A 57,671-nucleotide genomic window follows, 5' to 3' on the forward strand; every position below is an offset into this window, starting at 1 on the left:
CATTAATTTACATAAACGTACCTTTGCCTGCTCGCCACCGGATAATGAATTAAGCGGACGTGTAATATGGTCAGTTTTTAAGCCTGCACGCGCTAACGCTGCACGCACTTGCGCTTGTTCCATAGAAGGGAAGGCATTCCATACATCGTCAATCGGTGTAATTTTCTCCGCTTTTACCTCTTGTTCAAAGTACGAGGGGTGAAGGTAATCGCCTCGAATAACTTGTCCAGCAAGGGGATTAATTTTTCCAAGCATGGTTTTTAATAATGTTGATTTACCTACACCATTCATGCCAACAAGCGCAATCTTTTCTCCGCGCTCAATAGTAAAAGTAAGCGGGGGAAGCAATGGCTTGTCTTTATCATAACCAATTACTAAATTTTCAGCCTCTACAACGTAACGGCTCGTGGAACGAGCTTCTTTAAAGCTAAATTCTGGCTTTGCCGCTGTTTCTGGGCGATCAATACGCTCTAAACGATCAAGCTGCTTTGCGCGCGATTTTGCACGACCAGTCGTTGAGTAGCGCGCTTTATTTTTAGCAATAAAGTCCTCTTGCTTCTTAATAAATTCCTGCTGCTTTTCATAGGCTTCAATATGCTGACGCTTATTAATTTCAGCAAGCTCTAGGAATTTTTCATATGTTGCTGTATAGCGTGTTAATTTTGAAAACTCAAGCTGGAAAATAACATCCACTGTTTCATTCATAAATTCTGTATCATGTGAAATTAAAAGAAAGGCATATGGATAGTTTTTTAAATAATTTTTTAACCATGTAACATGCTCTTCATCAAGATAGTTTGTTGGCTCATCCAGCAGTAAAACTTTTGGTTTTTCCAATAACAGCTTTGCTAATAACACTTTTGTACGCTGTCCACCAGAGAGAGCAGCTACATCACGCTCTAAGCCAATCGCATCAAGACCAAGCCCACGTGCCACCTCTTCAATTTTCATATCTAATGAGTAAAAATCTCCTGCGTCCAATGCATCCTGCACCTCAGCCATTTGCTCTAGCAGTACCTCTAATTCTTCAGGTGTTGCTTCTGCCATTTTACCTGTAATTTCATTGAGCTCTTCTTCTTTTTTATATAAAGGTAGAAAGGCATCACGCAACACATCACGCATTGTTCGACCAGCAGTAAGTACCGTATGCTGATCTAAATAGCCATAATGCGTACCAGGAAGCCATTCTACCTTCCCTGTATCATGGATGGTTTGACCAGTAATAATGCCCATTAATGTTGATTTTCCAACGCCATTTGCCCCGACAAGTCCAATATGATCACCCTCTACTAAGCGAAACGATACATCTTTAAAAAGTGTACGATCACCAAAGGAATGACCTAAATTTTCAACTGTTAATATTGCCATGTATGTTCCTCCAACTGTCTTTCAGTTTACATTTTAAAGCTCTGCTAATTGTTTATTCAGCTCTGCTAGCTTAGCTTCCATATTTGCAAGGCGTTCTTCTGCTTTTGCTACCTGATCGTTATGCCCTGTAGCTTCCAATTTTTCAATATCGCCTTGTAAATTAATATAGTCCATTTTTAACTCTCGAATTTGGTATTCAATATCGCTTTTTGTTGGCATAATCATTGCTCCCTTAGACAGAATATTTGTATAGCGAATGCGTGCAAAAGCGATGAAGGCTTTTATAACCTTCACCGCCTAGTTATCAAAATCAATCAATTCCTTATTATTTTGGCTTTCTTCATAAGGCTAAGAAAGCACAAAAAGTAAAAAATTCTTATATATTGTATCATATTCACCTTTGTAGTAGCACTAAGTAGAGGCGATATTGTGTCGGTCATATGCAAAATCTAGTAGCAATGCTTGCAGCGTTTCATTGTTATGACCGAGATTTAATTGTCTTTGCTTTTTAATTGCTCGTTCACTTCGAGCTTCATGTAAGAGCAATTCCATAACAGCATTTTGTATTTGTGATTGCTTCATTTTACGACCAAGCCCCAAATGAATAAAACCATTGTGCTCTCGTGGGAAGGCATGGAGTAGCTCTGCCTCAGATTGTGCAAGTGTAATACATGGCACACCATAGGAGGCAATTTTATATGGCGTATAATTGGCATTACAAATTATAATATCAGCTTTTGGTAATAGTTTAAGAAGTGCATTTTTATCGCGAAGAATAGCTGTATTGCGACGGCTTAGCACCATCATTTGCAAGTCATCTGTAACATGGCGATAGCTATCGTCAATCATCACTGTAATTTGTAGTGGAATTTGTAGCTGCGTTAAGTGTCGAAGTGTACGGTAGGTTAAATTATGCTCGTCCCCATCCTCAAAAGCAACAACTATATGTGGAGGGTCTTCAAGTGTTTTATGCTCAGGTATATTATTAAATTGCTGGTAAGCCTTTGGCAGTGCAAAAGCAAAGTTTCCGCCAATATAATGCGATGGCAAATAATCTTTTACTTCCTGATAGAGTGCTAGTAGTACGCAGTCACAAGCTTGACCACCCTCGCCAAAATCATCAAAATGAATAATTGTTTTACAATAAGGACGTAAATTTTGTACTTGCCATTCTTCTGAATTGCGTCCATCCCTTACAATTAAATCGGGCTGAATTTCTTTTATATGCTGGGGTAGCTCATTAAAATGATTAAATAAAATAGGGGATAATCCTTCATTAAGTAAAATTGGAATCCCATCATTTGAAGGGCTTTTAACAAATATCACAACTTTTTCATGCGTCAGTAACTTCGCTAATGTTGAAACCCGTTCAAAAGGATACAGCCCTTTGTCAATACAGCTTTCGATAATGAAAACAATTGTTTTTTTCGGTTCTATTGCTCGTGTTTCGTTTTGCAAATGTATCCCATCCTTTCCTCTGTCCTTTTAAATTATGGTGAAGAAAGGGCAAGTATGTGTAAAATTTAGCATTTGATAAAAGATACTATATAAAAATTCTCTAGTCATCTGGGTGCAATCATAAGCTTTTGAAGTATAAAAAATGGTCGATATATAGTGTAGAGTAGGAAATACATATAGATTATTAAACAAAAGGAGGGATGGAAGTGGGTATGCGTGCAGCAATTGTTGTTGGGGCAACTGGTTTAACAGGCACGGCTCTTGTTGAGCAATTATGTGAAAATGATGAATATGTATCTGTAACAGCTATTGTACGAACGAAACCAGCTTTTACGCATCCGAAGCTAGAAGTGAAAATTCGAGATTTTGAGCGATTGGAAGAACAGGATATTGAATTTGCCCATGAATTATATTGCTGTTTAGGTACAACCATCAAAAATGCTGGTTCTCGCGAGATATTTGAAAAGGTCGATTTTGAATATCCATTAGCGATTGCTTCTTTAGCAAAAAAGCGAGGCATTCCTCATTTTCTTGTGATTACCTCAATGGGAGCAAATGAACATTCACCTTTCTACTATAATCGAGTGAAGGGCAAGCTTGAGCAAGATTTAATTGAACTAGGTTTACAACGGCTGTCGATTATTCGTCCATCACTGTTAGTAGGGCAGCGTCAGGAATTTCGTTTAGGGGAAAAGGTGGGAGAGAAAATATTAAAGCTTGCCAAGCCTTTCTTAGTAGGGCCTTTTAAAGCTGCTAGAGCTATTGAAGCCTCACAGGTAGCCAAGGCAATGATTGTTATTGCGTTATATGGAAAACACCAGCCTGTGACAATTTATAAATCACCTGAATTGGCGGCATTAGATTATCCTGAAATACCAGAAGAAGATACTTCAAGGGAAACATTATTTAATTGGGATAAGCACAAGCTAGCTGATACAGTTGTAGATAAGGAAGTTCATTTTCACCGTCAGGATCAGGAACAAAAATAATATAGCAGCTTTTTGAGCATTCCGTCTAAAGGCTGAATTTCTTCCTTTCATCACGACAATTCTTTTCGGGCAAGTTGTCATTTGTTACAATATTATTGTAGAAGATGAATGTGGAGGCAAAGTAAAGATGAAAATTTTACTCGTGGACGGCACTATGTTTGGTCGTAAAACTGGTGTTATTTTAGAGCAAGTGGAGCAATATATTAAAGAATTAGATGCTAGTTTCGAATTAGAAATGATGCATTTTAGTCAATATAAGCATCAAATTGTTGATGGTTCACCATTAAATGATGATATGAAGAAAATGATTCAACAATTTGAGGAAGCGGACGCATATATTATCGCAACACCCATTTTCCAGGCATCTATCCCTGGCGTGTTAAAGAATGCCTTTGATTTCTTGCATCCTAAAACAATGCGCTATAAGCCAGTATCAATTGTGGCGAATGGTGGCACATACCAGCATCACCTTGTAGTAGAAAATCAGCTAAAGCCTATTTTAGACTATTTCCGTGCCCTTGTAACACCAAACTATGTGTACACACATACATCGCATTTTGATGCAGACAATAATATTATAGACGAAGACGTTCATAATCGTTTACGTGAATTAGCACGTGTTTTTGTGCAATATTGTAAAATGAGCAAAAATCTACCGAAGGAAACAATTGACCAGCATTAATATGAATTTTACGCCCCTGTACAGTGGTAGGAAATCACTGTACAGGGGTTTTTTCATTATAAGTATTTTTTTAAAATATGATAAAATAAAACTTTAGTGATATGGAAGGGAGGGCTGCTCATTGCAGGACATTGCTTTACTAGAAAAGCAACGCTGTAGCCTTATTTTGACCAATAAGGCAAAGGAAGCAGTAGAGGAATGCTCAGCAAATGAGCATGCCTTTTTTACGTTACAAAACGCTTTTACAGTTTATATTGAAAAAAGAAAAGCTAAAACAGCGGGTGAAATATTTTTATCTATTTATTTTAATGCTGAGGATAATAAAAAGCTACATGAGGTTCTTGCAGGGAAAACCGTGATTATGGATTGTGTCCTCAAGGTTGAGGGATTGTTAGCAACAAATATTCGCTTTGTTCATATGCGTGGTCCTATTCATACCAATCGCCGCCTAGCAGCCGCAATGCAATTTATCACAAGACCGAATAACGGAGCAGGTATTCCGCTTGAGCTGCATACGAAAATAAGACAATTACCAATCGCAGAGGAACGTACAGAGTATGTAAAAAAACGGATAGCGAGCTGGGAAGGCTATTTAAAAATCCAAGAACGAGATGCTACGATAGATGATATTCATACAGAATTTAAACAAAGCTATTTCAATGAAGACTTTACACGCTTAACGATTGTTTGTCCCTACATAAAAAGCAAGGAATGGAAGCAGCTAGAAGGGCTAAGTGTCAGCATTCAAGGCGTACGCGGTGAGATTGGACAGGTTTTAAAGGCTACTGCTAGTAAGCAAACGGTAGAAATTGATTTAAAGCCCTTTATACAGGATTTGGCACGCAAGGATCAGCTCAATCTTCGTTCAAAGCAAGTAAGCTTTAGTAATTTTGCCACGCTGAGTCAAATTAGAAGGTTGCGCAATGGCTTTACAAAGCTGGAGAAGGGCGAGGCAGTAAACCCTCATTTAGAAACAATTTTATTTGAAAAACGCCCAACTGTTCGAGCATCTAAGCTTCGACAAGATATTGAGTTTCACAATAATTTAAACGAATATCAGCGTCGAGCGGTTTTAGGGGCATTATCTGTTGAGGATTTATATGTGATACAAGGTCCACCGGGTACAGGGAAAACAACGGTGATTTCAGAAATTTGTCAGCAAAATGTAAAGGCTGGCTTAAAAACACTCGTTGCCTCGCAATCCAACTTAGCGGTGGATAATGCATTAGGGCGATTATTATCCAATCAGGACATCCGAATTTTGCGCTACGGTAGAACAGAAAGTATTGAAGAGGAAGGTAAAAAATTTATCGAGGAAAATGTGGCTTTGCATTGGCGTGAGCAAACACTTACTGCCATTGAAGAGGCAATTGCAACATTTCCTGAGCGTGAGCAGGAGCTAAAGGGAAATCTATTAAAAGCACAAGATGAGCTAGCAAAATTGGAGCAGTGGCTAGAGGAGCTAACAAAGGAAATTGCCGCAAAAGAGCAGGCAGCTATCGAAGAGCCTATTGTACAGCAAGAAATTCAAACATTGAAAAAGGAATTAAAGGCTGCTAAAGCGGAGCAGCAAACATACGAGGCACAAAAAGAGCATTATGATAAACAGCTTGCACAAATTGAGCCTATTGTACAGCGACTTACACAAACACTTGCTGACAATCCTTCTTTAGAGGAGCTACAGCAGACCATTCAGGAAACAATACAAAAAATCGAACAACTAAAAGCAGCTATTCAATATAAGGAATTGCAAGAGCAAAAGCAGCAGCTAACAGAGCAATTTCAAGAGATACAGCTTAAATATGATACGGAAAGCCAACGTTTAGCTACAATGAAGGAAGCGCAAAAGTATATTCAAACATTAACAGCCTTTGAACGTATTCAGCGATTTTTACAGCACTATCAAATTCGACCTAGCCATGTACTGTCACAGCAAATTAGTCGCTTACAGCATTTAGAGGATGCAAAGGATTTAGCAGCTTGGTCTACTATTAATACACGCCTACAAAAAGCTATTGCAAAGCTGGAAGGATTGGTAACAGAGGAAGTAAAGGAGCGGGCTTTTGCTAAAAGCAGGCTACAGCCAATACAGTCATTTTCTTTGCAAAACCTTACGGGTGTTTTTGCACAGCTGAACAAGGCATTTCAAGAGGGGCAATCGCCAATGGCAGAGGAGCTAGAAAGCTACCTGCTTGGGCTCTATATGCGCCGTGATTTTGTGTGGCAAAAAGGGGTAGCATTGCAGCAACAGCAGGCACATAAAGACCAAGAGTTTGAGCTGTTTCGTAAAAATATGGCAAGCTTTATTCATCAGGAATGCGCCATCACAAGCTTTGATGTCCAAAGCTTACAGCGTCAATTGCAGCCATTTTTACAGCATACAGAGCGACTAAAGCAGTTAGCAAGCACCTTCCAGCTGGAAGAGGAGCCAGAAGAATCCGCTGAGTATTTAAAAATAGTAATAGCACAGAAGCAAGAATCACTACAGCAAGTACAGCAGCAGCTTGAGGGGGTAGAGCAAGCAAAAGCGCAATTAGTTCCAAAGCAGGCAGCTCTTCAGACTGTGCAAACAAGCTTGCAGGAGGTTGAGCAGCAGTTAACAGCAATAGAAGCACGCATTAAAGATATTAATATTGCTGGACTGAAAAAGGAAAAGCAATTAACAGCCTATACAAAGCTTTTACAATCAACGCCAGAACGCACGGCTGAGGAGGTTGTGGAAGCGATTAAAGCGGCTAACCAAACTATTGAAGAGTTGCAGCGTAAGGAACAACAGCTACCACTTCGCCAAAAATTACAGGAGCAATGGCGTGATAAGCTACAAAGTGCTACAGAATATGATTTAGATGAAATTAGAAAACTATATGTGCGCCATGCGAATGTGATTGGTACAACATGTGTAGCCTCTGCAAGCAAGGAGTTTATGGAAAATTATCCTACCTTTGATGTAGTGATTATTGATGAGGTATCAAAGGCAACACCACCAGAGCTATTATTGCCGATGCTTAAAGGGAAAAAGGTTATTTTAGTAGGTGATCATCATCAGCTACCGCCATTGCTTGGAGATGATACATTGGAGGAAACATTAAAGGCGATGCTGGAGGAAAATCCGAATTTTGAAGGTGCACAGGAATTAAAAAATCTATTGCGCGAGTCATTATTTGAGCGCCTATTTAATAATTTGCCGTCAACACATAAGCAAATGCTTGCATTACAATACCGTATGCATGAGAAAATTATGCAAAGCATTACACCATTTTATGCAAAAGAGGAAAATGGCTTGCAGTGTGGCTTACCAGATTCAGATGCAGCGCGAGATCATGGCTTAGAGAGTCAATTTGTCAAGCGTGATGACCATTTATTATGGATTGATATTCCAACTGAAAAGCCTTATTTAGAGGAGCAGGTAAAGGGTGGAACGAGTCGCTATAATAAAGGTGAATTACAAACAATTCGTCATATTTTGCTGGACTTAAATGATGCTGTTAAGGCAGCAAAAGAGGCAGGTCGTATACCACAGGATGCCCAAAAAAGCATTGGTGTCATTAGCTTTTATGGTGAGCAGGTGAAGAGAATCAATCGTCTGCTACAGCAGGAGTTACAGCTACCGCATTTACAATTTAGAACAGGCACTGTCGATAAATTCCAGGGTATGGAAATGGACATTATACTAGTAAGTATGGTTCGTAATACAGCAAAAGGCGGAGATATTGGCTTTGCGAGAGATTATCGCCGCTTAAATGTTGCATTATCTCGTGCGCGTGAGCTACTATTGCTAATTGGCAGTGCGGATATGTTTGCTAAACGCGCAAAGCATCAGGAAACAAGAGAAATGTATACAACATTATTAAAGACAGTGAAATCCTACAATGGCTTGCGTAATCATAAAGGGTTGGTGATGTAGATTGTCCAAATTACAGCAACGACTAATGCGAGAGCTTCAACAAAATCGAGCTATTAAGATTCTAAAAATGGATGAATGGTGTATTCCTATTCGAACGGTTGAAGTAACCTATAAGCCTGTGCGCCGATCAACAATGGATGTTTTAATGACAATGCTGCTGCTGAGTATTAAGGAAGCTAATTTTAAAAATGCACAGGAATTAAGTGAGCTATTGCTAGTAGACCCGCTATTTATCGAGGATTTAGTAGCTTTAATGAGTCGAGTCAACCTAATGAAAAGTGAAGACGATATTTTTACATTAACTGATAAAGGGCAGCAGCAGCTAGAGCAGGGCATTTTTGAGGAGGAGCTGGATATTGAAACAGCTACTCTCTATTTTAGTCCCTGCCATCAATTGTTTCTTCCTATTGAAGCAGATAGTATCGAAGAATATGATGACCTGCCAAAGCTCTATCGTTACGTTGATAAAGAGGCTGAGCAGCAAGAGCAGTTTGAAGAATCGTTGCTGATTACAGCATTACAGCATGAAAACGAAGAGGAGGCAGGCACTTCTCAAAAAATTATTACTATGATTGAGCAGGTAGAGGCGAAGCAAATTAATGATAGCCCATGTTTAGAGTTTGTGCTTTATAATAAGGAGCAGGATATGGTCTTTGTGCGTGTGTGGAATACTTTATGGAATCAATGGGATAAACAGCTTGAGCAGCAGCTAACGGAAAAAGAGCAGTTACAATGGCGGGAGCAGTATTTATAAGATTAGGCGATAATCGGCTGTTATGGCTATGGCACATTAATAAATAGCACATGAATAGCTTGACCAATTGAGATAGAAACAACGACCACAATTGTCATAAAAATAACATTGCGTGGTCTAAAATTTTTCGCTTCCATCAAAAACCCCCCCTTAAACCAATTTATTAATTCAAGGTATGTAAAAAGGGCGTCTCAAATGATTGTTGAGACACCCTTTTTCTTATTCATCAAATTTTAACCCTTTTAATGCCTCTGCAAGTGCATTGTTGACAGGCTCTTCATTTTTTTGCTGCTTTAAATATTTTTGTACGGAGCGTTTATCGACCTTGCCGCCGCCTTCTTTTTTGCGTCTTGCTTCAAAGGCTGATAGTTTTTCACGATAGCCGCATTTGCATACAAAAATTTGACCATCACCTTCACCACGAAGCTCCAGTTTCTTTTTGCATTGTGGGCAACGTGCGTTTGTTGTACGGGAAACATTTTTACGGTGACCACATTCACGATCTTGGCATACAAGCATTTTACCCTTTTTGCCGTTGACCTCAAGCATTGGTTTCCCACAATCAGGACAGGATTTAGTAGAAATATTGTCGTGCTTATATTTTTTGTCACTTGCCTTAATCTCTGACACAATTTCCTTCGTATAATTTTTCATTTCACTAATAAAGACATCCTTTTTTAGCTGCCCTTTTGCAATAAGCTCAAGCTTCTGCTCCCATTCTGCTGTAAGAGCAGGGGATTTTAACTCCTCTGGCACTAAATCCAATAATTGACGTCCTTTAGAAGTAATATAAATATCCTTGCCACCACGTTTTTCAATTAAGAAGGAATTAAAAAGCTTATCAATAATATCTGCACGCGTTGCAACTGTCCCAAGACCGCCAGTAGATTTTAATGTGTCGGCTAGTTTTTTGTCATTTGTCACCATGTATTTTGTTGGATTTTCCATTGCTGATAATAATGTTGCCTCATTAAAACGAGCAGGTGGCTTTGTTTGACCAGATGTTTGTGCAAGTAGCTTTATCTTTAACGTATCTCCTTTATCAATACGAGGAAGTAGCTGTTCCTTGACATCATCTGCTGTATCCTCATCCTCAAAGCGATTTTCATAAACTTCCTTCCAGCCTGCCGATAAAATCGTTTTGCCACGAGCAATAAAGCTTTCATCGCCAATTTTTGCACGTAGTGTTAGTTGTTCATATTCAAAAGCAGGCAGTAGAACAGCTAAGAAACGCTTTACAACAAGATCATAAATTTTACGTTCCTTATCTGAGAAGGCTGAAAGATTCACATAGCCTTCTGTTGGAATGAATAGGAATAGGTAACTTTCCACTTCGGCATTATCCGTTAAGTGTACTTGTTTTCCCCTCCTCCGCACCGTACGTGAGAGTTTCCCCTCATACGGCGCTCCATCAAATAGTCAGTAGATTAATCGGTTCAAGATTACAATGTTTTCGAAGTTTATTTAGCTTGTTTAGGGCTTTTTTATCTTCAATGATATTTTGGTATTTCTCAATCGTTTCATTTGTTGTTGCGTGTATTAATTTGTGCACCAATTTATGGACAATTCGTAGGTTTTTATATTCATCTGTACCACCTTGATTTCAGGGGAGTACATGATGACAGTGTAGTTCTTCTATGGTTAATTGCTTTCCTGTTACTTCACATTTCATTTGTGACATGGAAGCTCTTGAAACACGGTTATCATTGTATTCAGCACTTTCATACGGATTATACATCTTTGCCAATTGGATAATGTCATCTCTTGTTTGACTTGTTAGGCTTTTCGAAGATTTTATTCGACCTTCTTGTGTATAATCACAGACATCTTGACTAAAGTTCATAACTTTTTTATGCTGAACGTAATGAATTGGGTAGATACATACATTGTGAATCTTCCATGTTTTTGATTCAGATTTCCCATAGAATTTCTTATATAACGGTGACATGTCGGTGTCACTTGGTTTTAAGAATTTTCCTACTTGCCTTAACTTATTGTGCATATATGGTTTCAGTGAGAAAGCCAATTTCGCAAAATCTATATTGCAGTAGGTGGCACAGCTATAATATTCATGCCATCCTAAAATCATGCTGTTGAGCTTTGTTACGTGGGATGATTGAATGTTATCGGGGATAATTTTGACTTGCTCTTTTATCTCCTTTTTCATTCTTTCAAGTGCTTTGTCTGATATATGTGATTGTGCCACATACCCTCCAAATGTTTTTCCCTTTTTCACAGCTTTAATTTTTACCCCTAAAAAGTCAGAGTAGTTTTTCCGCAAATTGATAATTTTTGATTTTTCCTCACTAATATCTAATTTCAAGCGAATCTTTAGCCAGTCTTTAACCGCACATAATATTCTTTTCGCACTTTGATAATCTCTACACATAATTTTAAAATCGTCTGCGTATCTCACAATATACATTTGTTTTAAGTTTGTTTTCTTTTGTTGATTGTATTGACTTTGATACGTTTTATATTGCTTTTGTGTTGTGAACGTTTCCCATTGTGAAGAAATCCACCAATCTAATTCGTTTAACACGATATTAGATAGTAAAGGGGAAAGAATTCCTCCTTGTGGTGTTCCTTTGTTTGGAATGCCTTCTCCTTGAATCGGAGCTTTTAACATAGCTTTAATGATGCTAATTAATTTTCTATCCTTTATTCCTAACGCGTACATTTGTTTAATAAGCTTTGTGTGATTTACGTTATCGAAAAAGCCCTTAATATCAATATCAACTGTATAGTAAAACTTCCCGATATTGATGAGGCTCATCATTCTTGAAATCGCGTGTTTTGTACTTCGATTAGGACGGAAACCATAGCTATGTGGGTGAAATTTTGCTTCACATATTGGTTCCAACACTTGTTTAATACATTGTTGTACAAGTCTATCAATCATTGTCGGTATTCCTAAAGGGCGTGTTTTGCCATTAGCTTTCGGAATGTAAACTCGTCGAACAGTGTCTGGTGTATAAAACTTTAGTTTTTCTTGCACTGCTTCAATATACGATTCCAATGATTGACCTTTAATATCTTTAATTGTGAGTTTATCTGTGCCAGCAGTTTGACTGCCTGTGTTACTTTTAATTGTGCGAAAGGCTAAGCGAATATTATTTTCACTCGAAATAATACGCATTAAATTTTGAAACGACTCATTGTTTTGTGACCGTTTGTATAAGTCATCAAATAGTTTTGTCATATCATAATAGTCATTGTATCTATACTTGTTCGTCACTCTGTTGGGACAACTCCTTTGCAGAAAATTGTTTTCCCTTTCTTACTCGAAAAACAGAGTTAGTTTTGAATCTATTAATCCATTCTTATTTGACTCGTGCCTATCCCTCCACTACTTATTATCGTAGTTTCATCGGTACTGTGGCACTACTTTCACCAAGATAAAGTAGCTTATTATACCCGAAGGATTTTCGTCTACAACTGTCCTCGACTATGAGTTTCTGTAAAACAGATACAGTTCTTGGCTTCCCACGTTCCAAAGATTCCCGTTCACGTAATACTTAGGTGCTTCCTTTGAGCCTGTTAGCTTGATACCGTCTATCGCTCGGTATAGAGTTTTTCATAACGCCAAATTTTACTCAACTCCACTAACTTACCACTATTGGTAATACCTTATCATCACAGATAAGATAACCACCTATAGACTCGTACATTCAGAAGTTCGTCAGTACATGTGTACATTCTCACCGTATATTACAACCACCCGACTACTCTAAGTGACAGTTCTTTATTCCTGTTCACTTTCGCCGACTTCACCCCGCTTTAAACAGTTCCATAATAGTCTGCTTCCCTGCTTAGGGGAGTATTAGTGTGAGGGTTTCAGCACAGCATGACGGCTTTCATTCCCCTCAAGGATTCTTCAGTTTTCTAATAAATCTTCCCAACCAATATTTCTATTGGAATTTCAGATTAACGTGTCGCACTGGCATGATGATCTGACACTTTGCTATCATCAACAAATGCTTTTGTTGCTTTGATTGGCTTTGTCAGCAGTTTATTGGCGATGGAACGGTACTCACCAATGCCACATGCCTTTAAGCGTTCAGGTATTGTAGCAACAATATCCTGAGAAATAAAGCGAGAATCTGTACGAGGATATGTTAATACTTTATGTTGCTCATACAGCTTTTGCATAATATTTAATGTTTCCTTTGCGGAATAGCCGAAGATTTTATTGGCATCACGCTGTAATTCTGTTAAATCGTATAGACTAGGCGCAAATGATTTTTTTGGCTTCTTTTCAATATCTGTTACGACTGCATTACTATTTCCTAGCTTTTTCACTAGTATGTCGATTTTTTCCTTATCAAAGCTGCGACTATTGCCTTTTTGATCTTGCCAAGTAAGCTTTAAATTGTCTGCTGTTTGTGCCTCAATACCATAATAAGTTTGTGCCTTAAAGTTTTTAATTTCATCTTCACGTGCAGCAATTATCGCTACTGTCGGTGTTTGGACACGTCCACAATTCAACTGTGCGTTAAAGCGGGTAGTTAAAGCACGAGTAGCATTAAGCCCGATATACCAATCTGCCTCAGAACGAGCAACGGCAGAAGCATATAAATTATTGTAGGCTTGCCCAGGCTTTAAATTAGCAAAGCCATCTTTAATCGCCTTATCTGTAACAGAGGAAATCCATAAACGTTTAATTGGTTTTTTAACATTTACTTTATCAATAATCCAGCGTGCTACTAATTCGCCCTCACGCCCAGCATCTGTAGCAATAATAATTTCACCTACATCTTTACGAATAAGCTGGCTTTTGACCGCATTAAATTGTTTACCTGTTTGTTTAATAACGGTTAGCTTTAAACGCTCTGGCAGCATTGGTAGGTCCTCTAGGTTCCACGTTTTATATTTCACATCATAACTTTCAGGGTCAGCTAGTGTGACAAGATGTCCAAGCGCCCAAGTAACAATATATTGATCTCCCTCAAGGAAGCCATTTCCCTTTTTATGACACTTCAGCACACGCGCAATATCACGTGCAACGGAAGGTTTTTCAGCAATTACTACACTTTTTGCCATTGTTAACACCCTTTCATTATTCCATGATTTTAAATATAGCATAGGTTGAGAGCGTTAGCAGTTGAAGTGCCATGAAAAATAACAGGAAAGCAAATTGTCATAAAGAAAAGATGTTTATCATATTGTATAGATGTGTTTGTCAGAAATTTAAATCTCCTTTATGTTGCATATATGCTCGGAAATTTATAAAAAATCTACATTGCTGCTAGACATGAAATTTTGTGAATGCTATATTTAGATTGTCATAGTATTTTTATAATTTGGAAAAATCTATTTTCTTAATTATAAGGAGTGATACAGTTAGATAAAGGATGACAAGTGCCTATGGAAAAGAAAACGTTAAAGCAAAGAATTGTAGACGCTTCAGTTGAGCTGTTTCAGCAGGATGGCTATCACAATGTAACGGTTGATCGTATTGTGGAGCATATTGGAGCATCAAAGGGTGGATTTTATCATAATTTTAAGTCGAAAGATGAGCTGTTATATGAAATTCATGATGTCTTTATTTCATATGTTATTTTGCAATCACAGAATGCATATGACAAGTACGATACACCAATTACACGTTTGTGTGCCATGCTGCAGACATTGACTCAAGTATTTGATATGTATCAAGCACATATTACGATTTTTTATGAGGAAAGTCGTTTTTTATCTGAGGATTATAGTGACATCATTCATAAGAAACGGGATGAATATCGTGATATTTTACAAAAAGTGATTGCAGAGGGCCAAGAAGCAAAGGTTTTTCGTACGGAGCTGCCTTGTACAATTGTTACGATGGCAATTGTTGGGATGATTAACTGGACGTATAAATGGTTTAAGCAATCAGGACCATTAACAATGGAGCAAATAACAGAGGTTTTTACGGATATGGTATTACGTGCGATTGTAACGGAACAAGCAATCGAGGAAGCAAGGCAATTTATGATAAAGGGGTAGCCAGTAGGAAACACTGGTTTTATTATTTATTTCAACAAACCGACTGGTCGGTATTGTCTAAAGCAATAATCAATGCTACGAAATCTACTATGGCAAATTTAACATTCACTAGGGGGACTGGGCATGAATTTTGAATTAACAAAAGAGCAAGCGATGATTCGTGATATGGTACGTGATTTTGCTGAAAATGAGATTAAACCGTATGCTCGTGAGGTTGATGAAACATCAACAATGAGAATAGAGAGCTTTAAAAAAATGGCGAAACTAGGCTTATTGGGTATTCCGTTTCCTGAGGAGTATGGTGGCTCAGGCGGTGATACGGTGTCCTATGCTTTAGCTGTTGAAGAAATTGGACGTGCATGCGGAGGCACAGGGCTAAGCTATGCAGCAGCAGTTAGCTTAGGTGCTTCACCAATTTATAACTTTGGCACAGAGGAACAAAAGCAGGAATGGCTTGTTCCATTAGCAAAGGGAGAAACGTTAGGAGCATTTGGTTTAACAGAGCCTAATGCAGGTTCAGATGCTGGTGGTACACGTACTACAGCAGTAATTGATGGGGATGACTATGTTATCAATGGAGAAAAATGCTGGATTACGAATGCAGGCTATGCTCGCCAAGTAATTGTTACCGCAGTAACGGGTAAACGTGAGAATGGTAAAAAAATTATTTCTTCTATTATTGTGCCAACGAATACACCAGGCATAACGATTAATTGTAACTATGACAAAATGGGTGTCCGCGGTTCCAATACATGTGAGATTATTTTGCAAAATGTTCGTGTACCAAGAGCCAACCTTTTAGGGGATGAAAAACGAGGCTTTAGCCAATTTTTAAGCACACTTGATGGTGGTCGTATTTCTATCGCAGCACTATCTGTTGGTATTGCACAGGCAGCTTATGAGAAGGCATTGAGATTTGCGAAAGAGCGTGAACAATTTGGTGCACCTATTTCAAAGTTACAGGCGATCCAATTCAAGCTAGCAGATATGGCGATGGAAATTGAGCTTGCCCGCACATTAGTACATAAGGCGGCATGGCTGAAGGATCAAAAGAAACCATTTGGTAAGGAAGCGGCTATGGCAAAGCTGTACGCTTCTGAAATGGGCTTCCGTACATGTAACCAAGCTATTCAAATTCATGGTGGCTCTGGTTATATGAAAGAATACGATGTAGAACGTCATTTGCGTGATATTAAGTTAATGGAAATCGGTGAAGGAACATCTGAAATTCAACGTCTTGTTATTTCTCGTCTAATTGGTTGTTAATCATAGCAAAGAGCATGAATAAGGAGGATTTTCATGGCAGAACTTGTGTATCAAACAATTGGTCAATTGCTAGAGGAGCAAGCTAAAAAGTATCCGCACAATGAGGCTTTAGTTTATGCAGATAGAGATGTTCGTATGACATATGAGCAGCTGAACCAGCAAGCTCGTTTAGTAGCGCGAGGCTTAATGGCACTAGGTATTGAAAAAGGAGAGCATATCGCGGTATGGACAACGAATGTTCCTGAGTGGGTGCAGCTTCAATTTGGTACAGGTAAAATGGGTGCGCCAATCGTTACCGTTAATACAAATTATCGTGCAAGTGAACTAGAGTATTTATTAAAGCAATCCGATGCAACAACGATTTTTTTAATTGAAAATTATCGAGACCATTCCTTTATCAATACACTGCAAGAGTTATGTCCAGAGCTTGAATATTGTGAACCAGGTCATTTGCAATCAGAGCGACTACCCCTATTAAAAAATGTAATTTTAATCGGTGAAACAAAGTATCCAGGCATGCTTAATTGGTCAGATGTCTTAGCTGCTGCTGAGCAAGTAACAGAAGAACAATTAGCAGAAAGAGAGCAAATCCTTCATTATGATGATGTCATTAATATTCAATATACATCAGGTACAACAGGCTTTCCAAAGGGTGTGATGCTGACGCATTATAACTTAGTAAATAATGCGATTAATATTGCAGAATGTATGCATTTAACCACACAAGATCGTTTATGTATTCCTGTTCCATTTTTTCACTGCTTCGGATGTGTTATTGGCACATTAGCCATTACAACAAGTGGTGGAACAATGGTGCCAGTGCAGGAGTTTTCACCTGAAGAGGTGCTCAGAACGGTTCAGCAAGAGCGATGTACAGCATTACATGGTGTGCCAACAATGTTTATTAGTGAGCTGAATTTACCAAACTTTGAAGCTTTTGATCTTTCCACATTGCGTACAGGGGTCATGGCAGGCTCTAACTGTCCGATTGAGGTAATGAAAGCTGTTATTGAGAAAATGGGCATGGAGGATATTACAATTTGCTATGGTCAAACAGAGGCATCACCAGTTATTACACAAACGAGAACAGATGACCCGCTAACATTAAAGGTAGAAACAGTTGGTAGAGCATTGCCAAATCTAGAGGTGAAAATTGTTGTGCCTGGTACAACAGAGGAAGCACCACCAAACGAGCAGGGAGAGCTATGCACAAGAGGCTATCATGTAATGAAGGGCTATTATAAAAATCCAGAGGAAACAGCTCTTGCTATTGATCAAGATGGCTGGCTGCATACAGGGGATTTAGCAACAATGGATGAAGCAGGCTATGTTCGTGTTACAGGTCGTTTGAAAGATATGATTATTCGTGGTGGTGAAAATTTGTATCCACGAGAAATTGAGGAGTTTCTTTATACACACCCAAAAATAGCAGACGTGCAAGTTGCTGGTGTGCCTGATCCTGTTTATGGAGAGGAAGCGGCAGCTTGGATTATTTTAAAGAAGGGCGAGCAGGCAACAGAGCAAGAAATTCGAGATTTTTGCCAAGGCAAAATTTCAAGACATAAAATTCCACGATATATTTTCTTTATCGATCAGTATCCAATGACTGCATCAGGAAAGGTGCAAAAATATAAATTACGAGAAGATTTTGTAATGACCGTTAAATAGGGAGGGCAATGGTGATGTTCAACAAGGTATTAATTGCAAATCGTGGAGAAATTGCTAGACGTGTAATCAGAACATGCAAGCGCCTCGATATTCAAACGGTTGCAATCTATTCAGAGGCAGATGCTGAAAGCTTACATGTAAAGGATGCAGATGAGGCGTACTGTGTAGGGAAGCCTCCTGTTGCACAAAGCTACTTAAATATTGATCGTATTCTTGAAATTGCACAAGAGAGTGGCGCAGAGGCTATCCATCCTGGCTATGGCTTATTATCGGAGAACGCAGACTTTGCGAGGCGTTGTACAGAGGCAGGCTTCGTATTTATCGGACCGAATGCCGATGTAATAGCCTCGATGGGCAGTAAATTAGAAGCACGTAAAACAATGAAAGCTGCTGGTGTGCCTATTGTTGAGGGTGTGGAAGCACCTGTGAAAGATATAGTAGAAGCGACTGAAATTGCTGAGCGTCTAGGGTATCCAATTATGTTAAAAGCCTCTGCAGGCGGTGGTGGTATTGGGATGCAGCTTGTTGAAAATGCAGAGGAGCTTGCGAAAGCATTTGAGGGCAATCAAAAACGTGCACAGTCATTTTTCGGTGATGGCACAATGTATATGGAGCGCTTTATTGCCAATCCACATCATGTCGAGGTACAAATTATCGCAGATCACCAAGGAAATGTAGTGCCGTTATTTGAGCGTGAATGCTCTATTCAACGCAGAAATCAAAAGGTAGTAGAAGAAGCACCGTCACCGTTTATTTCACAGGAAACAAGAGAAAAAATGCTAGAAGCCTCCGTCAAGGCAGCGAAGCATATTGGCTATATTAATGCTGGCACAATCGAATATTTAGTAGATGAACAGCAAAACTTTTATTTCTTAGAAATGAATACAAGGCTGCAGGTGGAGCATCCAGTGACAGAGGAGATTACGAAGCTCGATTTAGTAGAGGAGCAATTAAAAATAGCCGCAAAACAGACTCTTACATTTACAAGAGAAAGCATTACTAAAGAAGGGCATGCAATAGAGGTACGGATATATGCTGAAAATCCCTCTACGTTTTTCCCATCTCCAGGTACGATTACGGCTCTTGAATTACCAGCAGGTGAAGGTGTTCGCCATGAATGTGGTGTAGAGGCAGGCTCAGTTGTAACACCGTTCTATGACCCAATGATTAGTAAATTGGTTGTGTGGGGAGAAACAAGGGCTATTGCTTGTGAAAGACTGATTCAAGCATTGCAAGCCTATAAAATAGAGGGCATTCAAACAAATATTCCAATGCTATTGAAAACTGTTACACATGAACAGTTTTTACAAGGCAATACAACAACTAAATTTGTGGAGCAGTATTATTTACCACAATTAACAGAAACAAAGTAAATATTAAATAGTAGGAGTGAATGATTATGGCAACAGTAAAAGCAAGCATGGCAGGGACAGTATGGAAAATCGTTGTAGCAGAGGGCGAGCAGGTGACAGCGGGGCAAGATGTAGTTATTTTAGAGTCAATGAAAATGGAAATTCCTATTGCGGCGGAAGAGGATGGCGTAGTGACAAAAATTATTGCCAATGAAGGGGACTTTATTAACGTCGATGACGATATTTTAGAAATTGAATAAGAGGAGGCTTCTTTATGCAGCTACCTAAGCATGTCACAATTAAAGAGGTAGGTCCCCGTGATGGCTTGCAAAATGAACAAGCGCATATTCCAACAGCAGATAAAGTACAGCTAGTCAATTTATTAAGTGAAACAGGCTTACAGTATATTGAGGTAACTTCATTTGTGCATCCGAAGTGGATTCCGCAATTGGCAGATGCTATGGAGGTGCTGCAAGCCATTAAAAGAAACAAGGATATTACCTATGCAGCGCTTGTGCCGAATATGCATGGCTTGGAACGTGCACTGCAGGCTGAAGTAGATGAAGTAAGCATTTTTATGTCCGCGAGTGAAAGCCATAACAAAAGTAATATTAATAAAACAATTGACGAAACATTTCCTATTTTAGAGGAAGTAGTAGTAGGGGCAAAGGCTGCAAAGAAAACAGTTCGTGGTTATATCTCAACAGTAATTGGCTGTCCTTATGATGGCTATATCCATCCTGATAAAGTGCTACGTGTAGCTGATCGATTATTAGAGATGGGTGTGACGGAAATCTCCCTTGGCGATACAATTGGCGTTGGCGTTCCAACTCAAGTCGAGTTTCTTTTAGAGGAGCTATTAAAAAGATATACTGCTGAACACTTTGCCATGCATTTTCACGATACACGCGGGACAGCACTCGCTAATATGATGAAATCTTTAGAGATGGGTGTTACCAAATTCGATAGTGCCCTTGGTGGCTTAGGAGGCTGCCCATATGCAAAGGGGGCATCGGGCAATGTAGCCACTGAGGATGTCTTATATTTATTTGATGAAATGGGCATTGAAACAGGCATAGACCGCCAGAAAGTGCTAGAGGCAGCACTCTTTATTGAACAGAAGCTAGGGAAGGCTGTTGCATCAAAGCAGATGGCTATTGTCCGCAATGAAAGGAGTGCACATCAACCATGACACAGCTTGTACGCTTTGAAATCGTAACCGAAAATATTGGACTGATTACCCTATCAAGACCAGAGGCTGCGAATGCAATGTCTGTCCAATTATTGCGTGAGCTATCCGATACACTTGATCAAATTAATGGTGATCCAGCAGTACGTGTAGTTTTACTAACAGGTGCAGGGGAGAAGGCATTTTGTGCAGGTGCAGACTTAAAAGAACGTAAGGGGATGTCTGATCGACAAGTCAAGCAAATTGTACAGCTAATTGGTGCAACTGTAGCAAAGGTAGAGGCACTTGCTCAGCCAGTTATTGCGGTATTGAATGGTGTAGCCTTTGGCGGAGGGCTAGAGCTAGCACTTGCCTGTGATTTACGTCTTGCAGCTACACATGTAAAGCTAGGTTTAACAGAAACATCTCTTGGTATTATTCCGGGAGCTGGCGGGACACAGCGATTGCCACGGCTTATTGGTGTTGGGAAAGCAAAGGAATTGATTTATACAGCTCGTAGATTAAATGCAGATGAAGCGCAAAGCTTTGGCATTGTTGAATATGTTTACGATGGTCGTGAATTGTTGGAGAAGGCACAGCAGCTTGCGCAGGAGATGGCGAAAAACGCACCATTATCATTAATACAAGCGAAAATTGCTATTAATCAGGGTGTAGAGGTAGAGTTAGCAACTGGTTTAAAAATTGAATCACTGGCATATAGTGCATTGATCCCGACAGAAGACCGATTAGAGGGCTTGCTGGCCTTTCAGGAAAAGCGAGCACCACAATACTCAGGGAAATAAAGGGGAAAAGCTTGGCATACCGTAATAGATTATTGTGCATAAAAAGTGTGCCAGTAAAATGCTGTTATGGATTGGCAAAGGGAGGAATAAAGTATGAGCAATATATCAACCGAAAATACATCACCAACAATGAAGGAGCAAATTTTAGCAGGCGGTGCACCAAAATATCATGATAAAAACGCACAACAAGGAAAGCTATTTGTACGTGAACGTCTTGAGTTATTACTAGATGATGGACTGCAATCAGAGGACGGTCTTTATGCAAACTGCTTAGCAGGGGATTTACCTGCTGATGGTGTTGTAACGGGGATTGGTAAAATTCATGGTCGTACAGTTTGTGTACTTGCCAATGATTCAACAATTAAAGCTGGCTCTTGGGGGAAACGTACCGTTGAAAAAATGATTCGTATTCAAGAAACTGCTGAGAAGCTGAACTGTCCATTATTATATTTAGTTGATTCAGCAGGGGCACGTATTACAGACCAGTTAGAAATGTTCCCAGGTCGCCGTGGGGCAGGACGCATTTTCTATAATCAAGTAAAGCTGTCAGGAAAAGTGCCACAAATTTGCTTATTATTTGGGCCATCTGCAGCAGGTGGGGCTTATATTCCTGCCTTTTGCGATATTGTGGTGATGGTGGAAGGCAATGCATCCATGTATTTAGGGTCGCCTCGTATGGCAGAAATGGTTATTGGAGAGAAGGTTGATTTAGAAACAATGGGCGGCGCAAAAATGCATTGCTCCGTTTCAGGCTGTGGGGATGTACTTGTAAAAACAGAGCAGGAGGCGATTGCCTATGCTCGAAAATATTTGGGCTATTTCCCAAACAACTACGCAGAGCGCAGCAAGGTAGAGGAGCCTAAATTACCTGCTTCATTTGATAAATCGATAGCAGAATTAATACCGCAAAATCAAAATGTGCCATTTGATATGTATAAGCTAATTGAGCGTATTATTGACGAAGATTCGTTTTGTGAGGTTAAGAAACTATTTGCACCAGAGTTAATTACAGGTCTTGCACGTATTAATGGGCAGTCTGTCGGCATTATTGCGAATCAGCCGCGTGTAAAGGGGGGCGTGCTATTCCACGACTCTGCGGATAAAGCTGCGAAATTTATTTCTCTTTGTGATGCTTTCAACATCCCGCTATTATTCCTAGCAGATGTTCCAGGCTTTATGATTGGTACACAAGTGGAGAAGGCTGGCATTATTCGGCATGGTGCGAAAATGATTTTTGCGATGAGTGAGGCAACAGTTCCAAAGATTACAGTAATTGTCCGTAAGGCATATGGTGCAGGCTTATATGCCATGGCAGGCCCAGCATTTGAGCCTGATTGCTGTATCGCATTCGCCAATGCACAAATTGCGGTAATGGGACCAGAGGCTGCTGTTAATGCAGTGTATGCCAATAAAATTGCTGAGCTACCAAAAGAGGAGCAAGCAAGCTTTATTGCCGAGAAGCGTAAAGAATATCAAGAGGAAATTGATGTGTACCGCTTAGCATCAGAGCTTATTATTGACGATGTCATTGAGCCAAATGATTTACGTAAGGTATTAGAAAATCGTTTAGAGCTTTATATGTCAAAATACTTACTATTCTCAGAGCGTAAGCATGGGGTAAATCCTGTATAAATTACTTGTTAGGCTGCCTTATTTATAGAGGCAGTCTTTTTTCTTGATATAAGTTCTAGGCTGCTATTTGTGTATAGAAAATGAAAACAGCAATGACACTGAAATAGTGCTTCAACCTAATAAGCTGATAATAATAAATTAGGTAGCCTATTTTATTATAAGTAACCAATTGCTTTTATAGAAAGGGATGACTTTACATAAAGCTTAATTAAAAATAGTGGATGAAGCTGTATTGTACGGAAAAATTAAAAGAATCCATTTTGACAAAAGATTAATCAAAATGGATTCTATCTAGCAGAATTTAAACTTTGGTTTTATGAAAAATTTATGCATTTGCTACTTATATTGCTCTACAATAGCGCCCCGCAATTGAATAACGAAAGTACCTTATAATTAAAATATACTTATTTTGCCGTTATTTAATAGAATGGCCAGAATAGCGGTACTAATACAACACATACAATAAGTTGAATAATAATGAATGGGACACCACATTTAATATAGTCTATAAATCTATAATTACCTGGAGCATATATCATCGTATTTGGAGGTGTACCGATTGGTGAAGCATAAGCAGCAGAAGCACCTACACAAATTGCCATTAAAATTGCTCGTGGGTCTGCTCCCATACTTGTAGCGATTACTAAGCCAATAGGAGCCATTAATGCAGCAGCTGCTGTATTAGACATTATTGAAGTTAAGAAAGTTGTTAATAAGAATAGCAATGCAGTAATCAAATATGGACTAGTGCTTTCACCTGCAAAGCCAATAACTGTATCTGCAATAATTTGAGCAGCGCCTGTTTCTGATAAGGCAGTAGCCATAGGCATCATAGCAGCTACTAAAATAATAGTAGACATATCAAGTGATCTATAGGCTTGCTTTTCTGTCATTGTACGGGTTAGTACAATTAATAATGCACCGATAATGGAAACAACATGTAACGGGATACCAATTTGTTTTTCGAATACCATAAAAATAACCGTAAAGATTAAAATACCAATGGCAACGAATTGTTTTAATGTATTCTCATTTTTAGTATTTTTTGATTCTGTTTTTTCTTCATGTACATCAAGCATTGCATTTTCTCTATTGGGAATAAGCTTGTAACCAATCGTCATCATATAAATAATTCCAATAATGGCTAGCGGAATCCCAATTTTCGCAAATTCAAAAAATCCAAATGTAGTAATTCCTTCATTCTCCATTACACCTTGAACAGCTAAATTACTATTTGTCCCAACTAATGTAACTAAGCCACCTAAAGCTGTCGCATAAGCTAACGGCATTAATAGCTTTGCGCGATTAAATCCTAATTGATCTGCAATTAAAATAATGATAGGCATTAATACCGCAGTTGTACTAGTATTTGATAAAAATCCAGATAATCCCGTTCCGATAATCATTATTGCAAGTAATAATTGTTTTTCGGTTTTAGCAAATTTTGTAATTAAACTACTAATTCGTTTTGCCGCTCCGGTTTCAAACAATGCTGCCCCAATAACAAACATCCCTGTAATCAAAATAACAATATTATTGGTAAACCCTGAAAACAACATATCTGCATCAATAATTCCAAAAAGGAATAGTAGAAATGCGGACAAAAGAGCAGTCGACGCAACTGGAATGACTTCTGTGACAAATAAAATTCCTGCTAATAGTAAAATCAATAAAGTAATTGTTGCTGCAGTCATAAATTTCCCCCTTTCCCTATCAGTGAATTATTTATCCCACTTTGCTATAACTTGGTTAACAAAAGTTGTACATAGTCCGATATAACTTTTTGGATTTAAGTATTCGCATACTTGCTCTGGTGTGAAATGTTTCATAACTTGTTCGTTTTCTAAGGCAACATCGACAAGAGGACGCTTAGATTCGAATGCCTTCATTGAGATTTCATAAACATAATCATGAGCTACTTGGCGACCAACAAATTCGCCTAGCTTTAACATTAGGTTTTCAGAAACAATCAGCCCCTGAAGTAGGTTTAAATTACGTTCCATATTTTCTTCATGTACAATCATGCCTTCAAGTACACCCTGCATTTGTTCTAATCCACCGCTTGTTAAAATACAAATTTGAGGGATATAAGACCACTCTGTAAGCCAGAAAGTCATATCACGCTCATGCTCTTGAATCATCCCATCAAAAGCAAGACTTGCATTTCGTTGAACAATCCGTGTTAATCCTACGACATACTCACAGACCATTGGATTTCGCTTGTGAGGCATTGTGCTACTTCCAACTTTCCCCATATCAAATCCTTCTTCAATTTCTCCTAGTTCTGAGCGTTGAAGGTTGATAATTTCATTTGCAATTTTGCCGATAGTTCCAGAAATCATAGCAACAATTGAAGAGAACTCTGCAAATCCATCACGCTCAACATGCCAAGTAATAGTTGGTTGACCTAAACCAAGAATGTCACAATATTTCTCTTGAACTTGTAATCCATATTCACTAATAGATGCTAACGTACCAGCAGCTCCGGCAAATTGGCCAAGTAAATATCGTTTTTCACCATCTTTTAGACGTTCTATATGACGTCCAATTTCATCTGCCCAAATTGCAATTTTATAGCCAAGTGTTATAGGCAAAGCATGCTGACCATGGGTACGTCCAGGCATAATTGTTTCCTTATATTGTTCCGCTAATGATAAGCATGTTTTTAAAAACTTGTTCAATTGTGATATGAGAATTTGTTGTGCATCTTTCATTTGTAACACTACTGCAGTGTCCATAATATCTTGCGTTGTTGCCCCCCAATGTACATAACCACCAGCATCACCATCACATAGCTTTTCAAGTTCACGAATTAGTGTAATCAGTGGGTGGGAAGTATCTACAATACCTTTTTGGATTGTTTTCATATCTAAATATTTATATTTTGCTTTTTTCGTAATTTCCGTTGCAGCTTCTTTTGGAATTAAACCAATTTCAGCTTCTGCTTGTGCTAATGCAGCTTCCGCATCTAACCATTTTTGAAGTAAAGACTTATCAGAAAAAACATTACTCATTTCTGTTGATACATAAATGCCTTTATAAAGCTCTGAATCAATTACAAATGAACCCATAATATAATTCCTCCTATTTGTACAAGGAAAACGATTTCCTTGTGGGTAAAAATAAAACTCTTTAATAATATGAATATTTACTAAGAGATTAAGGAAAACGTTTTCTTTTTTAATAGATTAATCGATCGAAGAATGACTGTCAATATAATTTTGAATATTCACCCTATTCAGGAGGGGACATTGTTATTCTTATAGTGAGTTTGTTATAATTTTTACAAGACTATGAAGTTTAGGTGATTCGAATTGACTACACTAAAAGATGTTGCAAAATTAGCTGGTGTTCATCCATCTGTTGTATCGAGGGTTTTGAATAATAATGACACGCTACATATTAAACCTGAAACACGCCAGAGAATTATGGATGCTGTTAGAGAATCTAATTATGAACCAAACCAAGCTGCCCGAAATTTAAAAAATAAAGAAACAAAAATGCTAGCCATTATTATTCCTGATTTTTCAAACCCTGTATATGCCGAAATTATTAAAGGGGCAGAAAAAGAAGCAATTAAAAAGGGATATACGTTGATTGTTTCCACTCTTCAACAAGAGAAAAAAAATATGACTCAACAATTACTCAGTCTTCAAACGAAAGTAGATGGACTGCTTATCGGTAGTATTACAAATGAGCAAGAAATGACCAGGACGTTGAATAAATTTAAAAAGCCTTTTGTTATATTTAATCGTGAAGTTGAAAGTGTAAATAATAGTGTGTTACTTGATGATTTAACAGGTAGCCGAATAGCTACGGAATATTTAATTGAATTGGGACATGAGAAAATAGCACATATTGCAGGTCCACTTTTTACAAGTACGGGTTTAATGCGTTTAAAGGGATATCGAGAAAGTTTAAATAAGTATGGTTTAGAGTATCACGCACATTTTGTACAAGAAAGCGATTATTCACTACAGGGTGGATTTGCTGCAACAAAGCGTTTACTACAAGATCAAACGGGTTGTACGGCTATATTTGCATCTAATATTTTGATTGCCTTGGGTGTACTTGAGGCATTGCATAGTGAAGGAATTCGAGTACCAGAGGATATCTCTGTCGTTGGGTTCCATGATGTTTTCTTTGCAAATACAATTCACCCTCCGTTAACAACTGTCGAGCTTCCATTATCTAAATTAGGTGAAGTAGCGGTGGAAAAATTAATTGCGACATTAAAAGGTGAACATGTAATTATGGAGGAAAAGACGATAATAACCGGTGGGAAATTAATTGAAAGATCGAGTGTGAAAAGAATAAAGCGCTAAATGGATGCAGATTATTATGGAATATTAATGATTATTGGAACACCTTATAGCGCGAGCATTGCATTAAGAAGTTGAACTAGGTAAGAGATTTATTGATGAAAGAAAACTACAACTAGATATAAGTATGTTATTATCCATATCTTTCTATCCAATTGCAAGGCATTGCACGCTAAAAGACATGAAAATAAGGTAGAGAGCACCATCCTCTTCTTGAAAAGTGCTCTCCTACAACTATTAATACTAAAAGACTCAATCTAGCAACTTAGCATATATAAATCAATCGAATTTTCATCAAGTAAACTACCTCGTCAGCTATTTACAATCTCCAAAGCATTTTACTTTATTCCACAATCTAACCTGTTTGTGGAACAGGCCCTCCTTGATACCAACATAGGATTTTTAAATAAATTTTTTTCAAAAGTTATAAAAAGGATAATTTGTGTGGAGTCTGTATTACTTGTAGGAGATTCTCAGATAAGACCTTGCAATGAACAGAGCGAATGAAGTAGTTTATGCTATCGACGCTTTTTATTTTAATTAATGGAAGAGCCCTTTGTAGCACAGGTTTGCAGCTAAAAATAGCGAATAGCTTTATCAATCAACATATTTGATAATAGTTTGGTGATAAGTGATTACCCACTTGCACAGTGTAAGACAGCGTATTAAAATATGAGAAGAATAAAGGGAAGTAGGTGTTAAGCTTGTCAAAAAATAACATAACGAATATACAAGGTAATGCCAAGCTTCCATTACCATATCGAGATGTTATTGATACATACTATTTACCAATAAAAGTAATTGGTTGGATTTTATTTAGTATTTATTCATTTGTGGCTTTTTATAAATTAGTAATTGATCGTTTAGTCAATGTTGCTGTTATTTTATTGAAAGACGATCATTCTATAGGTGATTTAGGATTGTTTGATTATAGTAGCTGGCGGATTACTACTAATTTTGTTCCTTTTGAAACCATTCTCCGTTATATTAACTACTCTCAATATTTTAATTGGGATATTATTATTATTAACTTACTAGGTAACTTATTCATTTTCACCCCAATGGGCTTTTTGTTACCATTATTATCAAAGAAATTTCGCAAAGCATGGGTTGTAATTTGTTTAGGCTTTCTTTCGAGTCTTGCTGTCGAAACAATTCAATTTATTTTTACAGTAGGTTCTGCTGATATTGATGATTTAATTTTAAATTCAATTGGTGCATGGCTTGGTTATATCGCTTATAAAGGAATATTAATACCACCTAAAAAGGTAAACGAGCAGTCCAATTAAAAGGACTGTTTTTTATTTCCTATTAATAGATAAAATAGTAATAAAATAGTTGCTTTGTACCTATGTAGAAGGGAATTAAGTATCTCTTTAAGCGGTTAGTCGCGAATTGTCCTTGAATTTAAGAAAAAAAATTCCGATAATGAGTGTACAGAAGCTGTTCAGATGGTATAGATATAGTAATAAAAGATATGTATATATCTAATTGGTTATTTGCATATAAAGATAGAGAGATGAGGTGAAAAGCTATGAAAATATCCAGCTTAATAGAGCAAGAAAGAATTTCAACGCAACAGAGTCGTAAAAAGATTATCCAACGCAAAGAGGCAGGAGATGCCTATCGCAAAAATGCTATGTATTTTCAGCCAAAGAAAAATCCATTATTGCTTGAGCTTGAAAACTTATTGCTAGGGCGTACTGATCAGAAGCTTTATGAGCAACAGCAAGAAGATGCTAATGAAGTCACATCTCAACAACAAACTATTATGCAAAGTTTACAGCAAACTGAAAAAAATGTACGTGCACATGAGCAAGCATATAAAACAGATAATAATGAGAGCGTCCAAACACCCACTACATCAGAAATAGCTGACCCAGAGCTAAATAATACGCTACAAATTTTAGAGCAGGTACGGAATGCAGCATTGGCATCAGAGGCTCCTTCTCCTCAAGATTTACGTGTTGCAGCAAGCGCTGATGCTCAGATTCAGCATCTATTAGATGGGGAGGGTGATGTAGAAGATATTGAGCCTCCTTTTATCCATGATACAATTGAAATAAAGGTTCCTGAACGTTTTTCAAAGGAATTGAAATTAGACCCATTTGCAGATACAATTTTCGGTAAGGGTTACGAGGATGCACTAAGAGTAAATAAATTTAAGCATGCATCTGAAAAATACGCGACTCATATTGAAATGACGAAAAATGGCTATCGTCCAGATCAGGATCCAATGTTTTCTTTGATAGCCTAATGCTGTAGATAGGGGATTGTTAACATGGCAAAGGCAAAGCATGCGAAAACAAATGCAATTAGATTGTTAGATCAGCAAAAAATCGATTTTGATGTAATCGAATACGAAATTGGAGACGGTCAAATTGACGGTATATCCGTAGCAGAAAAGATTGGTCAACCTGCTGCAAGAGTGTTTAAAACATTAGTTGCAAAAGCAAGCGCACAAAAGTTATTTGTGTTTGTGATTCCTGTAGCTGGGGAGCTAGATTTAAAAGCGGCTGCAAAAGTAGTTGGAGAAAAGAAAATTGAGATGTTAGCTGTTAAAGATTTGCTTGGCTATACGGGCTATGTTCGAGGTGGATGCTCGCCAGTAGGGATGAAAAAATTATACCCAACCGTGATTGATGCCTCTGCACAACAGCAGGGTAGTATTATTGTAAGTGCTGGGAAAATTGGCTTACAAGTACATGTACAATTAGCTGACTTAATACAGATAACAAAAGCGCAAGTAGCACAAATTACAGCTACCCATGATTAAATGGGTAGCTTTTCATCGTAAGGGAGATCGATCAAAATGAGCAGAGTAAAAAGCTGGCGTTGGGCATTTTTTATTGGAGGTCTTATTGTTATGTCATTAGGGATTTCCATGTCTATTAAAGGAAGAATTTTAGGAACAAGCCCATGGGATGTATTACATATTGGTTTATTTAAGAATTTTGGTTTAACGATTGGCACTTGGTCGATTTTGACAGGGCTATTTATTGTCGTAACGACATCTATTATTTTACGAGAGATGCCGAAAATAGGCACATGGTTAAATATGCTACTAATCGGTCTGTTTATTGATATTTTTAATTGGCTATTACCAACTACAACAAACTATGGCTTACAAGTAACTTATTTTATTGTGGGCTTATTTGTTTTAAGCTTTGGCTGTGGTATGTATATTGCGCCTAATATGGGTGCAGGTCCACGTGATACATTGATGATGTTAATTGTTGAGCATTTTGGTGGAACTATTAAAACAGCGCGAATGGGTATGGAGATTCTTGTAACAGTTGTTGGCTGGCTACTAGGAGGGCCTGTTGGTGTAGGAACAATTATCATTGCACTGCTGTCGGGCTATATTGTGCAATATTCATTACCGTATTGTCGCAAGGTTTTAATCAAACATACAGGTCCTATTGAAGGGATATAGAAAAACGCTTTGTCGAATGGAGATTTGAAATTCGGCAGAGCGTTTTTCTTTGTTTAGAAACATAGTAGTCAAAATAATTAGAATATTTATCTTACACAGTGTCTAATGGCGAGAAAGAAAAATTTTATTAATGTAATACATATAAACTATAAAGAGGTGATAAAACGTGACAACAGTAAAAGAGACAATTCCACAGACTCCACGTGTATCAGTGCAAAAAATGTATATATATATATATACGGTGAAAGAAAATTAGAGTTTCAAGCACAGCCTATTCACCGTATTTTCAGGTGTTTGATTAATCATTTGGATAAAGCCTTGGACAGCACGTTGAATCTTTCCGACATTTGAGTAAAAGACATTGTGGATCACCGTTGTCTTCATCCATTTCCACAGTCCTTCGATTAAATTTAAATTGGGACTGTACGGCGGAAGGAACAGAAATTCAAAGAAATCTTGATACTTTTCTAAAAATGGTTGAATCAATTTCGCATGGTGTATGCGCGCATTGTCTAATACCATCACGATGCGTTCATTCGGATAACGAGCGATGACTTTTTCTAAAAAACTTAGGAATTCAACAGCGGTATATTGTTCTTCTTGCACGCAAAATACATCGCCCGTTTCGTAATCCAATGTACCAATTAGCTTAACCCCTTGATGTCGGCCATATGTTGGAATGATTTTTTGTTGACCTTTAAGAAACCACGTGTTGGAAATCGCTTGGTAATCACGGATCATTGACTCGTCTTCAAATAAAATACGATCAATTTGACCATGAATTAGTTTTTTTTCGCCTGTTCAAATTTTTCAAGGAAAACTGCTTGTTTGAGGGGGTCTGCTTTTTCCAATGTATACGTTGGTTTCGTATAACTTAAACCAAGACGGTACAATAAATCACGTGTCCCACGTACAGAAAAAGACACACCAAATGTTCGCTCAATCCAATCGCGAAGAAGAGGCGCTGTCCAGTTCATTTCAACGGGAAAACCAGCATCTTTAGGCGTTTGGTTGACAATTGTCGCGACGACTCGTGCTTCTTGTTCAGCCGTTAAATGACGCTTTCGACCAGGTTGTTTTTTACGTCCAAGTCCAGCGATCCCTTTTTCACAATAAGCTTTGCGATAATTGAACAGCGTCGCTAAAGAAAGACCTGTATAGTCGACAATTTTTTCATACGATTCGCCGGAAAGTAACATATAAATCACTTGGTAGCGAACGAACATTTTATGATTGTTTTCTTCTTTCATGACAAGCTTTAATTCTTCTAAAGCAGCAGGAATTTGTTCTTCAGGAATTAGGACAATTTTACGCATCATTTTTCTCCGTTTCATATCTATTAAGAATAGTATACAGGAAAACGAAGAAAAAGAGTGTAAGTCTAAAAGTTAATCACCTTATATATAGATGGCTCATTAGATGAATTATCTGAAATGGACAGCTCAATTGTTAAAAGAACTGTGCAAACTTTAGGGCAGCTTATTTTCCGAGATATTTATTCGAATGACCATCAGATGGAAGCACCAGATTGGATCAAGAATTGGATACTAGGAACAATCGGTGCAGATCAATTAATGATTAATCTAAAAAAGCTAAATTTGGATAAGGATATTGCTGAATTTATTGTGATGATAATTGATTGTCCAGATAATCAATTTTTGAAAGATGAATTTAAGTATTTATCAATATTTTTAAAATCGCAATTCAAGGTTATAGGAATTGATTTATTACCATTTATCTATAATCATCAGCTCACATGTATTTTATTTACCTATAAAAGCTGCAATAGAGCAGATATTGTAGTTATTTTGGAGAGAGTAGAGGAGTATTTTAAAAAGAAGCAGCAAGCCTTAAAGCTTGCAATAGGTCGTCCAGCTCAATCGTTATATAAATTATCTTTAGCCTATAAAACTGCAAATGAAGTGATGTTTTTCCATAATACAATGTATAAACAAACACTTTTATTTTATCAAGATATTTATATTTATCGATTAATTTATCCTTTATATGAAAAAGGGATATTAGAAGATTATGTGATCGATCATTTAGGACCTGTCATTGATTATGACTATCAATTTAACTCTAATTTAATTGAAACGTTACGAGTATACCTTTATAATAATTGCTCAAAAAAAGTGACAGCCACAGCTCTTCATATTGTTAGACAATCTTTATATTACCGTTTAGAAAGAATGAAGGAGTTAATTGGTGAAGATTTCGATGAATTTCCAAAGAAAACCGTATTGGAAACAGCACTAGTAGCATTAGACTTTTTAAATGCAATCGGGTATGACTGGAAGTATTCAAAAAAGAAAATTACTTGAAATTGACGATTAGCCGCTTATCACAATAGTAAATCTTCTTCAAAGAAGCTATCCATAGCTTCTTTGAAGAAGATTTTTTTATTATATCAATGGCACTTTTTCACGTTTAATATTTTCGGGTTCTTGTTGTTCTACCGTTCTTGTTTGCTCTAGTTCTTCCCAATAATCAGCATTTTTAATATTTAGTAAATTTGGACGGAAAATAGGGTTTTCTCCATTTTTCTTTTGTTGCTCATAATCTTTGAGCACTTTTATTGCCGTTTTAGCAAGTAGCACGATTGCGATCATATTAACCCAGCCCATTAAGCCTACACCTAAATCAGCAAGTCCCCAAATTAATGCAGCTGAATTAACAGAGCCAAATACGACCATAAATAGGAAGCCGAATTTAGCGATATAGTCTAAAGAATTTCCTTTAATAGAAAGTGTGCTCTTTAGATATACGAGATTTGTATCCATTTTATAGAAGTACGTGATTAATGTTGTAAAGCAGAATAGGAATAAAGATGCTGTCATAAAATATTTACCAAAAGAGCCGATAACCGTTGATATGGCAAATTGCGTATATAGCTCAGGTCCAGCATTCGGTAAGCTTGAAACGATTGCTGTGCCGTCTGCGCCAGTAACATTATACATGCCCGTAATTAAAATCATAAATGCAGTTGCTGTACAAATTAATAGTGTATCAAGATAAACTGAAAACGCTTGCACTAAACCTTGCTTTGCAGGATGTGAAACATTAGCCGCACCTGATTCAAATGTTTCAGAACCAAGACCAGCCGCATTAGAGAATACGCCACGCTGAACCCCTTTAGCAATAGCAAGACCTAAAAGACCACTAAATGTAGCATTCAAATTGAAAGCGCTTGAAATAATAAGCGAAAACATTGCTGGAATTTCAGAAATATTGAAGGCTAAAATAATTAAGCAAATTAAAATATAGCCAAAAGCCATAAATGGTACGAGAAATTCAGATACTGTAGCAATACGTTTAACACCACCGAAAATAATGACAGCAATTAAGATTGCTAATAAAATTCCTGTAATTAATGGCGAAATATTAAATGTGCTTTGAACAGTTAAAGCAATTGTATTTGCCTGTGTCGTTGGCCAAAGAATCCCAATGGCAACTGTTAAAATGATAGCAGAGGCAATAGCTAGCCATTTCATATTTAAGCCTTTATGAATATAGTAAGGCACTCCCCCACGATATTCCCCATTTATTTTACTTTTATAAACTTGTGTTAATGTAATTTCAATAAATGAAGTAGCACTTCCTAAAAACCCTGTAACCCACATCCAAAAGACTGCCCCAGGTCCCCCTAAACTAATCGCGAGTGCTACCCCTACGATATTACCAGTACCAACTCGGCTTCCTAATGACATCGCTAATGCTTGAAAAGAGGAAATCCCAGCATTATCATCATTTTTTTCAAAAAGTAATGTTACCATGTCCTTCAGCCTTCTTATTTGTACAAACCTCATTAAAATTGTAAATATAAGCCCTGCCGCTAAAAATAGAAAGATTAGCGCATTACCCCAAACGACCCCGTTTATAGCGTTAACAATTTCTAACATATACACGATCACCCCTTGATAATTTTCGAAAAATCAGAATATTGTGTTCAGTATATAGGAAAGAGAGATTGTTTGATTTAGACAGAGTGTAATGTTCTTTGAAGCGATATTTTTAACTTTGTGTCAGTTGTGTGAAGAATAGGGGATTTAGAAGAATTAATGACTAGCACCGTTCAATATATTATTTCTCAAAAATAAATGTTATTTGGGCGAATGTCAATAAGGAACCTTAAATTTTAGGCACAGTGTCTAATGCGAGGTTTTCATAAATAGATTATTCTTACAGAAGATATTTGAATATTCTATGATAAAAATGATTGGAGGTAGCTTTTAGATGGATACGAGAGTAGTAGCTATTACAGGAGCTGGAAGTGGCTTAGGTGCCTCCTTAGCCAAGAAATATTATGAATTGGGATATTACGTATGTTTGCTAGGACGTACGCGAACGAAGCTTTTGAAAACAGCACAATCATTTGAGCATCGTTACGCTATTTATGAAGTGGATGTTTCTTCAAAGAGCGATGTGAGTAAAGTGATGCAAGCCATTAAGCAGGAAGTTGGGCAAATTGATGTATTCATCAATAATGCTGGTGTAGGGGATTTTGATAGCGCTGAACATATAAGTGAACAAGCTATTCATCAAATGATCGACATTAATTTAAAAGGTACGATTTTTTGCACGCAAGAAGTAGTAAAGGATATGAAGAAAAGAGATCAGGGTTGCATCATCAATATTATTTCTTTATCAGGAAAAAGAGGGAAAATAAATGAGTCCGTTTATAGTGCCAGTAAGTTTGGTGCGCGAGGATTTACTGAAAGCTTAGCGCTTGAGCTAGAGCAGACAAAAGTTAAAGTATTTGGGGCATATATGGGAAATATGAAAACAGAATTATGGGATGGTGCTAAGGCAGAGGAAAGCTATATGGACCCAGATGATGTAGCAGATATTATTATTGAAAATACGATAGAAAGGAATAATATGGTGTTGGAGGAGATTATTATTAAAAATAACAAATATAAATATATTCAATATTAATAGAAGAGGAACTGTTTATCGTTAAATGGTTGCCTAGTTTTATATTAGATAGTTTGTGCATTCTAAATTCAGAAGGAACTGTAAAAATATTTGCCGTATAAATATGACAGCATGTAAGTTGATAAGAAAATTTAGAATAATAAAATTAGATGAGTATAATTTTAGGAGGGATGATATGAACTGGTCACGTAAAATTAGTGTTGTTGGTGCACATGCAGAGGGAGAAGTTGGCAATGTTATAGTTGGTGGGATGCCTCATATCCCTGGCGATACGATGTTTGATAAAAAAGAATATATGGAGCAACATATGGACGAGATTCGAACGATGATGCTGTTTGAGCCACGTGGTGGTCCATTCCATAATGCCAATATTTTAGTCCCGCCATGTCATCCAGAAGCACAAATGGGATACATTATCATGGAAACTACGGAATATCCGCCAATGTCAGGCTCTAATACAATGTGTGTGGCAACAGTTTTACTGGAAACAGGCATAATACCAATGCAAGAGCCTATTACTGACCTGGTATTAGAAGCACCTGGAGGACTTATTCGTGTAAGATGTATGTGTGCAAATGGCAAGGTAAAGCAGGTGGAATTTACCAATGTCCCTGCTTTCCCAATTCATTTAAATCAGGAAATAGAGGTAGCGGGGGTTGGAACAATTCAAGTGGATACATCCTATGGCGGTATGATGTTTGCGCATGTTCATGCTGAGAAATTAGGCTTCCATTTAACGCCAGATGAAGCACATGATATGTGTTTAGTAGGGCAAAAGGTTAAAAAAGCTATAAATGAGCAATTAGAGATTGTACATCCTGAAAATAGCAAGATTCGTAGTGTATCGAATATTATATTTGAAGGTCCACTTCATCGTACGGATAATGGTATTGAAAGTAAAAATGGTACGGTTGTTCTCCATGGAAGACTCGATCGTTCACCATGTGGAACTGGTACTAGTGCTCGATTAGCTGTGATGGCTGCAAAAGGCTTAATAAAGGAAAAAGAGCTATTTATTAATGAGTCATTAACAGGAACGAAATTTAAAAGCTATATTGAGCGTAGGACAACGATTGCTCAAAAAGAAGCAATAATCCCAGTTATAGCAGGGCAGGCATGGATTACTGGCATAATGGATTATGGTATTGATCCAACAGACCCAATAGCCTATGGTCACCAAGTAAGTGATATTTGGTTTTAAATAAAACAAGGCTATCTAAAAAGTCGCTGAAAATAGACTTTTTAGATAGCCTTATGAATTTAAATAGAGAGTATTGTTTTATTAAAACGATGGTGATGCTATCCCCTTTTTCTTTCGCCTCTTAATTCCTCTATTCTAACAAAGTGGCAGTTGTTTAATCAGCATTGCCATATTTTTTTGTGCTTCTTCATATAATGCATGGCGAAGGAGGAATGTGGTTGAATGGAAATGTGACGTATTACTTCGGACACGCATTGACTGGGCAAGGTGTGAAACATTTATATAAAGAGCTGATGGAAGAGGCGGAGCTTGTTTATTTTTTGCAAGGTGCACCAACCTTTAAAGGGTCAGAGCTTTTAAAGGAGCTAGGCTATTTCTATGTGAAGCAGGGCTTTAGTGTTGAATGGTTTAAGCATGCTTTATTAGAAGATGCTGTAGAGGCTGTTTATATAAAGGGTTGCAATAGACTTTTTGTATGGGCATCTGAATGGGCTCTTGAACCGACATTGCTTGGCACAAAGCATCGTGTCCTATCTTTTTATGACTGTTTGGAGGCAGAGCAGCTTGAAAAAGCAGGTGAACGGCTTGCGATTGCGATGCAGGAGCGTCTATCCTGGCGTGAGAAATGCATTGCTACACTGAATCATGCTATTAAGCTTCATGATGAATGGGAGATTATCACGCAAAGCTGTATGAACTGGCAGGCATTGGATGAACAAGTAGCAAGCTTAAAAACAGAGCTATTTCAAGCTATCACCTTGAATAAAGCAGGTACTCGTACGCATCGTTTACTAGGAACGTTAACGCCTAGAGGTGCAGAAAATACAGTGGATAGCATTACTAAAAATATAACGACTAGACTGATGATTAAAGGCAAGCCTGGTACAGGAAAATCTTCTTTAATGAAGGATTTAGCAGATGAGGCGAATGCAAGAGGGCTTGATGCGCAAATTATTTGGTGCGGCTTAGATGCAGGCTCTGTGGATATGGTGATTATTCCAGAGCTAAACTTCTGTATTTTTGATAGTACAGAGCCTCATGTTTTTGACCCACAAGATGGTCGATTAGGTGATCGAATATTTGATATTGGTCAGCATTGTATGTTATCAAAGAAAGCCGAAACTGATATTGAAGCTGTTCGAGCACAATATAAGGAAGCAATGCAGGATGCGATGGGCTATGCGAAGCGCTATGCAGAGGCAGAATATACGGTTCGCGAATTATTAGATCATTGTCTGTCAACATCTTTATGGCGCGAAAAAACAGCACCACTCTTTGAAAGGGTAACAAAATAATTTAGCAAATGACAGGCTTATGCTAAACTAGGAGCTAGAACAGTTTTCCTAGGAAAGGATGATACGCTTGTCAAAAGTATTAAATGCATTTTTAGATGAAAACCTACAAGCCTTACATGAACAAGGCTTATACAATGAAATTGATCCAGTAGAGGGAGCAAACGGCCCAATTATTAAAGTACGTGGCAAAAATCTTGTAAACTTATCCTCTAACAATTATCTTGGCTTAGCAACAAATGAAGATTTAAAGCGTATTGCCAAAGAAACAATTGCTCAATATGGTGTTGGCGCAGGTGCTGTTCGGACAATTAACGGTACACTTGATTTGCATGTAAAATTGGAAGAAAAGCTTGCGGAATTTAAAGGAACAGAAGCGGCAATCTCTTATCAATCAGGCTTTAATTGTAATATGGCAGCTATTTCTGCTGTAATGGATAAAAACGATGCGATTCTTTCAGATCAATTAAACCATGCCTCAATTATTGATGGCTGTCGTTTATCGAAGGCAAAAATTATTGCATATAATCACTCTGATATGGAGGATTTACGTGCTAAGGCAAAAGCAACGAAGGAATCAGGCTTATATAATAAAATTATGGTTATTACAGATGGTGTGTTCTCGATGGATGGTGATATTGCTAAATTACCTGAGATTGTGGAAATTGCCAAAGAGTTTGATTTAATTACGTATGTTGATGATGCACACGGTTCAGGTGTAACGGGTAAAGGTAAAGGAACTGTAAAGCATTTTGGACTTGAAAAAGAAATCGACTTCCAAATTGGTACATTGTCAAAAGCAATTGGTGTTGTTGGGGGCTATGTAGCAGGGAAGAAAAACTTAATTGATTGGTTAAAGGTGCGCTCACGTCCATTTTTATTCTCAACAGCACTACCACCAGGTGATGTAGCGGCAATTACAGCAGCTGTTCAAATGTTGATTGACTCTACAGAGCTACACGATAAGCTGTGGGAAAATGGCGATTATTTAAAGGCAGGGCTTAAGAAGCTAGGCTTTAATATTGGAGAGTCTGAAACACCAATTACACCATGTATTATTGGGGATGAAAAGCTAACACAGGAGTTTTCAAAACGCTTATTCGAAGAGGGCGTTTATGCAAAATCCATTGTTTTCCCAACAGTGCCAAAGGGAACGGGACGTGTGCGTAATATGCCAACAGCCGCGCATACAAAAGAAATGCTAGACGATGCATTAGCAATTTACGAAAAAGTTGGTCGTGAACTAGGTGTTATTCAATAAAGAAGAAGGCTTCCTCGCTCATGGGGAAGCCTTTTATGATGGTTCAGTGGATAGGAGAGTGGAGTTGCCGAATAGAACGCCAAAAGTGACGGATAGGAGAGGCACAACCGATATTAGCGATTAAATAATTGCAGTTGTTCAATTCTATGAATAGCTTCGCGTAAGCGTTCCTCGCTAACGAGTAAGCCAACGCGTATATAGCCTTCGCCGTATTGTCCAAAGCCATTGCCTGCTGCAACTGCAATATCTGCTTTTTCAAGCAACAGGTCAGCGAACTGTTCACTTGTATAGCCTACTGGCACAGGCAACCATGCGAAGAAGGAGCCTTTTGGTGCAGTTACTTGCCAGCCAATGCGATGAGCTTCTTCAATCAGCACATTTCGACGGCGCTCATAGGTAGCTCTTAATTCATCGGCACATGTCTGAGAGGCTGTCAGTGCAACTGCGGCAGCCTGCTGGACAGCGGGGAATTGGCTACAAAATAGATGGTCTTGAATAAGATTGATGGCAGCGATTATATCGGCATTGCCAACTGCAAAGCCTATGCGCCAGCCTGCCATATTATAAGTTTTGGATAGTGTATACATTTCGATGCCAACATCTTTTGCGCCCTCTGCCTGTAAGAAGCTAACGGGTTTGCAGCTATCGAAGCCGATCGCACCATAAGCAAAATCATGTGACACGATAATATTATGCTCTTTAGCAAAGCGTACCGTTTCCTCAAAAAATTCAAGTGTTGCCGTACCGCCTGTAGGATTGTTTGGATAATTTAAATATAATAATTTTGCTTTTTCCTTTGCGTCTTCAGGCAAGACATGGTAATCTGGCAAGAAATCATTTTCAGCAAAAAGTGGCATCACTTCAAAATTTACATCTGCTAGGGCAACACCAGATAAGTAGTCTGGATAGCCTGGGTCTGGTAAAAGCATTGTGTCACCAGGATTTAATATTGCTAAAGGAAGCTCTACAAGTCCAATTTTTGTGCCGCCAAGGACAGCAACTTCCGTGTCAGGATCAATGTCCACACCATACTCACGATGATAAAAGTCAGCCGCAGCTTGGCGTAATTCAGCGATACCGCGAAATGGCGAATATTTATGATGCTGAGGGTTTTCAGCCGCCTTCTGTAATGCCTGAATAATATGAGGAGGCGTTGGTTGGTCAGGATTTCCCTGTCCAAGATTAATAATATCGCGCCCTTGCTCAAGCGCAGTATTTACTTTTTGTGCAAGTGCTGCAAAAAATTGAGTAGGTAGTTGTTGAAGCTTTTTAGAAAATTCCATGTATGTTCACCTTTTTCAGAATATAATAATAATTGTTAAAGAATTATGTTGCCAATACTATTATTTTTTTAGTGAATTGTCTAGTCTTTATTAGGATTAGTTGTAGATAGGTTACTTGGAAGATAAGTACATATAGTATAATGAAAACTATGAAAATTTAGTTATCTATTTAGAGGAGGAATGGGCATGAAAATCGGTTGTATTCAATTAAATGTTGGCTTTGGCAAGGTAGAGGAAAATTTTGTGCGCGCTGAGGAGAAAATTCGTGAGGTCGTGCAGCAGGGAGCGGAGATTGTTGTGCTGCCAGAAATGTGGAATACAGGCTATGCATTAGAGAAGCTACCTGAGCTAGCGGATGTGAATGGAGAGCGGACAAAGGCATTTTTGGCAAATTTATCAAAGGAGCTTGGTGTACATATTGTTGGTGGCTCTGTATCAACAAAAAAAGGCGAGAAATTTTATAATACAATGTATACATTTGATAAAAATGGTGAGTTAGTCGGTGAATATAGCAAGGCACATCTTTTCCGTTTAATGGATGAGCATCTTTATTTAGAGGCGGGAGATGAGATGAACCGCTTTGCACTTGGTGATCTTGAGGCTGCTGGAGTGATTTGCTACGATATTCGTTTCCCTGAATGGCTACGCGCACATGCATTGCAGGGGGCGAAGGTGCTGTTTGTGCCTGCACAATGGCCAACGCCTCGAATTGACCATTGGAAAACATTGCTGCAGGCGCGTGCCATTGAAAATCAATGCTTTGTTATTGCGGTGAATCGTATTGCGAAAAAGGTAGAAAATTTTAATGGGCAGTCAATGATTATTCAGCCATGGGGTGAGGTACTATGGACAGGCGCAGAGGATGAGGAAGTAGCTGTCATTGATGTAGACTTTTCCATTGTTGATGAAGTACGGGGCAGAATCCCTGTCTATGATGATCGTAGACCGACACTCTATGATGGTATTCTTCAAAAATAAATTATAGAAGGCTATTTAGCTAAGAAAGCAGATAGCCTTTCTTCATTTGAAAATAGATGATAGAAAGGAATACTAACAATCATATGACTGAATTTTTATTAACAATTGAATCAATAATGATGAGAAAGCATTTTGAAAAGACAAAGGTCGTTGCAGGACATGGTAGTCTTCAACGCTATGTAAAATGGGTGCATATATTAGAATCTTTAGATATTGATACATTTGTGAAGGGTGGAGAGTTAATTTTAACGACAGGTATTCCAATTGCTCAAGATGAGGAAGTTTTTATTGATTTTATAAAAAAGCTTTCTCAATTGGATGCAGCAGGTCTTTGCGTGGAATTAGGGAAGCATATTGAGCACATTCCAGAGAGCGTTATACAATGTGCGAATGCATTAGAATTTCCTATTATTACATTTACAAATATTGTACCATTCGTTGAAATTACACAAGATATTCATAAACTGCTGATTAATCAGCAGTATGAGCTGCTTCAGCATTTAGAATCCTATGCGCAGGATTTACATAAGCTTGCGTTATATGCAACAAATTATGAGCAATTGTTAATGAGGATGCATAAGTATTTAAATGTATCGATTGCTTTTGAATTAAAGGGAGAAGACACTTTATATATTCCGAATACACAACAAGCACTATTTCATCGTTTAAAGCAGACAGCGTCTAGTAACACAGAGCATTTTCTATCAAAGGATATTTATTTATTACAACAAAAATATGGCACAATTTATATCTATTCTGTCAATCGGATTTTAACGGAGTTGGATACGTTAATTTTAGATCGTACAAGTGTAGCTTTGGCGAATTATTTATTAAGAGATTTATATATTGATGAAAAGCAGGGTAATGAAAATCGTTTAATTTTGACACAATGGCTGCACAATGAATTAACAATGCAAGATATCCAATTATTTTTGGAGGATTATGCGCCTAAAACAATAAGGTGTTCATGGATTGTGATGATACAGCATATTACAAGATTCAATAAAAATCAAAATCTAACGTACCATAAATTATTTATACATAATATTTTAGAGAAACATGGATTTTTTTCATGTACAGTTGAAGAAAATCGAGAGTTAATTTTTATGATAGCGGATATGTGGGGGAAAAATGACTATAAGGAACGGCTTGAAGCGGTGGTAAGGGAAATGAATGAGAAAAGCCAAGAGGATATGCCAAATATTGTTGGCTTTGGTCATTATGTCAACAGCCCGCAAGATATATTTAGAAGCTATGAAACGGCGAAAAATACGATTTTTATTCGTAAGCATAATAAAAGCCTTTCCTATTTTTTTGATGACCTACCATTACAGCATATGCTTTTACAATTGCGGAAGGATAAGGTTTTTTTAGATGTTGCCAGACAGTATTTGTCCCCCTTATTTGAATATGACCAGCAATTTAATGGTCAACTAGTGCGCACATTAAAGAAATATTTGGAAATGAATGGCTTAAAAAAGGAAACGGCACAGGAGTTATTTATTGTACGACAAACACTATACCATCGTTTAGAGAAAATTGAATCGATTATTGGCAAGGATTTTATGAAGGGGGATCAGCGCTTAGCGTTAGAGCTGATGCTGCGCCTTATTGATGAATAGCATAGCAAGAAAAGGGGGTTTCAAATGTTATTTGAAACGCCCCTTTTTATAGACTTGCCATTTTGTTATATGTTTTGTCTAAATGATCTTACACTTTGACTAATGAAAGCCCTTCCACTTTCATGCATACTAAACATACCAACTAATACAGGGAGGCACGATGAATATGAAAAATGCAACGGATTTCGATTGGCGTACAAAGGATGAACAATTTGTCTGGCATGCAATGAGTCCATATAATCCCCAAAATACAATGATTATCGAAAAATCAGAAGGGGTTTGGGTAACAGATATTGATGGCAACCGTTATTTAGATGCGATGGCAGGTTTATGGTGTGTCAATGTTGGCTACGGTCGTGAGGAAATTGCAAAGGCAGCTTACAATCAGCTTGTGCAAAACTGCTATACACCGCTTTCCTATAGTCATACTTCAGCCATTTTATTGAGTGAAAAAATTAGTGAGTTGCTTGGTGGCGACTATGTTGTTTTCTATTCAAACAGCGGCTCTGAGGCAAACGAGGTAGCCTTTAAAATTGCTCGTCAATACCATAAGCAAACAGGGCAGCATGAGCGTACAAAAATCATTTCACGCTACCGTGCGTATCATGGTAATACAAGTGCTTCACTTGCAGCAACAGGGCAGGCACAGCGTAAATTTAAGTATGAAGGATTAGCACCTGGCTTCTTACATGTAACACCGCCTGATATGTATCGTTCACCTGAGGAAGTGGAAAATCCAATTGATTTGCCTTCTGTTCAAGAGGTAGACCGTACAATGACATGGGAGCTATCTGAAACGATTGCAGCAATGATTATGGAGCCAATTATTACAGGTGGTGGCGTACTTGTACCAAATGACCAATATTTAAAGGGCATTCGTGAAGTTTGTGATAAGCATGGCGCATTGATGATTGTCGACGAGGTAATTTGTGGCTTTGGTCGTACAGGTAAGGCATTTGGTTTCCAAAACTATGGTGTGCAGCCTGATATTATTACAATGGCAAAGGGCTTAACAAGTGCTTATATGCCACTATCAGCAACAGCTGTAAAGCGTGAAATTTATGAAGCATTTATGGCAGCAGGTGATTATGAGTTTTTACGCCATGTCAATACATTTGGAGGCTCTCCTGCAGCATGTGCCGTTGCATTGAAGAACATTGAAATTATGGAGCGCGAGCAATTATTTACTCGCTCTGAGGAAATGGGCGCTATTTTATTCGAGGAGCTAACAGAGCGCTTAGCGAACCATCCGCATGTTGGTAATATTCGTGGTAAAGGCTTACTAGTAGGAATTGAGCTTGTTGAAGATAAGCAGACAAAAAAACCTGTTGATATTTCGTATACAAATGCAATTATTGCTGCTTGTAAAAAGCAAGGTGTCATTATTGGGAAAAATGGTACAACGACAGCAGGCTTTAATAATGTACTAACATTATCACCACCACTTACGTTAACAATTGAAGAGAAAAATACAATTGTCGAAGCATTGGCAAATGCTTTTGCACAGCATCAATAGGAGGAAAGAACATGCGTATTGGTATTCCAAAAGAAATTAAGGTATTAGAAAATCGTGTCGCAATTACTCCAGCAGGTGTGGTATCACTTGTAACGGCTGGACATGAGGTTGTTATTGAAACAAATGCAGGAGCTGGCTCTAGCTTTACGGATGCGTTATATACAGAAGCAGGCGCTACGATTGTTGCTACTGCTCGTGAAGCATGGAATGTTGATATGGTATTAAAGGTAAAAGAGCCAATTGTATCAGAATACCAATATTTCCGTGATGGTCTTATTTTATTCACTTATTTGCATTTAGCGGCAGATGAGGAATTAACAAAGGCGTTGATTGAGAAAAATGTTACGGCAATTGCCTATGAAACAGTACAATTACCAGACCGTTCATTACCACTGCTATCACCGATGAGTGAGGTTGCAGGACGTATGGCTACGCAAATTGGTGCACAGTATTTAGAGAAAATTAATGGCGGTAAAGGTATTTTATTGGGCGGTGTTTCTGGCGTTGAGCGTGGAAAAGTAACGATTATTGGTGGCGGTATGGCTGGGGAAAATGCAGCACAAATCGCTATCGGTATGGGGGCACAAGTCACAATTTTAGATATTAATCCTGTTCGTCTTCGCCAGCTTGAAGCACAGTTTGGTCGCAGTATTCAAACATTGATTTCAAATCCATTTAATATTGCGAAAGCAGTAGCAGAAGCAGACTTAGTGGTTGGGGCGGTATTAATCCCAGGAGCAAAAGCACCGAAGCTAGTAACAGAGGCAATGGTTCAGGCAATGCAGCCAGGCTCGGTATTAGTGGATGTGGCAATTGATCAGGGGGGTATTTTTGAATCTTCTGACCGTGTCACAACACATGAGGACCCAATTTATGTGAAGCATGGTGTTGTTCATTACGCAGTTGGTAACATGCCTGGAGCTGTTCCACGAACATCTACAATTGCCTTAACAAATAATACAATTCCATATGCATTATTGCTTGCCAATGTAGGCGTTGAAGGGGCTATTGCACAAAATAAGCCATTGGCGCTAGGCTTGAATGTATACCAAGGTCAAATTGTTTATGAGCAAGTAGCCATTGCGCATAACTTGCCTTATAACCCATTACAAACACTTGTAACAGTTTAGGAGGAGTTCAACAATGACAGAATTAGTTTCAGTGAAAGAATTGACACATTTCATTAATGGTGAGGCGGTAACGGGTACAAGTGGTCGCTTTGGAGATGTTTATAATCCATCAACAGGTGAAGTGATTGCGAAAGTACCTTTAGCGACAAAAGAGGAAACTCAACATGCAATTGCGACAGCACAGGCGGCTTTTCCTGCTTGGCGTGATTTATCAGTAGCAAGGCGTGCACAAGTCGTTTTAAAATTCCGCAATCTACTTGAGGAAAATAAAGAAAAGCTAATCGAAATTATTTGTACAGAGAGCGGTAAAACTGTAGAGGATGCAAAGGGAGAGGTTACACGCGGTCTGGAATCAGTGGACCTTGCAATCGGCGCTCCGCATTTAGTAAAGGGTGAATACTCTGTTAATGTTGGTGGTGGCATTAATGCTTATTCCGCAAAATATCCACTTGGGGTTGTAGCAGCTATTTCACCATTTAACTTCCCGATTATGGTGCCTCTTGCACAAACAAGTATGGCGATTGCGGTTGGGAATGCAGTTATTTTAAAAGCATCAGAAAAGGTGCCAATGACAGCTCTATTTGTTAGTGAGCTATGGAAGCAAGCAGGCTTACCAGATGGTATTTGGACAGTTGTAAATGGCGATAAAGACGCTGTTAATGAGCTGTTAGAGAACCCTGCTGTTCAAGCGATTTCGTTTGTAGGCTCTACACCTGTAGCGAAATATATTTATGAAACAGGTGCGAAATATGGCAAGCGTGTGACAGCACTTGGTGGTGGTAAAAATAATATGGTCGTAATGCCAGATGCCGACTTAGAGCAGGTAGCAAGTGCCTTTATCGGTGCAGCATATGGTGCAGCATCACAGCGCTGTATGGCGATTTCTACGCTAATTGCTGTTGGAGAGGATACTGCCGAGCGCATTGTAGCAATTTTAAAGCAAAAAATTGATGCTTTAAAAGTAGGCGTGTATACAAATCCTGAAACAGATTATGGTCCTGTGATTTCACAGCAATCAAAGGAGCAAGTGCTGACTGCTATTAATCGCGGAGAGCAGGAAGGGGCTGTTGTTGTATGTGACGGCCGTGAAGCGGAGATTACGAAAAAATCAAATGGCTTCTTCCTTGCCCCAACATTGCTAGACCATGTGAAGCCAGGGATGGAAATTTATGAGCAGGAAGTTTTCGGTCCTGTGCGTAATGTAGTACGTGTGGATTCATTAGAAGAGGCGATTACATTAATTAATAGCCATGAACTAGCAAACGGTGTAACAATCTTTACAAATGATGGTCTTGCATCTCGCAAGTTTACAACAGAAATTGATGTGGGTATGGTGGGTGTCAATGTCCCGATCCCAATTCCAGTTGGCTACTATAATTTTGCTGGCTTTAAAGGCTCACGTTTCGGTGAAGGGCATATGTTTGGTCCAGACCAAGCGCGTTTCTTTACAAAAACAAAGACGATTTCAGAGCGCTGGTTATCACCTGCTGAAAATACGGGATCAACATTTGCGTTCCCAAGCAACAATTCTTAATATATTAAAATAGAACTACGCAGAAAATGTCATTTTTCTGCGTAGTTTTTCTTTTGGATTCGACAAGATAATGAATAATATTTATGTTTAATGTGTTGTTTTTACTTGTATAAGCGAAAATATGCTATTTTACATTTTGTGTGAAACAAGTGTCTAACATTTTATATTTTGTCTATTACGTAACCATATAAGAACATGTAAGATTTTATGTAAGCGATTACACAATCTTGAAGAAGAGGTGAAAGTATGGAGCAACAAACGCATTTAAAAAGAGGATTAAAGAAACGGCATATGACAATGATTGCCATTGCCGGGGTTATCGGTGCTGGGCTATTTATGGGAAGTGGCTCAGTTATTAACTTGGCTGGTCCAGGCGCAATTTTATCGTATGTCTTTGCAGGATTTATTGTTATTTTAGTAATGCGTATGCTAGGTGAGATGGCGGCTGTTAATCCGACAAGTGGATCGTTTGCCCATTATGCACATGAAGCTATTGGTCCATGGGCAGGCTTTATGATCGGCTGGTTGTATTGGTTTTTCTGGGTTGTTGCCATTGCATTAGAGGCAACCGCAGCGGCAGCCATTATTCAATATTGGTATGACGGTGTTCCTTTATGGCTATTAAGCATGATATTAACAGTGGCATTGACGTTAACAAATGTTCTTTCTGTAAAAGCTTTTGGTGAATTTGAGTATTGGTTCTCTCTTATTAAAGTTGCAAGTATTATCATCTTCTTAGGTCTTGGCGCATTTATTATTTTTGGGATTGCCCCGAATTTTAGTGCTGTTGGTATGACGAATTTAGTTGGACAAGGTGGATTTTTACCAAATGGCTTTGGCGCTGTTTTAATGGGTGTTGTTATTGTTATTTTTTCCTTTATGGGAACAGAAATTGTAGCGATTGCTGCTGGTGAATCAGATGAGCCTTTAGCAGCTGTTACCAAGGCTACAAACTCTATTACTTGGCGTATTTTAATTTTCTATGTAGGTTCTATCGCTGTTGTTGTAACATTATTACCTTGGCATTCTTCAGATATTTTAACAAGCCCTTATGTAGCGGTATTAGATTATATTGGCATTCCTGCTGCGGCGCAAATTATGAATTTTGTTGTTTTAACAGCTGTGTTATCATGCTTAAACTCAGCGCTTTATGCAACATCACGTATGGTCTTTTCTCTAGCAGAGAAAGGGGAAGCACCAAAAGCATTTTTGAAATTAAATAAAAATGGTGCACCTGTGAATGCCATATTAGCAGCAACATTTTTCTCCTATATTGCCGTTATTATGAATTATGTATCACCAGATAAAGTATTTATGTTTTTACTAAGCTCTTGTAGTGCGATTACATTAATTCTTTACTTAATTATTGCTTTTTCACAATTAAAAATGCGACGAAAAATTGAAAAGGAAAATCCTGAACTGTTAAAGGTGAAAATGTGGTTGTTCCCTTATTTAACGTATTTCACAATACTAGCTACAACTGCATTATTAATTGCAATGTTCTTTATTGATTCCATGCGCTCGCAAATTTTATTTACATGTGTTGTTGTTGCTGTTGTTATGTTTTTCTATTTAGTGACACAGCGGAAAAAATTAGTGAAGCCAGTAGAGGAGTCTAGCCCTATTCTTCCTAAAAAAGAGTTAGATTTTGAATAATAGAATGTAGGGTTTGGTTAAAAGGCGAGGTTTCTTAGGTTTAGCACTTAAGAAACCTTTTTTGTGTTACAGCATAAGAAAGGCAAGACGAAGAATTAATAGCAACAAACTACCACCAGCTAATAGTAGCAATAATCGCATTCTTGTGTTCATTTACTTGTCATCTCCTAAGTTCTTAAACATATAGCCTTTATAAGATTTATGAATAATCATTACAATGCCGATAAGCATAAAATTCGATAACAGTGAGCTTCCGCCATAGCTTAAAAATGGTAATGTTACACCTGTAACCGGTAAAAGTCCAATTGTCATACCGATATTTTGTGTAATTTGGAAGGCTAATAAGCTTGAAATACCAGCTCCCATTAGTGTCATAAATGGATCTTTTGCCTCAACTGTAATTAATACAATTCGATAGATGACAAAGAATAGAAGAATAATAACAAATGCTCCACCAATAAAGCCGAATTCCTCAGCAATCGCTGAGAAAATAAAATCTGTGTGCTTTTCAGGCACATAAACATCATTATTTAAGTAACCCTTTCCAGCCATTTCTCCAGACCCTATCGCTAAAAAGCCTTGCCGTACTTGGAATGAGGAATCTACATACTCATAAGGCTGTAGCCAGCCATAAATACGAGAAACCTGATGTCCAGATAGGGCTCCTAAAATTTTCTCCGTAAAAAATTCATTAAATCTTATATAAAGTACAATAACTGTACTGAGCATTACTACGGGAATAGCAGTAAAAATAACAAGTAGCTTCCGTTGAATACCTGAAAAGAATATCATTGGTAAAATCATTGCCATATAGAGCATCACCATTCCTGTATCAGGCTGCCGATAGACAAGAAATGTGGGAGGAAGGACAATCAATCCGATTTTTACTAATAGCCATAGGTCTGCTAAATAGGAGGGGCGTGTATTTTTCTCTTGATGCGCAATAATCACCTTACTAACGACAATTAAAAAAGCAAATTTTAAAAATTCAGAGGGCTGTAGCGAGCCTAAAAACGGTATTTGATACCATGATTTAGCCTGATTAATTGTTCGGGCTATACTTTCAGGGGCAATAATTAGCCCAGCAGTAAGTGCGACAATCAATCCATAAAACGGCCAACCAATCTTCTTTAGCTGTTCAATATCAAGTAAGGATATGGCGAACATCATTGCAAACCCAATGCTATAAAATATAAATTGCTTTATGATAAAAGAGCTTGCGTATTGCTCAAAATTGGTACTGCTTGAATAGACAAAAAGGCAGCTAATACCACCAAGTAGAAGAAGCGCCGCAACTAAGCTTCCATCCAATCTTTTCAATTGCGTCAAATATAACACCTCCTATATACACTAATAGTATAAACGGTGGCAATGTGTGGAAGGTTGCGAATATTAGTAGCTGAATACCAATAAATTAAAAAATATGGCACTGCTTGATGTTAGAGTAAATGACCTAGATGATGGGTATAAGTTCTTAATTCTTTGCGTAGTCTTTACAAAAATATAACACTGGCTTTATATATCCAGACTATGATTAGTGGTGAGAGTTGGAGAAGGAGCCGAAAAATCATGCATTTGTTTCGTTTTATAAAGGTAAAGGACAAATTAGTGATACTGATGATTGTTTGTGTGTTATCGAATATTTTGATAGGTATATTTAGCGTTGATTATTTAAGGAAAATGTCATGGCATGCAAGTGAGAGCTATACACAAGGGCTTATTCCAATGGGATGGCTTAATGAGCTAGAGGAGTCACAGCGTCAATTAGATTGGATGGTCGATTCACAGGGGGCCTATCAAGAAGTGGTGGCTATTTTGAAAAATATGGATCAGCCTTTAGAGCGTTTAGCAAGCCAAGATATAGATAAAAAAATGAGCCATCAAATTAAAAAGTATAAATCTTTACTAGCACAGCAGGAAGAATTAATGAAAGACTATCAGCAACTTCATAAAGATGAGCATGAACAATTTTATACACAGTCATTTTTACCAATTAGTCAAGAGAGCCATACATTACTAGAAGAAACACAGAACTATTTAGTTCAACGAGCAAAAACACAACAACAAACATATCAAAGGGATGTGCAGTTTGGGTATTGGCTATTAGGTGGAGTATGTGTAACGGTCGCGCTACTAGTCATTATTATTGGTTTAATTGCAACAAAGGCTGTGAATGTACCAACACGTCAATTGAAGGCATTGTTAAAACGGGCTGAACAAGGCGATTTCACAGCAAATGCAAGCTATGTTGCCCATGATGAGCTTGGAGAAGTTGCAATGTCTTACAATCAAATGACAACAGAGGTAAAACGCTTGCTACATACAGTAACAGATAGTGCTTATGAAGTGGAGAAAATGACAGGGAAATTACAGGACTCCTCAGAGCAATCATCCACAACAACTATTAAGATAGCAAAGGATGTACAATCAATATCAGATTCTACAGCCGCCTCTACAAGCAAATTGGCATCTAATACAGCTTCTTTAGAGGAAGTTTTAAATGATGTTCAAGTTATTTTAGAGAAAGTTCAGGTGGTTGAAAGCTTTGCATACAAAACAGCTCAAGATGCAGAAAGCGGCACGGATATTGTACAAGCAAACTTAACGCAAATGCAGGTAATTAAGCAGGCAGTTGAAAAATCCAATACAGCTATATCGAATCTCGTTGAACGAGCCTCCTCGATTGATCAAATGATAGAAGTAATAGAAAAAATAACAGCGCAAACAAATTTATTAGCATTAAATGCATCTATTGAGGCTGCTAGAGCAGGGGAGCATGGCAAAGGCTTTGCAGTTGTAGCAAATGAAGTACGCAAGCTGGCAGAGCAAACAGTCCAGTCCACACAAACAATTACAGCCGTTGTACAAAACATTCATGTAGATTCAAATTATGCAGTGCAAATGATGGCAGGTGTGCTAGCAGCTACTGAAAAGGGGGTTGCTGTAACAGGACAAACAGCATCAAGCTTTGCGCAAATTTTAGAAAAAGTACATACAATTAAGCCTTATATAATGGAAGTATCTAGCACTGTTCAGGAGATTGCCCATCATACCAAAACGGTTAGTGAGGATGCGGTAATGCTAACATCATTATCCAATACAAATGCGCAGTCAACAAAGCATGTTGCTGCCTTAACAGCCGAGCAGTTAACAGCCCAGCAGCAATTCCATAATTATATTAAAGAACTGCGTAAAGTTTCAAAAGTATTACAACTAGCAGTAAAGCGATTTTCAATATAAACCCTTAGGTGAAAAGAAATTTTCTTTGTAAAGAGCTGCAAAGAAGATTTCTTTTTTTCGTGCAAATTTTGTTAATAAAATATATATATTTGTCCTTTTGAAGTGTACAATTGTATTTTGGAGCTTTTTGTAGCACAAGATTTTTAAGTATTCATATACTAGATGATAAGGGATTGTGTGTTCTTTTTATAGATATTAATAATATAATGGTTGTATTTTCAAAACGAACACATTATAATTGATTTCAATAGAATTGTTATTAAATCAATGTTTATGGATATATTTTTGTGCTTGTGGAAAGTACATTTGTTCATATGTGGAGGTTTTGAGAAATGAAAAAAATTATGGTTACTGGAGCACTTGGTCAAATTGGTTCTGAACTTGTAGAAAAACTTCGTAGTATTTATGGAGAGGACAATGTGCTTGCTACAGATATTCGAAAGCTTGAATATACTAAGGGACCATTTGAAGTATTGGATGTGACAGATGGACAAAGAATGCATGATTTAGCAAAGGGCTTTGGTGCAGATACGATGATGCATCTAGCGGCATTATTATCCGCTACTGCTGAGCGTAATCCGTTATTAGCTTGGAACTTAAATATGGGTGGATTAATGAATGCTTTAGAGGTATCGCGCGAGCTAAATATGCAATTTTTCACGCCAAGCTCAATAGGTGCATTTGGTCCATCTACACCAAAGGAAAATACACCACAAGATACACTGCAACGACCAACAACAATGTATGGGGTCAATAAAGTAGCAGGTGAATTATTATGTGATTATTATTTTAATCGTTTTGGTGTAGATACACGCGGGGTACGCTTCCCTGGCTTAATTTCTTATGTAACACCTCCAGGTGGCGGGACAACGGATTATGCGGTAGAAATTTTCTATGAAGCCATTGAACAAGGTAAATATACATCTTATATTCAAGAGGGCACGTATATGGATATGATGTATATGCCAGATGCATTGCAGGCGATTGTAGATTTAATGGAGGCAGATGGCAGCAAATTAGTTCATCGCAATGCATTTAATATTACAGCGATGAGCTTTGAACCGTCACAGCTAGCTGCAGAAATTAAAAAGCATTTACCACATTTTACAATGGGGTATGATGTTGATCCAGTACGTCAAGCTATTGCAGATAGCTGGCCAAATTCTTTAAATATCGAAGCAGCTCAAAATGAGTGGAGCTTTAAAGCAGAGTATGATTTAGCTAGAATGACTGCAGATATGCTAGAAAAACTAAAAATTAAACTGCATAAAAAAGCCATTTCATAATTTGGATAAAAAAGAGCGATTTCCTTTAACGGGAAGTCGCTCTGTTCTATAGTTATTGATTTAACATATGGAAAACTTGCTCCACATCTTTATCGCCACGACCTGAAATATTAATAATAATACTTTCTTCAGAAGATAAAGTTGGGGCTAGTTTTAGTGCATGCGCTACAGCATGCGAGCTTTCAAGAGCAGGGATGATCCCCTCAACCTTTGAAAGCACCTGAAATGCCTCTAGCACTTCCTCATTCGAAACAGTAACATATTCAGCACGTCCAATTGTTTTTAAATGGCTATGCTCAGGTCCTGCACCTGGATAATCTAAGCCAGCAGCAATTGAATAGGTTGGTAGCGGATTACCTTCGCTATCCTGCAACACTAAGCATTTAAAGCCGTGCAGTGTACCTGGTGTTCCTTCATTTAATGTAGCCGCTTTATCTGGCTCTATACCGATAAGACGAACAGCTTCATCTGCAATATACTCAGCAAATGAACCAATTGCATTACTGCCACCGCCAACACAAGCAAGTACAGCTGTTGGTAGTTTACCTTCCTTTTCTAAAATTTGCTCGCGACTTTCCCGACTAATCACCGATTGGAAATGCTTCACCATTGAAGGGAAGGGATGTGGCCCAACCGCAGAGCCTAGTAAATAGAAGGTTGTCTTATAGTTTTCTACTAAATCTGCGAATGCTTCATCTACCGCATCTTTTAGTCGCCCTTGCCCTTTATCGACAGCCACAACCTTTGCACCAAGCAGCTCCATCCGAAACACATTTAACGCTTGACGTTTTGTATCCTCTAGCCCCATATAGATCGTGCAATCCATGCCAAACATAGCACAAGCTGTAGCTGTTGCTACACCGTGCTGACCAGCGCCTGTTTCGGCAATTACACGGTTTGCCCCCATACGCTTTGCTAATAAAATTTGTCCTAATACATTGTTGATTTTATGTGAGCCTGTATGATTTAGGTCTTCCCGCTTTAAATAAATTTTTGCGCCACCTAATTGCTTTGTTAAATTTTCTGCAAAATAAAGAGGGGATTTACGCCCTACATATTCGCGGAAATAATAATCTAGCTCTTGCTTAAAATCACTATCATCTTTAAATTTCTGGAAGTTCTCATCTAAAATATTTAAGACATGCTGAAGCTCCTCTGGTACAAAGCTTCCACCGAATTCACCAAAATATCCTGCCTTTTCTGTTACTGTACTCATCTTTACTCGACTCCTCTACACTTTTTTCCATAAAAAAAGTCACTCCAATCCCTTATTCAAAGGACGAGTAACCGTGGTGCCACCTTTATTCGCAATTTTTTGCGCGCTTTTACTCCGATAACGGGGAGTGATTCGGCCTTGCATTTAATAAGGCTGCTCTGAAGTCCATTCACAAGTTTGTACTACTGGTTTGCACCGTCCACCAGCTCTCTTAAAGTAACAATGCTTGCTACTATTCTTCTTCCTCGCATTTAGTTTAGAAAGAATTGTAGAGTATATTCAGAATAGTGTCAAGCCAAAAAAAGACGAATCTACAAAGACTCGTCTGTTAAATCAAATGTTCGAAATGAAGGCGTTTATTTAAAATATACATAATCGGGGCTCCAACGGCTAGCACAACAAACTCGCCTGCTGCAACAGTTAGCCAAGTCCAGAAGAATGGAAGCTCTAAAGCTAGATTCAGCTCAAAGGCAATAATAAACATTGTGCATGTAAATAACAATGTATTGATAATTAAACGTGCCCATATATTTTTAACAAATTTACAGATTACAATAAACAGTCCAAGTGTAATGATAGAATGACCAACACCAAAGACTAAATCGTAAACGCCAAGCGGTGAGAACAGATTGGAAATAAATACACCAATAATGATTCCTACGGCAAAGCGTGGATTAAAGGCTACTAAATGGTTAAAAATCTCTGATATGCGGAACTGTACCTCTGTAAAGCCAAACGGCGCAACAAGCATTGTGACAGCAATATATAATGCCGCAATAATACCACTTGCTGCTAAAAATTTTATCTTCATAATGCATTTCTCCTTAGTTTTTTTTCGTGGGAGGTTCTCGAACCACGGTGCTTTTACACAAACTAATATTTTAGTATAAATACCTATAGAAAGTCAAATATATGTTCTTTAATTATCTATTGTCGCAAAATTGTCATAAAAAATTTTTAGGAGATAAAAAAGGTCAACAATTATTAAAAATAGCGCAATTTAGCAGTTTAAAGCGACAAATTGATAGAAAAACTAAAATATTTTGTCAAATTTAAAAGTCAGAACATTCATAATGTTATTGACGAAGCTTAGTAATTAACGATAATATAGCGATACATTCACACTTTGTTTAGATAAAGTGTGATAGATATTTGAGAGATAGTCGGGGGGATTATTTGTGAAAAGCAATATGAAAAAGTTTTCATTCCTATTGTTTGGATTAGTTTTACTATTAGCTGCATGTGGCAATGGTGGCTCTGGTTCATCTGATTCAAGTGGAGATGAAAAAAATAACGCAAGTGAAAGTGAGAAAGCAGCAGAAACAACATATAAAATCGGGATTACACAAATTGTAGAGCATCCATCATTAAATGCTGCAACAGAAGGTTTTAAAAAGGCGATTGATGATGCCGGCTTAAAGGTTGAGTACGATGCACAAATTGCACAAGGTGATAATAGCCTTAACTCTACTATTGCAAACAATTTAGTAGGAGCAGATGTTGATTTAATTTTTGCAAACTCTACACCTTCTGCTCAAGCAGCAGCAACAGCTACAAGTGATATTCCAATTATTTTTACATCTGTTACAGATGCTATTGGCGCAGAGCTAATTGAATCAATGGAGAAGCCAGGGAAAAATGTGACAGGTACAATTGATTTACATCCTGAAACAATTGCTAAAACAGTAGCATTCTTCAAAGAGCTTGGCGCGGAAAAAGTAGGTATGGTTTACAATGCTGGTGAACAAAACTCTGTTGCACAAGTAACGGAAGTGAAAAAGGTGATGGATGAGCAAGGCTTAACAGTAGAAGAAGCATCAGCAGCTACTTCAGCGGATGTTAAGCAGGCTACAGAATCGTTAATTGGTAAAGTAGATGCTTTCTATATTATTACAGATAACACAGTTGTTTCTGCTTTAGAATCTGTTATTGATGTTGCTAATACAAATAAATTACCGCTGATTGTAGGAGAATTAGACTCTGTTGCACGTGGTGGCTTAGCTGCTTATGGCTTTGAATATTTCGATATTGGCTATGAAGCAGGACAAATGGCTGTGAAAATTTTGAAGGGTGAAGCAACACCTGCTGATACACCTGCACAATATCCACAAAACTTAAAGCTATTAATTAATAAAAAAGTAGCGGATGACCTAGGTATCGAAATTCAAGATTCTTGGGGTGCGGAAATTTTAGAATAAGTAAAAAGCAAAGCGGAGGAAACTTCTCCGCTTTATCTTCATTTAACAACAGGATGAATACAAGAAATTTAGGAGATGATTCAACAATGTTTTTAGCATTATTTGGCGCAGTGGAGCAAGGAATCATCTATGCAATTATGGCACTTGGTGTATATTTAACGTTTCGAGTGTTAGATTTTCCAGACTTAACCGTTGATGGAAGCTTTGTAACAGGGGCGGCTACAGCAGCAACAATGGTTCTGCTTGGCTACCATCCCGTCTTAGCAACTTTGGTGGCAATTGTTGCTGGATTTATTGCTGGATGTATGACAGGAATTCTTCACACAAAAGGGAAGATTAACCCGCTATTATCAGGGATTTTAATGATGATTGCTTTATATTCTATTAACCTACGAATTATGGGGTTAACTGCAGAAAATACGATAGGTCGTCCGAATATTCCATTGTTAAATTCAGAAACAATATTTTCTAAGTTTCAAGCATTTTGGAGTAACTTAGGCATCGACACTGCTCTTAATAATTTATTAACAAGC

General features: G+C 37.9%; 43 protein-coding genes, 3 pseudogenes, 1 riboswitch and 1 other annotated feature (2 of these 48 running past the window's edge). Of the genes and pseudogenes, 32 read left to right on the plus strand and 14 right to left on the minus strand.

Annotation, left to right across the window (positions count from 1 at the left end):
- The 3 genes from MHB42_RS02265 to MHB42_RS02275 all read right to left on the minus strand — a co-directional run.
- Nucleotides 1-1,368, minus strand: the 5' portion of a protein-coding gene (locus tag MHB42_RS02265) for an ABC-F family ATP-binding cassette domain-containing protein (RefSeq protein ID WP_340804148.1). Its footprint begins 198 nt before the window's first position; the window shows 1,368 of its 1,566 coding nt (coding positions 1-1,368); its start codon is at nt 1,366-1,368; the stop codon falls past the left edge of the window.
- A 33-nt stretch (nt 1,369-1,401) separates the two neighbouring features.
- On the minus strand, nt 1,402-1,587 hold the full coding sequence (locus MHB42_RS02270; RefSeq protein ID WP_340804149.1) for an SE1832 family protein: 186 nt from the start codon (nt 1,585-1,587) through the stop codon (nt 1,402-1,404).
- 192 nt (nt 1,588-1,779) lie between these two features.
- Nucleotides 1,780-2,826 (minus strand): PseG/SpsG family protein, encoded by a 1,047-nt coding sequence (locus tag MHB42_RS02275; RefSeq protein ID WP_340804150.1) that lies wholly within the window; start codon nt 2,824-2,826, stop codon nt 1,780-1,782.
- 212 nt (nt 2,827-3,038) lie between these two features.
- Between MHB42_RS02275 and MHB42_RS02280 the strand changes: the two genes are divergently transcribed.
- The 4 genes from MHB42_RS02280 to MHB42_RS02295 all read left to right on the plus strand — a co-directional run bounded on the left by MHB42_RS02280 (nt 3,039) and on the right by MHB42_RS02295 (nt 9,155).
- Complete coding sequence (locus MHB42_RS02280) at nt 3,039-3,815, plus strand: oxidoreductase (RefSeq protein ID WP_445299986.1); 777 nt, start codon at nt 3,039-3,041, stop codon at nt 3,813-3,815.
- 127 nt (nt 3,816-3,942) lie between these two features.
- Nucleotides 3,943-4,497: an NADPH-dependent FMN reductase gene (locus MHB42_RS02285; RefSeq protein WP_340804152.1), complete on the plus strand. Its 555-nt coding sequence runs from the start codon at nt 3,943-3,945 to the stop codon at nt 4,495-4,497.
- A gap of 121 nt (nt 4,498-4,618) precedes the next feature.
- Entirely contained in the window at nt 4,619-8,401 is a 3,783-nt protein-coding gene (locus tag MHB42_RS02290; protein ID WP_340804153.1) for a DEAD/DEAH box helicase, read from the plus strand.
- Between the two features lie 25 nt (nt 8,402-8,426).
- Complete coding sequence (locus MHB42_RS02295; protein ID WP_340804155.1) at nt 8,427-9,155, plus strand: hypothetical protein; 729 nt, start codon at nt 8,427-8,429, stop codon at nt 9,153-9,155.
- Nucleotides 9,156-9,374: 219 nt separating this feature from the next.
- Here MHB42_RS02295 and MHB42_RS02300 read toward each other — a convergent pair.
- The 3 pseudogenes from MHB42_RS02300 to MHB42_RS02310 all read right to left on the minus strand — a co-directional run.
- A pseudogene (locus MHB42_RS02300) lies at nt 9,375-10,466 on the minus strand (DNA topoisomerase); the annotation flags it as partial.
- A 100-nt stretch (nt 10,467-10,566) separates the two neighbouring features.
- A pseudogene (gene ltrA, locus MHB42_RS02305) lies at nt 10,567-12,393 on the minus strand (group II intron reverse transcriptase/maturase).
- 704 nt (nt 12,394-13,097) lie between these two features.
- Nucleotides 13,098-14,198 (minus strand): annotated as a pseudogene (locus tag MHB42_RS02310) (DNA topoisomerase); the annotation flags it as partial.
- Between the two features lie 324 nt (nt 14,199-14,522).
- Between MHB42_RS02310 and MHB42_RS02315 the strand changes: the two are divergent.
- The 8 genes from MHB42_RS02315 to MHB42_RS02350 all read left to right on the plus strand — a co-directional run bounded on the left by MHB42_RS02315 (nt 14,523) and on the right by MHB42_RS02350 (nt 23,029).
- On the plus strand, nt 14,523-15,140 hold the full coding sequence (locus tag MHB42_RS02315; protein WP_340804156.1) for a TetR/AcrR family transcriptional regulator: 618 nt from the start codon (nt 14,523-14,525) through the stop codon (nt 15,138-15,140).
- 123 nt (nt 15,141-15,263) lie between these two features.
- Nucleotides 15,264-16,406 carry an acyl-CoA dehydrogenase gene (locus MHB42_RS02320; protein WP_340804158.1) on the plus strand — a complete coding sequence of 381 codons (1,143 nt, stop codon included), beginning with the start codon at nt 15,264-15,266 and terminating at the stop codon, nt 16,404-16,406.
- Between the two features lie 33 nt (nt 16,407-16,439).
- Entirely contained in the window at nt 16,440-18,074 is a 1,635-nt protein-coding gene (locus MHB42_RS02325; protein ID WP_340804160.1) for an AMP-binding protein, read from the plus strand.
- A gap of 14 nt (nt 18,075-18,088) precedes the next feature.
- Nucleotides 18,089-19,447, plus strand: a complete 1,359-nt coding sequence (locus MHB42_RS02330) for an acetyl-CoA carboxylase biotin carboxylase subunit (protein ID WP_340804161.1) — start codon at nt 18,089-18,091, stop codon at nt 19,445-19,447.
- 26 nt (nt 19,448-19,473) lie between these two features.
- The gene (locus MHB42_RS02335; protein ID WP_340804162.1) at nt 19,474-19,686 is read left to right on the plus strand and encodes an acetyl-CoA carboxylase biotin carboxyl carrier protein subunit; all 213 of its coding nucleotides are present in this window, start codon (nt 19,474-19,476) and stop codon (nt 19,684-19,686) included.
- Between the two features lie 14 nt (nt 19,687-19,700).
- Nucleotides 19,701-20,618, plus strand: coding sequence for a hydroxymethylglutaryl-CoA lyase (locus tag MHB42_RS02340; protein ID WP_340804163.1), 918 nt, complete (start codon nt 19,701-19,703; stop codon nt 20,616-20,618).
- Entirely contained in the window at nt 20,615-21,397 is a 783-nt protein-coding gene (locus MHB42_RS02345) for an enoyl-CoA hydratase (RefSeq protein WP_340804164.1), read from the plus strand. The genes MHB42_RS02340 and MHB42_RS02345 overlap by 4 nt, the downstream gene beginning before the upstream one ends.
- Before the next feature lie 93 nt (nt 21,398-21,490).
- Nucleotides 21,491-23,029, plus strand: coding sequence for an acyl-CoA carboxylase subunit beta (locus MHB42_RS02350; RefSeq protein WP_340804166.1), 1,539 nt, complete (start codon nt 21,491-21,493; stop codon nt 23,027-23,029).
- A 419-nt stretch (nt 23,030-23,448) separates the two neighbouring features.
- Here MHB42_RS02350 and MHB42_RS02355 read toward each other — a convergent pair whose 3' ends face one another.
- On the minus strand, nt 23,449-24,723 hold the full coding sequence (locus MHB42_RS02355; RefSeq protein ID WP_340804167.1) for an SLC13 family permease: 1,275 nt from the start codon (nt 24,721-24,723) through the stop codon (nt 23,449-23,451).
- A gap of 27 nt (nt 24,724-24,750) precedes the next feature.
- The gene (gene purB, locus MHB42_RS02360; protein WP_340804169.1) at nt 24,751-26,100 is read right to left on the minus strand and encodes an adenylosuccinate lyase; all 1,350 of its coding nucleotides are present in this window, start codon (nt 26,098-26,100) and stop codon (nt 24,751-24,753) included.
- 243 nt (nt 26,101-26,343) lie between these two features.
- Between purB and MHB42_RS02365 the strand changes: the two genes are divergently transcribed.
- The 5 genes from MHB42_RS02365 to MHB42_RS02385 all read left to right on the plus strand — a co-directional run bounded on the left by MHB42_RS02365 (nt 26,344) and on the right by MHB42_RS02385 (nt 30,787).
- Nucleotides 26,344-27,354 carry a LacI family DNA-binding transcriptional regulator gene (locus MHB42_RS02365; protein ID WP_340804170.1) on the plus strand — a complete coding sequence of 337 codons (1,011 nt, stop codon included), beginning with the start codon at nt 26,344-26,346 and terminating at the stop codon, nt 27,352-27,354.
- A 701-nt stretch (nt 27,355-28,055) separates the two neighbouring features.
- Nucleotides 28,056-28,640, plus strand: coding sequence for a VanZ family protein (locus MHB42_RS02370; protein ID WP_340804171.1), 585 nt, complete (start codon nt 28,056-28,058; stop codon nt 28,638-28,640).
- A gap of 245 nt (nt 28,641-28,885) precedes the next feature.
- Nucleotides 28,886-29,608 (plus strand): hypothetical protein, encoded by a 723-nt coding sequence (locus MHB42_RS02375; protein WP_340804172.1) that lies wholly within the window; start codon nt 28,886-28,888, stop codon nt 29,606-29,608.
- A gap of 24 nt (nt 29,609-29,632) precedes the next feature.
- Nucleotides 29,633-30,127 carry a Cys-tRNA(Pro) deacylase gene (gene ybaK / locus MHB42_RS02380; protein ID WP_340804173.1) on the plus strand — a complete coding sequence of 165 codons (495 nt, stop codon included), beginning with the start codon at nt 29,633-29,635 and terminating at the stop codon, nt 30,125-30,127.
- Nucleotides 30,128-30,163: 36 nt separating this feature from the next.
- Complete coding sequence (locus MHB42_RS02385; RefSeq protein ID WP_340804174.1) at nt 30,164-30,787, plus strand: YczE/YyaS/YitT family protein; 624 nt, start codon at nt 30,164-30,166, stop codon at nt 30,785-30,787.
- Nucleotides 30,788-31,039: 252 nt separating this feature from the next.
- On the opposite strand, the gene MHB42_RS02390 is transcribed toward MHB42_RS02385, so the two are convergent.
- Nucleotides 31,040-32,103, minus strand: a protein-coding gene (locus MHB42_RS02390; protein ID WP_340808510.1) for an IS630 family transposase whose coding sequence is annotated in 2 segments (ribosomal slippage) — nt 31,040-31,579 and nt 31,582-32,103 — 1,062 coding nt in all. Because the reading frame shifts where the segments join, the coding sequence is not laid out codon by codon here.
- Between the two features lie 117 nt (nt 32,104-32,220).
- Between MHB42_RS02390 and MHB42_RS02395 the strand changes: the two genes are divergently transcribed.
- On the plus strand, nt 32,221-33,111 hold the full coding sequence (locus tag MHB42_RS02395; RefSeq protein WP_340804175.1) for a PucR family transcriptional regulator: 891 nt from the start codon (nt 32,221-32,223) through the stop codon (nt 33,109-33,111).
- Nucleotides 33,112-33,192: 81 nt separating this feature from the next.
- Here MHB42_RS02395 and MHB42_RS02400 read toward each other — a convergent pair whose 3' ends face one another.
- Nucleotides 33,193-34,689, minus strand: coding sequence for an alanine/glycine:cation symporter family protein (locus MHB42_RS02400; RefSeq protein ID WP_340804176.1), 1,497 nt, complete (start codon nt 34,687-34,689; stop codon nt 33,193-33,195).
- A 334-nt stretch (nt 34,690-35,023) separates the two neighbouring features.
- Here MHB42_RS02400 and MHB42_RS02405 point away from each other — a divergent pair, with 334 nt between their 5' ends.
- The 4 genes from MHB42_RS02405 to MHB42_RS02420 all read left to right on the plus strand — a co-directional run bounded on the left by MHB42_RS02405 (nt 35,024) and on the right by MHB42_RS02420 (nt 39,479).
- Entirely contained in the window at nt 35,024-35,725 is a 702-nt protein-coding gene (locus tag MHB42_RS02405) for an SDR family oxidoreductase (protein ID WP_340804177.1), read from the plus strand.
- A 175-nt stretch (nt 35,726-35,900) separates the two neighbouring features.
- Complete coding sequence (locus tag MHB42_RS02410; RefSeq protein WP_340804178.1) at nt 35,901-36,926, plus strand: proline racemase family protein; 1,026 nt, start codon at nt 35,901-35,903, stop codon at nt 36,924-36,926.
- Nucleotides 36,927-37,138: 212 nt separating this feature from the next.
- Nucleotides 37,139-38,221 carry a nucleotide kinase gene (locus tag MHB42_RS02415; RefSeq protein ID WP_340804179.1) on the plus strand — a complete coding sequence of 361 codons (1,083 nt, stop codon included), beginning with the start codon at nt 37,139-37,141 and terminating at the stop codon, nt 38,219-38,221.
- A 58-nt stretch (nt 38,222-38,279) separates the two neighbouring features.
- A complete protein-coding gene (locus MHB42_RS02420; protein ID WP_340804180.1) occupies nt 38,280-39,479 on the plus strand; it encodes a glycine C-acetyltransferase in 1,200 nt (399 codons plus the stop codon).
- 113 nt (nt 39,480-39,592) lie between these two features.
- Here MHB42_RS02420 and MHB42_RS02425 read toward each other — a convergent pair whose 3' ends face one another.
- Entirely contained in the window at nt 39,593-40,762 is a 1,170-nt protein-coding gene (locus tag MHB42_RS02425; RefSeq protein WP_340804181.1) for a pyridoxal phosphate-dependent aminotransferase, read from the minus strand.
- Between the two features lie 186 nt (nt 40,763-40,948).
- Here MHB42_RS02425 and MHB42_RS02430 point away from each other — a divergent pair, with 186 nt between their 5' ends.
- From MHB42_RS02430 to MHB42_RS02455, 6 genes are all read left to right on the plus strand, one after another.
- Entirely contained in the window at nt 40,949-41,740 is a 792-nt protein-coding gene (locus tag MHB42_RS02430) for a carbon-nitrogen family hydrolase (RefSeq protein WP_340804182.1), read from the plus strand.
- An 83-nt stretch (nt 41,741-41,823) separates the two neighbouring features.
- The gene (locus MHB42_RS02435; protein ID WP_340804183.1) at nt 41,824-43,362 is read left to right on the plus strand and encodes a PucR family transcriptional regulator; all 1,539 of its coding nucleotides are present in this window, start codon (nt 41,824-41,826) and stop codon (nt 43,360-43,362) included.
- Nucleotides 43,363-43,528: 166 nt separating this feature from the next.
- Complete coding sequence (locus MHB42_RS02440; protein ID WP_340804184.1) at nt 43,529-44,878, plus strand: aspartate aminotransferase family protein; 1,350 nt, start codon at nt 43,529-43,531, stop codon at nt 44,876-44,878.
- Between the two features lie 11 nt (nt 44,879-44,889).
- Nucleotides 44,890-46,008: an alanine dehydrogenase gene (gene ald, locus MHB42_RS02445; protein ID WP_340804186.1), complete on the plus strand. Its 1,119-nt coding sequence runs from the start codon at nt 44,890-44,892 to the stop codon at nt 46,006-46,008.
- Between the two features lie 13 nt (nt 46,009-46,021).
- A complete protein-coding gene (locus tag MHB42_RS02450; protein WP_340804188.1) occupies nt 46,022-47,542 on the plus strand; it encodes a CoA-acylating methylmalonate-semialdehyde dehydrogenase in 1,521 nt (506 codons plus the stop codon).
- 246 nt (nt 47,543-47,788) lie between these two features.
- Nucleotides 47,789-49,198 carry an amino acid permease gene (locus tag MHB42_RS02455; protein WP_340804190.1) on the plus strand — a complete coding sequence of 470 codons (1,410 nt, stop codon included), beginning with the start codon at nt 47,789-47,791 and terminating at the stop codon, nt 49,196-49,198.
- 153 nt (nt 49,199-49,351) lie between these two features.
- Here the strand turns inward: MHB42_RS02455 and MHB42_RS02460 are convergent, their stop codons facing one another.
- Nucleotides 49,352-50,527: an FtsW/RodA/SpoVE family cell cycle protein gene (locus tag MHB42_RS02460; RefSeq protein WP_340804191.1), complete on the minus strand. Its 1,176-nt coding sequence runs from the start codon at nt 50,525-50,527 to the stop codon at nt 49,352-49,354.
- A gap of 240 nt (nt 50,528-50,767) precedes the next feature.
- Between MHB42_RS02460 and MHB42_RS02465 the strand changes: the two genes are divergently transcribed.
- Both MHB42_RS02465 and MHB42_RS02470 read left to right on the plus strand, forming a co-directional pair.
- Nucleotides 50,768-52,438, plus strand: coding sequence for a HAMP domain-containing methyl-accepting chemotaxis protein (locus MHB42_RS02465; RefSeq protein ID WP_340804192.1), 1,671 nt, complete (start codon nt 50,768-50,770; stop codon nt 52,436-52,438).
- A gap of 332 nt (nt 52,439-52,770) precedes the next feature.
- On the plus strand, nt 52,771-53,724 hold the full coding sequence (locus MHB42_RS02470) for an L-threonine 3-dehydrogenase (RefSeq protein ID WP_340804193.1): 954 nt from the start codon (nt 52,771-52,773) through the stop codon (nt 53,722-53,724).
- Between the two features lie 52 nt (nt 53,725-53,776).
- Here the strand turns inward: MHB42_RS02470 and trpB are convergent, their stop codons facing one another.
- Both trpB and MHB42_RS02480 read right to left on the minus strand, forming a co-directional pair.
- Nucleotides 53,777-54,940: a tryptophan synthase subunit beta gene (trpB, locus tag MHB42_RS02475; protein WP_340804195.1), complete on the minus strand. Its 1,164-nt coding sequence runs from the start codon at nt 54,938-54,940 to the stop codon at nt 53,777-53,779.
- A 56-nt stretch (nt 54,941-54,996) separates the two neighbouring features.
- Nucleotides 54,997-55,195: a binding site (T-box leader), on the minus strand.
- A gap of 73 nt (nt 55,196-55,268) precedes the next feature.
- A complete protein-coding gene (locus tag MHB42_RS02480; protein WP_340804197.1) occupies nt 55,269-55,751 on the minus strand; it encodes a QueT transporter family protein in 483 nt (160 codons plus the stop codon).
- A 7-nt stretch (nt 55,752-55,758) separates the two neighbouring features.
- A riboswitch (PreQ1 riboswitch) is annotated at nt 55,759-55,803 on the minus strand.
- Nucleotides 55,804-56,118: 315 nt separating this feature from the next.
- Between MHB42_RS02480 and MHB42_RS02485 the strand changes: the two genes are divergently transcribed.
- Together MHB42_RS02485 and MHB42_RS02490 are read left to right on the plus strand one after the other, a co-directional pair.
- Entirely contained in the window at nt 56,119-57,138 is a 1,020-nt protein-coding gene (locus tag MHB42_RS02485) for an ABC transporter substrate-binding protein (RefSeq protein WP_340804198.1), read from the plus strand.
- A gap of 86 nt (nt 57,139-57,224) precedes the next feature.
- On the plus strand, nt 57,225-57,671 hold the 5' portion of the coding sequence (locus tag MHB42_RS02490) for an ABC transporter permease (protein ID WP_340808511.1). 582 nt of this gene lie beyond the right edge of the window; only the first 447 of its 1,029 coding nucleotides appear in the window; the start codon lies at nt 57,225-57,227; the stop codon falls past the right edge of the window.

The sequence above is a fragment of the Lysinibacillus sp. FSL K6-0232 genome (assembly GCF_038008325.1).
Lineage (GTDB): Bacteria > Bacillota > Bacilli > Bacillales_A > Planococcaceae > Lysinibacillus.

Excerpts from the sequence above, each read along its gene's own strand:
- MHB42_RS02410 (WP_340804178.1), top strand. The coding sequence starts at position 35,901 with ATGAACTGGTCACGTAAAATTAGTGTTGTTGGTGCACATGCAGAGGGA.
- MHB42_RS02395 (WP_340804175.1), top strand. The coding sequence starts at position 32,221 with ATGGACAGCTCAATTGTTAAAAGAACTGTGCAAACTTTAGGGCAGCTT.
- MHB42_RS02355 (WP_340804167.1), bottom strand. The coding sequence starts at position 24,723 with ATGACTGCAGCAACAATTACTTTATTGATTTTACTATTAGCAGGAATT.
- MHB42_RS02315 (WP_340804156.1), top strand. The coding sequence starts at position 14,523 with ATGGAAAAGAAAACGTTAAAGCAAAGAATTGTAGACGCTTCAGTTGAG.
- MHB42_RS02295 (WP_340804155.1), top strand. The coding sequence starts at position 8,427 with ATGCGAGAGCTTCAACAAAATCGAGCTATTAAGATTCTAAAAATGGAT.
- ald (WP_340804186.1), top strand. The coding sequence starts at position 44,890 with ATGCGTATTGGTATTCCAAAAGAAATTAAGGTATTAGAAAATCGTGTC.
- MHB42_RS02465 (WP_340804192.1), top strand. The coding sequence starts at position 50,768 with ATGCATTTGTTTCGTTTTATAAAGGTAAAGGACAAATTAGTGATACTG.
- purB (WP_340804169.1), bottom strand. The coding sequence starts at position 26,100 with ATGGGTTCATTTGTAATTGATTCAGAGCTTTATAAAGGCATTTATGTA.
- MHB42_RS02450 (WP_340804188.1), top strand. The coding sequence starts at position 46,022 with ATGACAGAATTAGTTTCAGTGAAAGAATTGACACATTTCATTAATGGT.
- MHB42_RS02330 (WP_340804161.1), top strand. The coding sequence starts at position 18,089 with ATGTTCAACAAGGTATTAATTGCAAATCGTGGAGAAATTGCTAGACGT.
- MHB42_RS02480 (WP_340804197.1), bottom strand. The coding sequence starts at position 55,751 with ATGAAGATAAAATTTTTAGCAGCAAGTGGTATTATTGCGGCATTATAT.
- MHB42_RS02270 (WP_340804149.1), bottom strand. The coding sequence starts at position 1,587 with ATGCCAACAAAAAGCGATATTGAATACCAAATTCGAGAGTTAAAAATG.
- MHB42_RS02400 (WP_340804176.1), bottom strand. The coding sequence starts at position 34,689 with ATGTTAGAAATTGTTAACGCTATAAACGGGGTCGTTTGGGGTAATGCG.
- MHB42_RS02455 (WP_340804190.1), top strand. The coding sequence starts at position 47,789 with ATGGAGCAACAAACGCATTTAAAAAGAGGATTAAAGAAACGGCATATG.
- MHB42_RS02350 (WP_340804166.1), top strand. The coding sequence starts at position 21,491 with ATGAGCAATATATCAACCGAAAATACATCACCAACAATGAAGGAGCAA.
- trpB (WP_340804195.1), bottom strand. The coding sequence starts at position 54,940 with ATGAGTACAGTAACAGAAAAGGCAGGATATTTTGGTGAATTCGGTGGA.
- MHB42_RS02420 (WP_340804180.1), top strand. The coding sequence starts at position 38,280 with ATGATACGCTTGTCAAAAGTATTAAATGCATTTTTAGATGAAAACCTA.
- MHB42_RS02470 (WP_340804193.1), top strand. The coding sequence starts at position 52,771 with ATGAAAAAAATTATGGTTACTGGAGCACTTGGTCAAATTGGTTCTGAA.
- MHB42_RS02435 (WP_340804183.1), top strand. The coding sequence starts at position 41,824 with ATGACTGAATTTTTATTAACAATTGAATCAATAATGATGAGAAAGCAT.
- MHB42_RS02345 (WP_340804164.1), top strand. The coding sequence starts at position 20,615 with ATGACACAGCTTGTACGCTTTGAAATCGTAACCGAAAATATTGGACTG.
- ybaK (WP_340804173.1), top strand. The coding sequence starts at position 29,633 with ATGGCAAAGGCAAAGCATGCGAAAACAAATGCAATTAGATTGTTAGAT.
- MHB42_RS02425 (WP_340804181.1), bottom strand. The coding sequence starts at position 40,762 with ATGGAATTTTCTAAAAAGCTTCAACAACTACCTACTCAATTTTTTGCA.
- MHB42_RS02405 (WP_340804177.1), top strand. The coding sequence starts at position 35,024 with ATGGATACGAGAGTAGTAGCTATTACAGGAGCTGGAAGTGGCTTAGGT.
- MHB42_RS02335 (WP_340804162.1), top strand. The coding sequence starts at position 19,474 with ATGGCAACAGTAAAAGCAAGCATGGCAGGGACAGTATGGAAAATCGTT.
- MHB42_RS02415 (WP_340804179.1), top strand. The coding sequence starts at position 37,139 with ATGTGGTTGAATGGAAATGTGACGTATTACTTCGGACACGCATTGACT.
- MHB42_RS02375 (WP_340804172.1), top strand. The coding sequence starts at position 28,886 with ATGAAAATATCCAGCTTAATAGAGCAAGAAAGAATTTCAACGCAACAG.
- MHB42_RS02385 (WP_340804174.1), top strand. The coding sequence starts at position 30,164 with ATGAGCAGAGTAAAAAGCTGGCGTTGGGCATTTTTTATTGGAGGTCTT.
- MHB42_RS02285 (WP_340804152.1), top strand. The coding sequence starts at position 3,943 with ATGAAAATTTTACTCGTGGACGGCACTATGTTTGGTCGTAAAACTGGT.
- MHB42_RS02320 (WP_340804158.1), top strand. The coding sequence starts at position 15,264 with ATGAATTTTGAATTAACAAAAGAGCAAGCGATGATTCGTGATATGGTA.
- MHB42_RS02280 (WP_445299986.1), top strand. The coding sequence starts at position 3,039 with ATGCGTGCAGCAATTGTTGTTGGGGCAACTGGTTTAACAGGCACGGCT.
- MHB42_RS02340 (WP_340804163.1), top strand. The coding sequence starts at position 19,701 with ATGCAGCTACCTAAGCATGTCACAATTAAAGAGGTAGGTCCCCGTGAT.
- MHB42_RS02440 (WP_340804184.1), top strand. The coding sequence starts at position 43,529 with ATGAAAAATGCAACGGATTTCGATTGGCGTACAAAGGATGAACAATTT.
- MHB42_RS02325 (WP_340804160.1), top strand. The coding sequence starts at position 16,440 with ATGGCAGAACTTGTGTATCAAACAATTGGTCAATTGCTAGAGGAGCAA.
- MHB42_RS02430 (WP_340804182.1), top strand. The coding sequence starts at position 40,949 with ATGAAAATCGGTTGTATTCAATTAAATGTTGGCTTTGGCAAGGTAGAG.